This window comes from Nocardia brasiliensis (genome assembly GCF_042691675.1).
GTDB classification, from domain to species: Bacteria; Actinomycetota; Actinomycetes; order Mycobacteriales; family Mycobacteriaceae; genus Nocardia; species Nocardia brasiliensis_D.
On sequence record NZ_CP170507.1, the window covers coordinates 3,463,795 to 3,521,465 of the forward strand.

The 57,671-nt window shown below is 62.9% G+C and carries 27 protein-coding genes (2 of these 27 only partly in view); 17 read left to right on the forward strand and 10 right to left on the reverse strand.

Features of this window, described 5'->3' with window-relative positions; translation table 11 throughout:
- The 8 genes from ACFK0J_RS16320 to ACFK0J_RS16355 all read left to right on the forward strand — a co-directional run.
- Positions 1–397, forward strand: partial view of an FAD-dependent monooxygenase gene (locus ACFK0J_RS16320; RefSeq protein WP_378741061.1) — the 3' end only. It extends 782 nt beyond the left edge of the window; 397 of the gene's 1,179 nt are visible here — the last part of the coding sequence; the start codon falls outside the window, past its left edge; it ends in the stop codon at positions 395–397.
- A 7-nt stretch (positions 398–404) separates the two neighbouring features.
- The gene (locus ACFK0J_RS16325; protein ID WP_378741064.1) at positions 405–1,010 is read left to right on the forward strand and encodes a PadR family transcriptional regulator; all 606 of its coding nucleotides are present in this window, start codon (positions 405–407) and stop codon (positions 1,008–1,010) included.
- On the forward strand, positions 1,010–2,806 hold the full coding sequence (locus ACFK0J_RS16330; RefSeq protein WP_378741067.1) for a sulfatase: 1,797 nt from the start codon (positions 1,010–1,012) through the stop codon (positions 2,804–2,806). The genes ACFK0J_RS16325 and ACFK0J_RS16330 overlap by 1 nt, the downstream gene beginning before the upstream one ends.
- Positions 2,807–2,814: 8 nt before the next feature.
- Positions 2,815–4,131, forward strand: coding sequence for an MFS transporter (locus ACFK0J_RS16335; RefSeq protein ID WP_378741070.1), 1,317 nt, complete (start codon positions 2,815–2,817; stop codon positions 4,129–4,131).
- Entirely contained in the window at positions 4,128–5,078 is a 951-nt protein-coding gene (locus ACFK0J_RS16340) for a formylglycine-generating enzyme family protein (RefSeq protein ID WP_378741073.1), read from the forward strand. Before ACFK0J_RS16335 ends, ACFK0J_RS16340 begins: the two co-directional genes overlap by 4 nt.
- Before the next feature lie 263 nt (positions 5,079–5,341).
- Positions 5,342–5,485 carry a hypothetical protein gene (locus tag ACFK0J_RS16345; RefSeq protein WP_378741075.1) on the forward strand — a complete coding sequence of 48 codons (144 nt, stop codon included), beginning with the start codon at positions 5,342–5,344 and terminating at the stop codon, positions 5,483–5,485.
- A complete protein-coding gene (locus ACFK0J_RS16350) occupies positions 5,485–6,240 on the forward strand; it encodes a carotenoid oxygenase family protein (protein WP_378741077.1) in 756 nt (251 codons plus the stop codon). The genes ACFK0J_RS16345 and ACFK0J_RS16350 overlap by 1 nt, the downstream gene beginning before the upstream one ends.
- Positions 6,241–6,654: 414 nt before the next feature.
- On the forward strand, positions 6,655–7,776 hold the full coding sequence (locus ACFK0J_RS16355) for an FAD-dependent oxidoreductase (RefSeq protein ID WP_378741079.1): 1,122 nt from the start codon (positions 6,655–6,657) through the stop codon (positions 7,774–7,776).
- A 286-nt stretch (positions 7,777–8,062) separates the two neighbouring features.
- On the opposite strand, the gene ACFK0J_RS16360 is transcribed toward ACFK0J_RS16355, so the two are convergent.
- Positions 8,063–8,608, reverse strand: coding sequence for a RidA family protein (locus tag ACFK0J_RS16360; protein ID WP_378741081.1), 546 nt, complete (start codon positions 8,606–8,608; stop codon positions 8,063–8,065).
- A 687-nt stretch (positions 8,609–9,295) separates the two neighbouring features.
- Between ACFK0J_RS16360 and ACFK0J_RS16365 the strand changes: the two genes are divergently transcribed.
- Positions 9,296–9,751, forward strand: a complete 456-nt coding sequence (locus ACFK0J_RS16365) for a helix-turn-helix domain-containing protein (RefSeq protein WP_378741083.1) — start codon at positions 9,296–9,298, stop codon at positions 9,749–9,751.
- A 1,572-nt stretch (positions 9,752–11,323) separates the two neighbouring features.
- Positions 11,324–16,582, forward strand: coding sequence for a PA14 domain-containing protein (locus tag ACFK0J_RS16370; protein ID WP_378741085.1), 5,259 nt, complete (start codon positions 11,324–11,326; stop codon positions 16,580–16,582).
- Between the two features lie 583 nt (positions 16,583–17,165).
- Here ACFK0J_RS16370 and ACFK0J_RS16375 read toward each other — a convergent pair.
- Positions 17,166–17,504, reverse strand: coding sequence for a hypothetical protein (locus tag ACFK0J_RS16375; protein WP_378741087.1), 339 nt, complete (start codon positions 17,502–17,504; stop codon positions 17,166–17,168).
- Positions 17,505–17,715: 211 nt separating this feature from the next.
- On the opposite strand from ACFK0J_RS16375, the gene ACFK0J_RS16380 reads away from it, so the two are divergent.
- Positions 17,716–18,027: a hypothetical protein gene (locus ACFK0J_RS16380; protein WP_378741089.1), complete on the forward strand. Its 312-nt coding sequence runs from the start codon at positions 17,716–17,718 to the stop codon at positions 18,025–18,027.
- Positions 17,964–18,158: a hypothetical protein gene (locus ACFK0J_RS16385; RefSeq protein WP_378742867.1), complete on the forward strand. Its 195-nt coding sequence runs from the start codon at positions 17,964–17,966 to the stop codon at positions 18,156–18,158. Before ACFK0J_RS16380 ends, ACFK0J_RS16385 begins: the two co-directional genes overlap by 64 nt.
- 68 nt (positions 18,159–18,226) lie before the next feature.
- Here ACFK0J_RS16385 and ACFK0J_RS16390 read toward each other — a convergent pair whose 3' ends face one another.
- On the reverse strand, positions 18,227–19,450 hold the full coding sequence (locus tag ACFK0J_RS16390) for a tyrosine-type recombinase/integrase (RefSeq protein ID WP_378741091.1): 1,224 nt from the start codon (positions 19,448–19,450) through the stop codon (positions 18,227–18,229).
- A gap of 54 nt (positions 19,451–19,504) precedes the next feature.
- On the reverse strand, positions 19,505–19,732 hold the full coding sequence (locus tag ACFK0J_RS16395) for a helix-turn-helix transcriptional regulator (protein ID WP_378741093.1): 228 nt from the start codon (positions 19,730–19,732) through the stop codon (positions 19,505–19,507).
- A gap of 1,784 nt (positions 19,733–21,516) precedes the next feature.
- On the opposite strand from ACFK0J_RS16395, the gene ACFK0J_RS16400 reads away from it, so the two are divergent.
- Positions 21,517–21,921 (forward strand): hypothetical protein, encoded by a 405-nt coding sequence (locus ACFK0J_RS16400; protein WP_378741095.1) that lies wholly within the window; start codon positions 21,517–21,519, stop codon positions 21,919–21,921.
- 253 nt (positions 21,922–22,174) lie between these two features.
- Here ACFK0J_RS16400 and ACFK0J_RS16405 read toward each other — a convergent pair whose 3' ends face one another.
- On the reverse strand, positions 22,175–24,937 hold the full coding sequence (locus tag ACFK0J_RS16405) for a DEAD/DEAH box helicase (RefSeq protein WP_378741098.1): 2,763 nt from the start codon (positions 24,935–24,937) through the stop codon (positions 22,175–22,177).
- A gap of 899 nt (positions 24,938–25,836) precedes the next feature.
- Between ACFK0J_RS16405 and ACFK0J_RS16410 the strand changes: the two genes are divergently transcribed.
- The gene (locus tag ACFK0J_RS16410) at positions 25,837–26,406 is read left to right on the forward strand and encodes a hypothetical protein (protein ID WP_378741100.1); all 570 of its coding nucleotides are present in this window, start codon (positions 25,837–25,839) and stop codon (positions 26,404–26,406) included.
- Between the two features lie 691 nt (positions 26,407–27,097).
- Positions 27,098–27,784, forward strand: coding sequence for an O-methyltransferase (locus ACFK0J_RS16415; RefSeq protein WP_378741102.1), 687 nt, complete (start codon positions 27,098–27,100; stop codon positions 27,782–27,784).
- Here the strand turns inward: ACFK0J_RS16415 and ACFK0J_RS16420 are convergent.
- From ACFK0J_RS16420 to ACFK0J_RS16440, 5 genes are all read right to left on the reverse strand, one after another.
- Positions 27,765–28,859 (reverse strand): HAD-IIIC family phosphatase, encoded by a 1,095-nt coding sequence (locus tag ACFK0J_RS16420; RefSeq protein WP_378741104.1) that lies wholly within the window; start codon positions 28,857–28,859, stop codon positions 27,765–27,767. The two genes, ACFK0J_RS16415 and ACFK0J_RS16420, sit on opposite strands and share 20 nt — an antisense overlap.
- An 18-nt stretch (positions 28,860–28,877) precedes the next feature.
- The gene (locus ACFK0J_RS16425) at positions 28,878–29,990 is read right to left on the reverse strand and encodes an acyl-CoA dehydrogenase family protein (RefSeq protein WP_378741106.1); all 1,113 of its coding nucleotides are present in this window, start codon (positions 29,988–29,990) and stop codon (positions 28,878–28,880) included.
- Positions 29,980–30,264 (reverse strand): acyl carrier protein, encoded by a 285-nt coding sequence (locus ACFK0J_RS16430; protein WP_378741109.1) that lies wholly within the window; start codon positions 30,262–30,264, stop codon positions 29,980–29,982. The genes ACFK0J_RS16425 and ACFK0J_RS16430 overlap by 11 nt, the downstream gene beginning before the upstream one ends.
- A complete protein-coding gene (locus ACFK0J_RS16435) occupies positions 30,261–31,241 on the reverse strand; it encodes a 3-hydroxyacyl-CoA dehydrogenase family protein (protein WP_378741111.1) in 981 nt (326 codons plus the stop codon). Before ACFK0J_RS16435 ends, ACFK0J_RS16430 begins: the two co-directional genes overlap by 4 nt.
- A 101-nt stretch (positions 31,242–31,342) precedes the next feature.
- Entirely contained in the window at positions 31,343–32,158 is an 816-nt protein-coding gene (locus tag ACFK0J_RS16440; protein WP_378741113.1) for a thioesterase II family protein, read from the reverse strand.
- Between the two features lie 398 nt (positions 32,159–32,556).
- Between ACFK0J_RS16440 and ACFK0J_RS16445 the strand changes: the two genes are divergently transcribed.
- Together ACFK0J_RS16445 and ACFK0J_RS16450 are read left to right on the forward strand one after the other, a co-directional pair.
- The gene (locus ACFK0J_RS16445) at positions 32,557–51,135 is read left to right on the forward strand and encodes a type I polyketide synthase (protein ID WP_378741115.1); all 18,579 of its coding nucleotides are present in this window, start codon (positions 32,557–32,559) and stop codon (positions 51,133–51,135) included.
- A gap of 19 nt (positions 51,136–51,154) precedes the next feature.
- Positions 51,155–57,671, forward strand: partial view of an SDR family NAD(P)-dependent oxidoreductase gene (locus tag ACFK0J_RS16450; protein WP_378741117.1) — the beginning only. 22,307 nt of this gene lie beyond the right edge of the window; the window shows 6,517 of its 28,824 coding nt (coding positions 1–6,517); it begins with the start codon at positions 51,155–51,157; its stop codon lies beyond the right edge, outside the window.

Sequence of the window (57,671 nt, forward strand, 5' to 3'; positions counted from 1 at the left end):
ATCACTACTACGCCACGACATCTATTCCCTGGAGACAGCGCTGCCCACCTATACCCGCGGCCGGGTGGTCCTGCTCGGTGACGCCGCGCACGCGAGCACACCCGATCTCGGGCAGGGAGCGGCACAGGCACTGGAGGACGCCGCGACATTCGGTGGGCTCGCCGCGAAAGCGTCGACCGCGGAATCCCTGGCAGCCGACTACGACCTGGCGCGGCGTCCGCGGACCCAGGAACTGGCGCGGGTCGCGGCCTTGTCAGGACGGGTTGCGCAGTGGCGCAATCCGCTGAAGGTCACGTTCCGCAACGGCCTCGTGTGGCTGACGCCGCGTTCGATGTACCTCAGCGCGATGGACAACGCGCTGTCCTGGACCCCTGAAACCGCCGTCGCGGCGAGGTGACAAACCATTGAAGCTCGAATATCCGCTGCTCGGCCTCCTGGCGGCCCGGGCAATGAGCGGCTACGACATCAAGCGGTGGTGCTGTATCGAGGGCAAGTTCGTCGGCCTGGACCGCCATGCCAGCCAGATCTACCGCGAGCTGAACCGCATGCAGGTCGAGGGCTCCGTGGTGTGGCGGACCGATCCCCGCGACGGCGGACCGGACGCGAAGATCTACACCGTCACCGAGGCCGGGATGGCGCGGCTGCGACGCTGGGTGCGCTCCGCGTACCTGCCGCCGCGCCGGTTCCAGGATCCGGAGTTCGCATTCCGGCTGCGCGTGAGCATGATGCTCGGCGAGCCGGGCACGCTCGATCTCGTGCGGGAAGAACTGGCGGCGCGGCGCGAGCAGGTGCGACTCAACCGAAACCGCCCGTACGACACCGAGGCCGACGACGATCGGGCCGAAATCGATGCCGAGGCCCTGGATTTCATCGCGCGACAGATCCGGCGCCAGGGCGAGCGGCAGATCGACGGCTGGATCGCGTGGCTCGAGGAGTTGCTGGAAGAATTGGAAGCCTGCGCGGCCACCGTCGAGGCCGGGCAGGCCGGGATTCGCAAGGTGGGCAACTGATGCGCGCGGTCCTGATGTTGTTCGACAGTCTCAACCGCCGGCTACTGCCGCCGTACGGCGCCGAGTGGGTGCACGCGCCGAACTTCATCCGGCTCGCCGCGCACACCGTGCGGTTCGACAATTGCTACGGCGGCTCGATGCCGTGCATGCCCGCCCGCCGCGAGATGCACACCGGCCGCCACAACTTTCTGCACCGTTCCTGGGGTCCCTTGGAACCCTTCGACGATTCCGTGCCGGAGATGCTGTCCGCGGCGGGGATATATCCGCATCTGGTCACCGACCATCCGCACTATTGGGAGGACGGCGGAGCGACGTACCACAGTCGATTCCGTACCTTCGAGTTCTTCCGTGGCCAGGAGGGCGACGCGTGGAAGGGGCAGGTCGCCGATCCGCCGCAGCCGCAGAGCGTGCGCCGGGTTCGTCACCACCTGTGGCGGCAGGACCTGGTCAACCGGAAGTATCTGACCGAACCGGCCGATCACCCGCAGGTCCGAACGGTGAACGCGGGTCTCGAGTTCATCAGGACCAATCGCGCCGAGGACGCGTGGTTCGTGCAAATCGAGTGCTTCGACCCGCATGAACCGTTCTTCTCCCACCGCGACCACCAACGCCACTATCCCGCGCTGGACGCGGCGAGCGAGTCCACGGCGTGGCCCGATTACAAACGGGTGGAAGAAGATTCGGAAACCGTGCGACACACGCGGGCCGAATACGCCGCGCTGCTGACGATGTGCGACGCGTCGCTCGGTCGCGTCCTGGATATCTTCGACGAGCTGGGCCTGTGGGACGACACGTTGCTGATCGTGTGCACCGACCACGGGTTCCTGCTCGGCGAGCACGGTTGGTGGGGCAAGAACGTGCAGCCGTGGTACGACGAGAACATTCACACGCCGCTGTTCCTTTGGGATCCGGTTGCCAGGACGAAAGCGGGCACCTGCCGGGAACTGGTGCAGACCATCGACTTCGGCCCCACCCTGCTGGATTTCTTCGGCCTTCAACCCACCGCGGACATGCAGGGACGGTCCCTGCTGCCGTTGTTGCGGCATCCAGCCCCGGACCGGCACCGGGTTGGCGCGCTGTTCGGAGTCTTCGGCGGGCACGTCAACGTCACCGACGGGCGGTACGTGTATCTGCGGGCCCCGGCCGCGCCAGGCAATGCGCCGCTATTCGAGCACACCCTGATGCCTACGCACATGGCCACCCGTTTCACCCCGGGTGAACTGGAGAACGCGCAGTTGGTCGGCCCGCTGTCGTTCACCAAGAACGTCCCGGTGCTGCGAGTACCCGGGTTCGCCGTCGGCGACCCGTTCGCCTTCGGCACGGTTCTGTTCGACCTGGACAGCGACCCCGGCCAGGAGAACCCGATCGTCGACGATGACCTCGAACTGCGGATGATCGACCTGCTGCTCGACCTCATGCGTGCCAACGACGCGCCGGACTCCCAGTTCCTCCGTCTCGGCCTGCCGCTGGAAGGAAAGGCAGATTACCGGCACCTGCTGGCCAGGGCCCAACTGCCGATCTATCAGGAAGCTGTCGAGCCGCTCCCGGTGCCGGAAGATTTCCCGACTGGGCGGCCCGGGCTGAACACGCCGATCACCGATCTGCTCGCCACGGCCGAAACCCGCACGATCGTCGAGGCGACGCTCGGGCCCGCGATCGCCCGCATCGCCGAGCAGACCGCCTCGGCCACCCTCCTCGAATTGGCCCCCTTCAGCCCGGTTCTGACCAGGCGAACCCTGCACCGCCTCGATCGGGCACTGGCCGAGAGCCGACCGATCTCCCGCCACCCTCAGTGAGACATCCCTTGACAGACAAAGTCGTGCCGGCGTCCCCGGCACTCACCGACGCCGCACCGGTGATCATTCCCGGCCGCTGGCGCAAACTCGCCCTCGTCGTCGCTCCGCTGTGGGCCGACAACAACGAATCCAGCGTACTCAGCACCCTCGCCCCGGTCATCGTCCAAGCGATCGCGGCGCCCGCGGCCGCGGTCGGCTACCTGACCTCCCTCGCGAAGTTCATCAGCATCGTCTTCGGGCCACTGTGGGCGTGGGTGGCGCATCGGACGAACCGCAAGATCACCTTCGCTGTTGCCACCGGCTGCACCGGAATCGCCACCGCCGCAACCGGACTCGCACAGAACTACGTTCAGCTCATCATCCTCTACGGACTATCGGCCGTGTTCATCGCCTCGGCACTGCCGATCGCCAGCGAAATCACCGCCGACCTGTTCGACGACACAGCCCGCGGCCGCGCCAACGGCTACACCTGGGGCGCGATCTCGCTGCTCGGCTCGGTACTCGGACCGCTCATCGGGCAATTGTCCCGCGTGCCGGACGGCTGGCGGTACGGATTCTTCGCCTGGGGCGCCATCACCGTTCTCACCGCCGTGCTGCTGGCCGTGTTCTTCACCGACCCCGGCGTCGGAGCCAGCGAAACCGCCCGGCGGCAGCATGCCGAGAACGACCGCATCACTTGGGCCGCAGTGCAACAGATGCTCCGGATCCCGACGTTCGTCCTCATGCTGATCCAGCGGCTCATCTCCGGCCACCTGCTGATCATGAGCTTCGGCATCATCTTCCTCGTCCACACCTACGGCTTCACCACCGCCGTCGCCTCGATCGTCACCCTGCCCTTCGGCATCGGCTACCTGCTCGGCACCTTCGGCGGCAGTCTGGCCACCGACTTCCTCCAGACCCGGCTCCCCGAGACCGGACGCATCATCATCCTGCAGTTCGCCCAACTCGGTTTCGGCGTCGTCGCCATCCTCGGCACCCAGCACGACTGGGGCGGCATCGAGATCTTCGCCGGCTTCTGGGCGGTCCTGGGATTCATGCAAGGCCTCAACCCCGGGGTGAACCGGCCCATCGTCGCCGCCGTCGTACCGCCCGAAATGCGCGGCGCCGCCTTCGCACTGCTGCTCTCGGTGTTCGAAGCCCTCGCCTACGCGCTGTTCAACCTCGCCGCCGGACTGCTCACCGACGTGATCGGCCTACGCGGCGTCATGCTCTGGATCCCCGGCATACTCATGCTCACCAACGCCGCCTTCTGCACCATTCTTTATCGCACCTATCCCCGCGACGCCGAACGGCAACGCATCCGCCTAGCCGAGCGAATTCGATGAGCTCCGACCGCCACCCGATCGAACAGGCACACCTGCCCGGCGGGACGTTCGCGATGGGCGATCCGCACCGCGACGGATTTCACGCCGACGGGGAGACGCCGGTGCACATTGTGGAACTGTCGCCGTTCACCATCGACACGACCACCGTCACCAATGCCGCCTTCGCGACGTTCGTGGCGCACACCGCATACCGAACCGACGCCGAAAAGCTCGGATTTTCCGCCGTATTCCACCTCGTGCTGGCCGCCGACGAGCACGACCTCGTCGGACGCGCTCCACAGAGTCCCTGGTGGGTAGAAGTGGCGGGGGCCAGCTGGCGGCACCCCGAAGGACGGCATTCCAGCATCGACGACCGCGCCGACCACCCGGTCGTCCAGGTGTCCTGGCACGATGCCATCGCCTACTGCGACTGGGCAGGCCGACGGCTCCCGACCGAAGCGCAATGGGAATTCGCCGCGCGCGGTGGGCTGTCCGGAACCCGCTATCCCTGGGGTGAGGACGCCCCAGGTGCGAGCGGCCAGTGGCGGGCCAACATCTGGCAGGGCACCTTCCCGAACGTCAACACCCAGGAGGACGGATTCCTGACCACCGCACCGGTGCGCTCCTACCGGCCTAACGGGTACGGACTCTGGCAGACAGCAGGCAACGTCTGGGAGTGGTGCTATGACCGATTCTCCCCGAACACCTACAGCCAAGACGCTCGAGCAGGGCACGTGCGCGATCCACAAGGCGCCGCGGCTGGGGAGTCGCGGGTACTGCGCGGCGGCTCGTATCTGTGCCACGACAGTTACTGCGCCAGATACCGCACCGCCGCCCGATCCTCGAACACCCCCGATGCCACCATGGGCAACGCCGGCTTCCGCACCGTCTCAGCACTACCCGCCGATGGCTCGAAACACTCATTCACCCAACAGCTTTCGGCGACCACACCTACGGAACCGAGATGACCGCGGACGGCACTGACCGACACAGATCAGCTCGGCCCTTCGCCGTCCCCGCCGGTCTGTTCGTGCTCGACGATCAGCACCGGTCCGCGCGAGTAATTGTCCCGCGGAGCGGTGCGTGCCGAGGTCGCCTGCGCGCGGCGACACCGAACGTCGGACGGCGCGGTGTGGTCAGCGAGGACGTTTGGTGATGACGACGAAAACCCTTGGCAGGGGTGCGTTCTCGGAACGCACCCCGCCACTCGATTGAATCACGAGGTTACCCGATGAACAGCGACACCGCGCTTGCCAAGCCCTACCTGACCGGCCACTACCGGCCCGTGCCTGACGAGGTGACCGCGCACAACCTGCCTCCGCCGACGGCGACCTCCGCCACCAACAGGTCGTCGAGGGGGCGGGCCCGTCGCTGATGCACGACTTCGCGATCACCGAGCACTACGCGGTGTGGCTGGACCTGTCGGTGACCTTCAACCCCGCCGAAACCTCCGGCATCCCCTACCGGTGGGGCGACGCCTACCAGGCGCGTATGGGCATCCTGCCCCGCACCGGCACCGGCGCGGTGCGCTGGTTCGACGTGGAACCCGGTGCGATGCCGCATGTTTCGAATGCCTACGAGGACGCGGCCGGGCGGGTCGTCGTGGAAGGCCCCCGGCTGGACCGGTCGGCCTGGGAGACGTCGTGGAAGTGGTGGATCGGCGCACCCGGATACCCGACCGACCCGGTCGCCGGAGCCGTGCAGTACCGCTGGGTCCTCGAACCCGGGCAGACCACCGCACGCGAGGAAATGATGGACTCACCGGTCACCGAATTCCCGACCATCAACCACGACTACCTCGGGCGCCGCAACCGCTACAGCTACGCGGTCGCCTACCCCGGCTCCGGATCCGACGGCGTCGGAATCGTCAAGTACGACAACGACACCGGCGCACGCCTGCTGGCCCCGACCGGCGCGGGCCGCATCCCCGGTGAAGCTGTTTTCGTCCCCGCCACCAACGCCACGAGCGAAGACGACGGTTACCTGCTCACCCTCGTCGGCGACCGCACCGGCAAGGCCTCGGAGCTGCTCGTCCTCGACGCCCACGACTTCACCGCGCCACCGGTCGCGGCCGTCGAACTGCCCCGGCACGTGCCCGGCGGCATCCACGGATCCTGGATCGCGGACTGATCGGCGTTTCTACCTGCAGCACAACCGAATTCGTTAGAAGTGCGGTCGTCCGATGGCCACCGAGCCGTCGGACGGCCGCCTGTGCCCGGACCTGGAGACAGATCATGAACCCCCGACCACTCTTTCCCGTAGCACCCAACGGCACCCCCAAGGACTGTAGAGCCGTCGAGGCTGAACCTGGCGGGCGCGGTGCGTCGCAGCGTGAGCGGCCCTGGCTGCCGCGAGGCGGATGCCGAGTTATAGTCACTGGGTCGCGAAAAGCGATGTTCCGCGCGAGTCTCTCCGCAGGACATCGTTCGTACATCGATGCAGATGGTTCTGATCGTTGAGCGTCTCCTTGCTGAGACCGGGCATCCCGCCCGCTCTCGGTACTGACGGTCGCCGACGCGTGTCGGCGTAACAGAGGAGCGCAGCATGCAGAAGACCATCGCCATTGTCGGAGCAGGACTGGGCGGGCTGACGCTCGCCCGGGTGCTTCAGACTCACGGCGTCGCCGCGACGATCTACGAGGGTGAGGCTTCGGCGAAGAACCGTGCGCAAGGCGGCCTGCTCGACATCCATGAAACGATCGGGCAGGTCGCGCTTCGCGCAGCCGGTCTGTACGACGAGTTCCTCACTCTGGTCCGCCCGGGCGAGGATGCCAAGCGTGTGGTCGACCACCACGGCACGATTCTGCTCGACATGCCTGCAGACCCCGGTTCGGCCCGTCCCGAGGTGGACCGTGGCGAACTCAGGCGCCTGCTCATCGACTCGCTAGCGCCTGGGACGATCAGGTGGGGTCACAAGCTCGCTTCGATCCGGCACCGTCCGGAGGGCGGCTACGACCTCACCTTCGCGAAAGGTTCCGCCGCGCGCGCCGACATCGTCATCGGCGCGGACGGTGCCTGGTCGAAGGTGCGTCCGCTGCTCACCCCCGCCAAGCCTCTCTACAGCGGAACCTGCTTTATCGAGATCGCCCTCAGCTCAGGCGGCCAGAACTGTCGGGCGAGCGTGGCCGCGATCGGCAGTGGCACGCTGATGGCGGTCGCGCCCGGCAAAGGCATCATCGCCCATCGCTACGCCGACGATAACGTGCGCGGATACGTGGCGCTGAACAAGCCCGAGGAGTGGATGAGGTCGATCGACTTCGGCGACCCGTCCGCGGGCCTGCGTCAAGTTGCCGACGAGTTCGATGGCTGGTCGCCGCTGCTCACCGCCTTCGTGACAGAGAGCGATGCGCAACCGTGGCTCCGACCCATCTATGCCCTTCCGGTCGGACTCGAGTGGGACAGGGTGCCCGGCGTGACGCTCGTCGGCGACGCCGCGCATCTGATGTCGCCCTTCGCCGGCGAGGGCGCGAACCTCGCCATGTACGACGGTGCGGACCTGGCGAGCAAGCTGGTTGAGCTATCCGACATCGAAGTCGCGCTCACCGCCTACGAAGAGCGGCTATTCCTGCGTAGTGGCGACGCCGCCGGCCGCTCGGCGCATAACCTAAAGACCTTCTTCGGCCCGGAAGCGCCGCAGAGCGTCGTCGCTCTATTCGATCACTCCTAATAGCTCGATCTGCGTTTGCGATCTTGTCGCGGACCCGCCGGGTAACGGTCGGTTGCTATCTACATCGCGGCCTGGAGGTACGAGCCGCACGGCCGTAGGGCCCGCCCGGTATCAGCCGCCGCGCGCGGGTTCGGCACCGCACTCTCATGCCGCTGGGCGGGCGCTGGTCGACCGTCCAAATCGCTTGGCTGACAGCACTTCTCAACGCGCGCAAATGCCGAGAATTGAAGATGTCTTGCGGTAGGCAAACGCGGCTGGCGTCCCGCCAGTCGTTGGCGGCGGTGCCTCAGACGGCGGCGATGGCGTCGATCTCGACGAGGAACCCGGGGCCAAGGCTGGCGACGACATGGACGGTGATCGCTGGTGGCGGGTCGCCTGCGTTCCAGACCTGCTGAAAGGCCGCCACACCCTCCTCGAAGGTGTGGCCCTGCACAACGGCGATCTTCCAGTGCACGATGTCGGCCAGGCTCGCCCCCTCGCTCTCCAGGATGGTCGCGAGGTTGCGGAATGCCTGCAGCGCTTGCTCCCCGACTGTGGGTCCGACGATCTTTCCGTCTGCGCCGACGCCGTTCTGCCCGCCGATGTAGATCGTCTTGGCGGGTTGTTCGACTACGACGGCCTGGCTGAAGGCCGGGCTGCGGTGTAGCCCTTCAGGGTTGATATGTCGTGTGCTCATGGTCATGGTCTCCTCGTCGCGATTATTGCCGAGCGCGGATGTGGAAACGGTGCTCGATGCCGAAGGGACGGCATCGGAGGCGCCGTCGCCACCGCACGCCGTGAGAGACACCGCAAGGGTGGCCGCCGCGGTCGCGAGCAGAACAGATCGGGTCATATTTCCTCCGCACTAGATGCCGCCTGGCTGAAGGCGGGGATGCGGTGTAGCCCTTTGGGGTAGATGTGTCGTGTACTCATCGTCATGTTCTCCTCTGGTCGCGGCCGACGTCGTGCAGGCAATCCGAACGTTCGGCTGTGCGGCCGATGGTTCGGTTAACGGTGAGCAAGAGGCGCATCGGGTTGGTCTGTATCCATGCCGCTACCCTGGCAGCCCTAGCGGACAGAACCAGTCCGCTATTGCGTGCAGGTTGCAGCGCGCTGGTGAGGCAGGCGGGACGCGCCTGGTACGGCCGAGCGTGTCGTGGCCTTGCTCGGCTGCGCACACTCGGCTATCTCGTGCGCGCTGGCCAAGGTGTTGGCGGCGGCTCTCGGCTCGAACCAGGGCAAGACCTGCCGCCACTGCGGCTCGACGCTAGGAAAGCGATCGCCAAGATCAAAAAGTCGTGAACTGCGCGAGCAAGGGGGCCGTCCCGGAGCGGATACGGGACGGCCTTCTCGCGTGTCGGTTTACCCGGATTGACTCTCGGCCGACGGCTGTACGGTACTGCTGCCCGGGTCGACGCCCGCGCTTGCTCACCGTTGTCTGTGGGTCAGACAAAGAGGCGGCAGACGCACGGTATTCGGGGTGCTCTCAATAGGTCAGCGCAACACTTGATTCTCGCGATGAACGGGGATGTGGTGTGTGATGACGAGAACGGCGTTGTCCGAGACGGAGATCGACGAGGTGTGGCGGCGATGGCGCTGCGGCCAGGCGGTGAAGGTGCTTGCCCGCGAGATGGGCAGGCATCCATCGACGGTGCGTGATCTGCTCAAACGCTGTGGCGGGGTGCGGGCAGCTGCCCGGCGACGCGGCGAGCTACGGCTGAGTTTGGCTGATCGGGAAGAGATCTCGCCTGGGCTGGCCGCGGGTGAGTCGCTGCGTGGGATCGCGGCCCGGTTGAGGCGGGGCGGCTATCGACAATCTCTCGGGAGGTCGCCGGTAGCGGTCCTCGATATAGACCTCGACGGTGGCGAGCCCGGAGGTTGCCAATGGACCGACGATGACGGTCGCAAATGGTGCGGGCCGCCGCCGGCTGCGGGTTGGCTCAGCCTGGGCGATCCAGCCAGTCGTCTGGTCACGATCCGGCCGCCGGACGCGTGATCGTTCGACCACGCCTGTCGCCTGGCTGATCGGCGCACCGACTCCTGTTATGGAAGTGTCGCATGGGCACGGGTGTTGCTCATCGCTGTCGATGCGGGCGGCCTACTTTCCGCGCAAGCCTGCAGGAGATAGCCAAGGCACTCGCTTTGATAACTGGAGAACCGCATCCTCTCGCATTGGCGACATCGATCGCGGCGACCCGATCCAGCACCTGCTCATGCTCGGTGTCGGGAATCTTCTCAGGCTCATGCTTTAACTCCCTTGTCCTCCAGCCTTATTCGCACGCCGTCATCGCCAGCCAAGGCGGTCACCACGCTCTCTGCGGTGTCGCCCAGGCCCTCGCCGGCGCCATTAGCACGTGGGCCAAACTCACCGATACCCCAAGCTTCCGAACTCGCCGACACTCATCGCAGACCCCGGTCCGTAACTGGCCTCAATGGGACGTTGCCGCAACGATTTTCGTGGAGATCGACCTGGTCGGTCGCACCACCGGCCAGCATGCCTCCGCACGTTGACAGTGACCGATATCGTCACCGGGTAGACCGAGAACTGCTCCGTGTCCAACAAGACCCAGCCGCAAATGGGTCATCGCCGCGCTCGACGACATCGCTTCGGTGATGCCGTCCCCAGTATGTGAAGTCGGTTGTTACCAGACCTGTCCGCCCGCTGGTTCGTGGTCGCGATTGTCCTGGTCACAGCCCTGCACTCAGCCATCGTCGATCCCATCGTCGGGCCCCAGCGCAACTTCCTCCATCGCCGCGGCCCTCCGCCGCACGCGGGCAAAGCCAGATGAGGCAACGAAGCGACTACTCGGGCATTTTCGACGAGTCGACGCGGCGGATTGACAAATGCCGGAGATTAGGTGATGATCTTGGAGGCGCTATACTTGTGCCTTCATCCCTGATTCGCGGGACTCTCCCTCCTTCGCGGCCGGTATGCCGCCGAACATCGGCGGTTGTTGCCGTGCAGCTACTTTGAGTGATGTGAGGGTCGGGCTCGGTTCCTGCGCTACGTCCAGCTCCCCAGTCGGCATGGACGATGGCTCCCCATTTGATCTAGCTGTACCGTTATTTGGGTGGCAGGGTATTCGTCCCAATGTCGTTCGGTATCAGTCAATCCCGGGTGGGGGAGCGTGCATGATGAACAGCTTCTTGAAGTAGGGACTCCAAACCATCTGCGCAGCAATGATGTACGTCTGTACATCGACGACGCGCGCGATCGGTAAGGCGCTCGATTGTGTGAAATGCCCTGTCGATCCGGCTATTTAACTATTTGTCCCTTCTGTTGACTGTGCGCGAGGCTGTCCGGGGTGTCGAATCCTCATGGACTACATGTTGATTCGGGCATCTGTCGGCAAATTGATATGTAGATGTCAGCACGCTGGCTCGGTTGCGAACTGAAGAATTAGCTCAGAACAGGGACCTGCAGTAAGGCATTGAAGTCCGCGACCGTAAAAGAGTCGCGGCATATGTGGCACCGGCATCTCGAATTCCGTCTGGAATGGATTGATTCCGTTGCTGCTGTTCTGTCAGATTTACGCCCGTCTATGGGCTCGGGGGATTGTGGAGTGTGATGAAATTTCGCCGTCAGGGCGACGCCTCGGTGCGTTGGTTCCCTGCTACTTGGTATCGCTTGAGCGCGGTGGCGCTGTCGATTCTGCTGGTCGCGACATTGGCGCAGACAATGGTGTCGCCGCCGAGTGCGGCGGCTCCGCCGCCGACGCGGGCCGTGCCGTTGCTGGCCTCAGGGGACGGCCCGTCCTCGAAGCTCGAGCTCGAACCGGAGCCCCCTCTGCCCGCCGCCGATTTCGTGCCGTTGGCGCGCGCTGGGGAGGTCGGCAGTCCCGGTGCGAGTCCGCGGCAGCGGGCGCAGGAGGATCCGAAGACGGTGCTGGTCGCCCCGCCCGATAACGCCATTCTGGCTTCCGAGACACCCGTGTTGAAGGTCGCCGTAACCGGCGCTGGAGAAGGCGCGAAGTATTGCTTCAAGGTGTCGACCGGGTTCGATGGCCGCACCGGCAGCGTGGCGCAGTCGGGGTGTGTGCCGGAACCGCAGTGGACGGTGCCCCGCAATGTGCTGGCGAACGGCGGCCGATACACCTGGACCGTCGAGACCGTCGCCAAGGATGCGCAGACACCGACACCGGCGAGCTGGGTCGGTCATTTCACCATCGATCAACGCACAGGTGATCCGAAACCGACCCCGACCGATTCGCTGGGGCCAGTGACAGTGAACCTGTTCAACGGCAATGTCCGTTTTGATGCCTCGGGTCCAGGCTTCTCTGCGTTGGGCGGTCCCGCGGGGGTGAGCTTCGCCTACAACTCACGCCAAGGTGAGTCCCGGGGCGTGCGGGCCTCGTATTTCAACGATGCCAACCGCGATGGTTCTCCCGACGACGCCGCCGCTGTGCTGGTGCGGGCCGAATCTCAGGTGGATCTGCACTGGAGCAACATGTGGCACGACGAAACCAGCCGGGATCCCGTGCCGCCCGGGCTGAGTACCGAGGGGTTCATGGTCCGGTGGGAGGGGTATTTCCGGGCCCCGGTCGCTGGCGACTACCGTTTCGCTGGCGCGCACACCCCTGGAGCGAAGATCTGGGTTGGCGATCGCCTGGTCTACGACAATCCTGAAGCCGGTGGCATCTTCCATGACAAATTCACTGAGGCTGGTCCCAAACGTGACGATGAGGTGTCTCTGAGTGATGGTCAGCGGGTGCCGATCAAGGTTGAGCTGTATCACCATTCCGCTGATTCACCGGCAATGGTGTTGTGGGTCAAGAGCACTCAGGGCGCCGCTGGTGGTATGCGCATGCATAATCTGATACCGCGGATCGCGCCGGCACAGTGGCTGTATCCCGCTGATCCGCCGCCGTTGCCGGCGGGCTGGACGTTGTCGATGCCTGCCAGTGTCTACAGCCACGCCGCGATGCTCGACGGTGCGGTGGTGCTCACCGATGGTGCGGGCGGCAAACACAGCTGGGCCAAGACTGCCGGTGGTTATCGCGCACCGCCGGGCCGCGATGGTGTGGTGGCCTTCGATACCAAGGGCAGGCTGTCGGTCTCCGAGAACGGTGTGGTGTCGCTGTTTCATGCCGACGGCACCCTCGCTGAGGTGTCGACCGTGCTCGATAGCAAGAAGCCCGCGTCGTTGCAGTACCGCTACAAAGGTTCCCCGTCACGGCTGACCGAGATCGTCGACCCGGTATCGGGGCGCTCGCACACCCTGCACTACAACACCGATGGCAGTAACAGCTGTTACGGCGGGGTGTCGCTTCCTGCGGGGGCCAATTCCGCCCCCGCACAACAGTTGTGCCGCATCACCTATTGGGACGGCACCGAAACCCTGCTGTGGTATCTGCTGAACGTAGTCGCTCGGATCGAGAACCCTGGCGCGGCCATGCAGGACTTCAGCTACACCAACCTCGCCGAAGTCCAGAAGGAATATCGCAAAACCAGCAGCGAAGTCAAACGCCAAGAACTCCTCGCCAGTATCGGGCCGCTGAGCTTTGTCCGCGGGAACCTGGGCCACGACTGGGCTTCGATCCAACAATTCCCCTCCCAGGCACTGGTACACACAGCGATTCAGTACGCCAAGTTCGTCGAAGAGCCCGGGGTACCCGAACGGCTACGGGCCGTCGCTGTCACCGGGCCATCCCCCGATGGCGGCTACATGGGCAAGCGGCCCACCCACTACTACGGCTACGACATCGGCGGCAGACAAGCGATCGTCAACGTCGACGGGATCGGCGGGCTCAACTCACCACCGGAAAACACTGTCACCTGGGACGATGCTGGTCGCCTACTCACCTCGACTAACGCCGTTGGCGACACCGTCCGCAGCGAATGGAACGCGAAAGACCAGCGAACAGCCACGATCGACACGACCGGTCGCCGCTCGACGGTGATCTATGACCATGCGGACCGGCCGACCGACACGTATGGTCCGGCTCCGACGACCTGTTTCACCGGGCAGTTGCCGACCTCGCAGTGCGCGAACACGATGCCCCACACCAATACTCAGTACGACAAGAATCTGGCCGGGTTGGAAGCCGCGTTCTACGACAACCCGTTCACTTCCGGAGTCCCGAAAGACTGGGCAACTGGTGTCGGCTCCGCCGACGGCAGCCTGAAACGTAGCTGGGGATCGACCCCGCCGGTCGCGAACAACAGCGGCTGGTCGGGCCGATTCACCGGCGAAATCAAGTTTCCCGACACCGGCGACTATGCACTCGGGTTCACCGTCGTCGATGGTGTCCGGTTGTGGATCGATGACGTGCTCATCGTGGACAGCTGGACCGACAAGGCCGCCACCGCTGTCCCGGGCACCTACACCAACACCACCGCTGGTAGCTGGCATCGCGTTCGGGTCGACTACTACAACCGCAGCGGCACCACCGGGGCACTCGATTTTACCTGGAAACCCCCGGGCACCGGATCCTCTGTCACGGTGCCGGGGCAGAACCTGGCACCCCGCTACGGACTCGAAACCAGCCAGATCACGGACAACACCTCCGGCGGCGACACCGAACGCGCACCCGCGAAGAAACTCGCGACAAGCTACTCAGACCCCAACAATGGGATCGACCCCGTACTCGGGCTGGCGGTTTCCAAAACCGGAGACCCGGGCGGCCTCAACCTGACCGGCCGGATGCTGATCGAAAAGCCCGGCCAAGGCTACCTGCGCCAACTGGCCGCAGCCCTGCCTGGCGGTGACCTCACCAATCCCGACAAACGTGGCACTTCCACCTACTACGGGGACCGCGAAACACGCTCGAACCCCTGTAAATCGAACTCCGCGCCCGCCAGCCAGGGCGGCAGGGTCAAAACCGTTCGGGGACCCAAGAACTCGGACGGATCAGCCAACGCGGTCGAGTCGGTGTACGACGGAGCAGGTCGCCTTGTCGCTGCCCGTACCAACAGTGAGCCGTGGTCATGCGTGGGTTATGACGCCCGTGACCGCATCGTCGAGAAGTCGTTCCCGGCGATGGGCGACCAAGCCGCCCGCACCATCACCTACGACTACGCCGTCGACGGCAACCCGCTGAAACTGAAGGTCGGCGACAACAGCGGATCGACCACCACCATGATCGACCTGCTCGGCCAGACCGTGTCCTACACCGACGCAGGCGGCGTCACCACCACCAACGCCTACGACCCTGCCGGACGCAAGACCAGTGAAACCACCACAGTCAAGGCGGCTACCTCCACCCTGAACTACCACTGGGACGACGCGTCGCGGCTTACCGGCTTAGACCTTGACGGGGCTAGGGTCGCAACTCCGGGCTACACCGCGGGAATTCTGGACAAAGTCGCTTACGGCAACGGATCCAACCTCGCGATCACCCACAACGATGCCGGCTCGGCGACCGGCCTTTCGTGGAAGGTGCCGGGCTCTACTGTCGTCAGTGCGGTTACCCGGTCCCGTGACCAGCGCATTACCGACGAAACCATCACCGACACTGCTGGTTCCGGGACCACCTTCAACAGCTCCTACACCTATGACGGTGTCGGCCGTCTGGTTGCGGCCGCTGTGCCGCATCACAAGCTCACCTACAGCTTCGCCGGCGACAACGGCTGCGGGCCGAACAAGAAAGCGGGGTTGAATACCAACCGCACCAGTTTCAGCGACAGCTTCAACGGTGCCCCGGCAACCACTACCAACTACTGCTACGACGACGCCGATCGGCTGCTGTCCACCAACGGGGCCACCACCCTGGCGTTCACCTACGACACCTACGGCAACACGACCAAAGTCGGTACCGACACCCTCGGGTACGACTCCACCCTCCGACACATCTCCACCACTACCGCGGCCGGACGCTCCGTGGTCTACACCCGCGACGTCATCGACCGCATCACCAAGCGGACGGTCCGCGACAACGACAAACCTGCGCAGGTCACCCGCTACGGTTTCACCTCCAACTCCGGCGGCCCCGATTTCGTCCTCGACGATTCCGGAACCCTGCGCCAACGGGTGCTGAAACTGCCTGGTGGCGCTCTGCTCACCAAGAGCTACACCGACACCAAAACCGCCAACTGGTCCTACCCCAACATCCACGGCGACATCCTTTTCACAGCCGACGGCACGGCCGCCCGCACGGGCGCACTCCACCTCTACGACCCCTACGGTCAAAACATCGATCCCGCCACCGGCGCCATCGGTGATATCCCGATCCCCGCCACCGCCGAAGGCGGCATGGACTTCGGATACCTTGGCCAACATACCGTCCCCGTCGAACACATCGCCAGCCAACAAGCCCTTGAGATGGGAGTCCGCACCTACCTGCCCATCCTCGGCCGGTTCCTGCAAGTCGACCCCATCTCCGGCGGATCAGCCAACAACTACGACTACGTCAATGCCGACCCGATCAACACCCTCGATCTCACCGGTAAGAAGGCCGACCCCACCGTCCACAGATGGTTGGTCGATGAATGGGGAGAACCAGTACCGTATCGGGTCGGATACTGGGATCCGGTTGCGGATAAAGGCCTGGGCCTTGAGAAGGTTGTCGGAAAACACAATCTCACCAACTCCGATGTTGTGGCTGAGGTGGTGAGAAGTCCGACGACATCAGATTTGCAGCCCGATAGCAGATGGGTTTACCGAAAAGAATTCGTACGCCAGGTTAAACAACAAAACGGAACCTGGATGACTGTCGACGAGGTGTGGGTCAGAGTGGTGATAGATTATGGGCCATTGAAGGACGATCCGACAGCAGGAGAAGGCGGAGTGATAACCGCACACTGCGAAGGTGCGACGAGATGCCCGGACTGGATTAACCAACCGCTCACTAACCCGGGCAAGACGTTTTCGGGGCCTCCGAACCGATGAGCGACGAACGCGTGCTGCCAGGTGGAAGCGACTCCACGCGTCCCTTCCACCTCGGCGGCCGAGGGAACTTGTACATCAAAGGCCGGACAATCCGCACTAGCTGATCGCATGGTCGGGTCGCTCTCCCGGGCCTGTCGCGTCAGTCTGGTCTGCCGCTCAATCCGACTGGCGCCAGGCTCGACCGCAGCCTCCGCGCGATGGCAGGCATCGAACCTCCTCGATGCACGGCTTGCCGGTCGCGCGCCTGACCATTGAGACTGGGGTGAAGATGATGGTCGCGAATGATGTGGGCGGCGGCCACCGGCCATGGGGCTGGCCCAACGTGGTCGATCCACGCAGTCGTGTGGTCACGATCCGGTCGCAGGCCGCGTGAACGTCCGGCCACGCCTGTCGACCATATTGTCCGCGGCCTGCTCGGGCCGAATTTCTGATCGGTACGAGCGCCAGCCGGATGTCCCAAGCGCAACCCATGCTCGGACATGACCCTGGTCATCAGGCTGTTCAATCCAACGTCGGGTATCCGATCCGTCGTTCACGGCTCACCCTTTCCCTCGTAGCAGTCTGGCTTTCGTGTGGGTGGCGCTCACCTCGACGCAGAACCTTGGGTGGGTGTAGTCGGTAAGGTTCCCCACCAGTGAAGATCGTGATCATCGACTCTGAGGTGGTCCAGCACCGTACCGGGCGGCTCACCGATATCGAAGTCGGCAACGTCGCGACCATAACGCTTCGGGTCCGGCGCGGCAGGCAGCTGTGAGGCGTACATGCTGTAGAACGTGTTGTCACGAGGGTTGTAACTTGAGCGTCGCAGCGCCAAGCGGCCATCGAAATACGGGGATCGGTAGACTACCGCGAACGTCCACTCGTCCTCGACCCATGCATCCTCGACAACGATGCGCCAAGCCTCTGTGGTGTTGCTGGTCATCAGCCATCTCAAACATTCGAGCACAGCTTGTTCGGACCATCGGGGCGAAACAACCGCACCGAACTCCTCTGCGAGGCGTCGATGCGCAGCTGTGATCTCTCGAGGGTGCGGCTGATAGTTGGGGTTCGTCAGGGGCCGTCGCCGATGCTCTGACTCTGGGTTCACACTGATCATTATGTGACCAGAACGCCAGTGTCCGCTAACTAGCAGGATGAACCGGGTCGCTTACGGCAACGGATCCAACCTCGCGATTACCCGCAATGATGCCGGCTCGACGACCGGCCTTTCGTGGAACGTATCGGGCTCTACTGTCGTCAGTGCGGTTACCCGGTCCCGTGACCAGCGCATTACCGACGAAACCATCACCGACACCGCTGATCCCGGCACCACCTACAACAGCTCCTACACCTATGACGGCGTCGGCCGTCTGCTCAGTCGCAGGCGTACGAGAGTGAGGCTCTGGCGCAGAAAGGGATTGCGTCGGTGCAAACGAACGCCGACGGAGCTCGGCTCGTTGACCTGACGGCGGCGTCCAGCTCAGAGCCACTAGTCGGCCTCCCGCCCATTGATCTCAGCGGACGGGAGGCCGGTTGGTGTGAATCGATGCCTCGTCTCCGAACACCAGAATGCCGGCAATCGGATGTCGACAATTAGTTCGCCGATCGGCGCCGGAACGGCAGGACATTCGACGGGAGCCGTTGCTCGGTGTTCTGAACATCCTGTCACGTAGCAGAACTGGTGGTTAGCGGCTCGGGAGTGTTGCTGCCAGTACGTAGGCGCAGCGAGAGGCAATGCCCGTCTTCGCTGAGACCCTGGTGGTCTGGGCGGATGTAGCGTTCGGTCACCCGTGAGTCTGCGTGCCCGGCAATCTGCTGAAGCCGGTGGAGGGGCACTCCGGCGTCGGCGTACCAGGTGAGTCCGGTGTGGCGCAGCGTGTGGCGTACGAGGTGCTCGTATCCGAGTTGGGCGACGACTTTGTCCCAGTGGGTGCGGTCGCGGAGGCCGGCGGTGGTGATTCGTCCGCCACGTGGTCCGGTGAACAGACGCTCGTCGGGGTTGTGGGCGTGTGGGGCGATGAGTTCGGTGACGAGTGGGCGGATCTGTTCGATGATGGGGACGTAGCGGGCGCGGTTGCCTTTTGTGCCTTTGTCGGTCAGACCTCCAGGGGCGGGAGTTGTCTGTCGGCGCACTGTCCAAATCCATTCGTCTGTGTCGATGTCGCGGACACGGCATCCGGATACCTCGCCGATGCGTGCGGCGGTGCAGGCGGCGAACATGACGACGTTGCCCCAGCCTCGGTAGTTCTCGTAGGACGCGGCTACGAGGGCATCGCACAGGTCTACGAGGGCTTGCCAGTTTGGGAGGGCTAGTGCGCGTGGGTCTTCGAGTTCGTCTTCGATCTGTTTGTAGAGGGCTTGCCAGCCGCGGACGCGGGCGGGGTTGAGGACGATCAGCCCGTCTCGTCGGGCTTGTTCCATGACGCGCACCAGGACCGCGATGGTGTTCTTGATGGTGGACTTCGAGCAGTTGTCTTCTTCGATCCATTGCACGACTGCCCGGTCCACGATCCCGTTGGTGATCGTGGGTACGAGGAGGTGTCCCAGAGTCGGTACCACCCGTTTGCGCCAGCCGCAGAGATATGGGTCGGTCGTCTTGAGCTCGAGCCCGCTCAGGGCCAGCGACATGTTGGCATCGCCGTAGTCGACCAGCGAGACATTGGCGCTGACTGGATCCAGGCCGCGGCGCGCGAGTTCCTTCATCTGGTCGATCCAGGCCTGGGCGAGGTCTTCGGTTTCGAACACCTCGGATTTGGAGTCGCGTTGTTTGGTTAGTGGATTGGTCCAGCGCAGCCGGGCGCGGAACGGTTTGCCCGACTTACGGCGTTCGAGTTTCTCGATGTCGACGGTCAGCTTGATCCCGAGCGGAACCTGTACAGCGTCAGTCATGGTGCCGCACCTGCACGTCGAACCGAGCCGCTCGGAGGAGGAGACGATGGCCGCTCACGCGGCGGGCGTGATGTGGCGTGCCTCCAGATAGGCTTCGAGATCGCTTTCCGGGTACTTGGCGACGCGTTCGGATATCCGGACGAATCCTGGTCCCTGGACCGGACATCCACGGCGCCACCGCCGCAATGTCGAGGTGTCCACACCGAGGATCTCGGCGACTTCCCCGGTGGTGTACACCCGCTGCTTCAACAACCCCAACGGGGCGTGGTCCGAATGTTGCATCGCGGACCTCCTTGCCTTCGGAGCCGATGCCACACCATTCCCGAACAGCGACAGTGCTTTCGGGCAGAGGTCGACGTCGACCGCCATGAGATGCCAGCGGCTGTCGACGGTTTCGGGACGTCCGGTTCGGAGAGTCGACCACGGCAAGCCTGCACGTGATCGGATGTCTGCCAGCTGGCGCTACCTCCGGCTCCGCTGTGGCGGTTACCGGGAAACCCCGACAAATGGGGTGCTCTAGAAGGGTAAGGCCCGGACTCGACTCCGGGCAACCATTCAGCACCCGCGCTGGGACCAGCGGCCGATGCCGCGCTCCGGGAGGACCACCCCTGCGTAGGGTGCACCCAGAAAACCGCCGGACCTGCGCGGAGAACCCGCTGACTGCACCTGTGCCCGCCGCACCCGGCACCCACCTCGTGGTCCACAATTGGTCCACAAAATGGCTCAGGTCAGAGGTGGAAACCACCTCTGACCTGGTCGGGCTGACAGGATTTGAACCTGCGACCACCTGACCCAGGTTCAGGTGCTCCTCGCAGTCCTTATCAGAACCCATTGAGGCTGGTTAGCGGGTACTTGTCGGTCAACGCGACGCTCAACGAATCCCACCGATTCCGGACAAAACTTATCGAAAATGTGAGATTTCCGTGAGACCGATCGATACTTTTGGCTCCTCGAAAGGTCAGCAGGTGCGCCAGAGCCGTCGAGGAACGCAGTCGGGATACGAACCTTCTTCGGGCTCGGGGCGGGCGGGTAGAGGACGTCCACCGCGGACCCGGCGGTGTGTCGATTTGCGACACGCCGAGCTGTTGAAATCGGCGGCAACTCTGTAGTTATCGGTGCCGCGTGGCGGCACGGGCCCGTTCACCCTGTCTGCCGAGTAGCGATCTTATTGAGTAAGCGTTCGCTTTCAGAGGTTCGTTTCCTCGGCGGGGCAACTTTAAGGATGGGACCGGTCGTGAACAGCGGTTTTGCAAGGTGGTCGAGTGCGGATCGGAAATCAGCGTTGACCTGGGCGCGAGCGGTGCAGGCGTGTTGAAGTTTCGTCCAGTGGGATGATCGCGCGAAGTACTTGTCGATGTTCAACCTCGGCGGCCCGAGCGATCAGTGGACCGGTGCCACAACTACGACCTATGACGACGGCACACCGACCATCAGTTGTATTTTGCCGCCCGAGCCAACGGCATCGGTGCCGACCGCACCGTCAGAGCGATCGTCTTCGAGGCGGCTAGCGACCAACCCGCAGTCTGCATCGACCCATGCACTTTGGTCTTCCAGCAGATGCCCATCCCATCCGGCCAGGCGATGGCGCTGGTGGATCTGCCCAGGGGTTCGTGCACGAACGGCTCGCGGAGCAGCGCACACCCTTTCGCGGGATGGTGTCACTATCAACCGGAATTCGATTACGACAGCGTTCTTCTCGCCGCGGAAACTCGCTTCCGGCTTGCCTCCGGGGTAAGCAATCGAGCGAAGACGCAAGCACCCCCTGCGCTTATCGTGCAGTGATGAGTGGATGCTGTTGGAAGCCAAGCGAACTCGAACCAAGGGAAGAGTCGACCCCAGGCACTCATCGGCATTACGCCAGTCTCCCCGAATCCGGTACCTCGTGATCCGAGGCTTCCGTATCTGCCAGGATCTCGCGGCCTGCTCCGGCGGCGCGACGCCTGGCGATAGTGCGACAGAATCAGGCGGCAGTGAGATCACGGCGAGCTGAGGTGGCATGGACGCGGAGCTCAGCCCCGAAGCCATAGTCCGGAGGGCGGGGCGTCCGCGTCGGCAAACGTATCGTCATGTTCCACCTCGACGGCAGTACATCTACGAAAGCGGTCGTAATGTATCTGCAAATCAAGGCAGGCCCGCTGTTCCCGGTCGAGGCCGAAGTATTTCTCGAATCCCGGCTCGACGCTGACCGCGAATCGGCGGCACAGACTCTCAGCGAATCGTCCGAGATCGGCGTGCGCGAGTTCACCGAATCGCAGGCGAAATACGTCCTACTCGCGCTATATCAACAGGCCCGCAACGACTTCGAAGACGTCTGTGTCATCTTCGGCGACAACCACAGCGCTCCGCAGTGGGTCGAGGCCGAAGCACGTGAGAAGGCCCTCAGGACGGCTCTATACCTCGCCCTCAGCGTCTGTCGGCATCAACCCGGCTTCGGCCCTGACTGGACCCACCATCTGCATCTGCTTCCGTAATCTCCATTGCCGGTGGGACTTTCGTGTCAATCCCGCAGGCAAGCCGACTGCCGAATGGGTCAAAGGCAAACTCGGCTGAGCACTGTAGTCGGCCCTGGCCAACCAGAGACTAGCTGCCAAAGCCGCGCCGATCACTCAGTCGTTGGGGTACTCGGCACGACAGACCGGATTGCTGAACAGGCGAACCCGCATCGACTGACAGCCCGCCACGGGAGCGCGCCCGGGCCGTAATGGGTCCAGGCTGAGGTAGGGTTCACGTCCTTTGCGAAACCCGATCAGAAGAACGCATCGGTTGCATCTCGTGATAGCTGCTAAGCCAACCGGTTGCACGATAGTCACCACGGCGAGTGAACAGAGCTGCGCCTGCATGTGCATGTGATTGAGGCGGCATTCCTCTTGGCATTTCGGCGCTCCCTTGCGGTGCGGAAACCGCGACGTAGTCCGATCCGGACCAGACGACGAGGACCGCGGGTGTTGTACCACTGGCTGTGACGTGGTCATAAATCTCAGTGAGAGTGGACCCAGTAGTTCGATCTTTGAGTAGCAGTGCGTAATCGGACTGATCGAGCTGGCATCCGCGAGGCCGCCCGGTCTCTGCCCAGTCCGGGCTGGCGATGCCACGGCTGGTGGCCGCCGTCCAAAGCTCCGGAACAATATCTTCGGCGGAGGCGGCCGTTGCCATCTGCTCGCACATCCATAGCAGACGCCCCGAGCCTCGGGAGGGCTGGCACCGACGCCAGCGGATACGCCGGCCCAGGTCCGCAGCCACAATCGCGACCCAAGGATGCACTGACGAAAGAAATCCCTGGCAACCCAGCCAATGAAGATATCGAGGAGCCTCCTCAAGTATTGGCGACAGTGTGGAGTAGGGAATTCCGCCGATGATGCGGGCATTGCGATGAAAGGCTGTGGGGGAGTTGACGACTGCGAGCATCGCCGCGCGTGCCAAGTCGCCATCCGTATAGGCGGGCGTGTTGACTTCAAGTTGCTGGTGGTAATCTAAATCGTCCGGATTTCGGTCAACGATTCCGCGTGCCCACTTCAAATGAAGTACTCGAGATTTTAGTGCCTCGCTGACGGCGGCGTGCGCGAGCTGCGGGACATATGTCGCCAGGGTGTCAATTATTCTGTCCTCGGCCTCATCGGCCGATTCTGGAAGGTCGATCGACGAGAGCTTCTCCCGAAGCTTGTGGCAGACCGTGGGCGAAACCATCAATCGACCTGTTACCGAGCCGAGTTCGGTTGGGATGAAACCTTCGGTGTCGCCGTAAGTCTGGAGACTCTGGAGAAAATCACTGACGAGGAGAAATTTGACGGCTTGTCGTAGCGGTGCCATGTCGCGATTTCCCTGGTGATAGGAGAGAGTTTGTCTCCACCACCGCTCCGCGTCAGGAAGCGAGCGTATCCGACCTTGGATCGCTTCTGCCAGAATGTGTTCGGCCAAACTTGAATGGATCTGGGAGTTGACTCGAAATCCTGCCAGCAGCTTACGTTGCCAGTTGGTGCGCTCGGTTTCATTTACGAGTAGAAAAGCCCAGCCGTGGTGCTCGCCAGTCCCTACGCGCCCTGCGCGTCCGAACATCTGTTGAACGGTTGCGACGTCGATCGGTTTGTTGAGGCCGACCTCGGTGTCCTGTACCACGACAGCGCGGGCGGGCATGTTCACACCCGCGGCGACGGTGGAGGTGGCGACAAGGACATCCAATTCGCGTGCGCGGAAGTCCTTTTCGGCTTCCAGCTTGTGTTCCCAACCCTTGTAGTGGAGTCCTACGCGGGCGGCCTGGCAGACGGAGTACACGCTGTCAGTGTCGTCTGGGTCCACCTTCCGTACGTTGGCCCCTCGGCTTGCGGCGATGATCAAGGCTGTCCGCCTAACGCTGCGTTTGCTGCCACAGAAAACGAGGACACTGCCTTCACCATCCGAGACAGCATCGACGATTGAAGCCGTCAATCGGATCTTCGCGGCTTCGGTTAGACTCCAGTCGCTGTGGTTTGCCACCATCGGTAGCTGCCATGTGAGTTGGGTGGGCCGCCAACCGACGCGGACGGTTCGTGCCTGAAGCCATGATGCTAACTGATCGACATTTGCGACCGTTGCTGACAAGCCTACGATGCGGATTCGGGAACCGTCGTCTCGCACGCGTGTCAGAATCGCTTCGAGGAATGACCCTCGAGAGGTGTCGCCCAGCAGGTGAATCTCATCGACGACCAAACAGCCAACCTCTGCGAGCGCCTCCCGCAAGGATGAGGTTCGGCTGAGAGCTTCGAACTTCTCGGTTGTTGTAACCCACAGATCCGCAGCGCGGATCCGCTCAGCGTCGACACGATGCTCACCGGACAATCGCTCGACGCGTAATCCTCGACTGCGCCAGCTGTCGAGTTCGCGGTTCAGCTCCTCGGTTAGGGAGCGTTGGGGCACTAGCCACGCCGCTTTCCTGCCCTGCTCGAGAACTGTGCGGAGGACGCCGACCATTCCGATGACAGTCTTCCCGGCGCCGGTCGGGGCGACAACAATTACGTGATCATCGCTGGCAACAATGTGCGGAATTGCCTCGGCCTGAGCAGGATTCATGACTGGATGGGGCAGGAACCGTACCCACTCTGCGGGAATTACCGTGTCGGCAGCAACGGGTTGGATCGAGGCTGCCTCGGTGCCGGCGTGATCGTGCCACATCAGGTCGAACCCGTCGCGTGCCGCTTCCGCCGCTGCGCCTGACAAGAGGCGCGAAGCTCTTGAGGCCCATCCCGAAATACCGACGGTGGCGGTCAGACATGCTCGCGGATTCGTATCGCTGATTAGTTCTTGCTCAAGGAGATACCGCACTTCGCGAAATGGGATTCGTTGTGCAAGAAGGGATTGCCGCAGACGCTCGAACCGTGAATCGGTCGGGATCAACACGCGAACATCGGTTCCGGGCGGGAAGGTTGGTAGAGCAGTGTCCGGGTCGGAGACCTTCATCCACATGATCGGCGGCGCAGGATCAGTGGTGACTGGCACATCATCCTCGATCGGCATCGGCGCGATCATAACCTCCATAGACAGCGCCACTCGGCGGAGATGCAACCCAATGCCGAGTGCGACGAACGAGTGCGACGCGGCTACCCTAGCCGATCGGTCCGACACAGAGTGTCTCGGTCGATCGGCGTGAACCTGATCCCCTTGCCCAGACACGGCTTTCGGGCTGCGTGAGGTCAGGTTAGAGGAACGTTCACAGCGGTTCTCGGCGCGTAGCTAGTCTGATCTTGCGCAAGCACCCGTGATCGGGCGGCTGAGCTCATGGTGGCGCATGCTATCGTCTGAAAGCGTCAGACCCGACACTTGGAAGCCGTCGCAAGGACCATGCCGCCTATGGGTAGCTACACTGTTGTTATCATTCCCGACCCTGTAAACGAGGGAGATCGTGGCGATTCTCCTCAGCTCACTATTCGGGTAGATGTCACTGAGTCGAACGCGCGTGTCACCGGCATTGCGATCAACACAACGGCTCCGGACGGACTGACATCCCAGAAGGTACTCGGCATTGGTATCGAGGCGGTCGTGACCGCCTTGGCTCACCAGTTTCCGCCATCGGGTGTCCGTGCCGCGTCTGTACTGGTTCCTGCTCCGGAGCCTACGCAGCGTTTGGAACAGATGGTCCTCGAAGGAGCTTCAGCTCCTGGGGTCGTCAAGCCTGCGTCGAATCCGGTCGCCGCGGACGCGACGGGCGGAAGAGCTTACCGCAGAATGCCTGAGATCAGCGAGCTTCGTTCAATTTACGAGCAGCTCGGCACGGTCACTGCTGTCGCTAAGCATTACGGAGTTCCTAGGCATACGGCTCAGGGATGGATGGGGCGCTTGCGCAAGCTTGACCCGCCTACTAACACCGGCTCCACTCACAACAACTAGGCCGTCACACTGAACGGACTCGGTAGGTAATGACAGACAGCTACACGATCGCGATCTCTAACACCCGAACTGGCGTTGTAGCGGTCACTGCAACAGTCGAGATTGATGCTACGGGCGTGCGGCTGACCGAGGTACGCGCGGAAGCCAACGGCGACACCTTCGTTCCTGAAGGTTTGGCCAACATTGATTTTCCGCTTCTCGTTCGTACTGCGAACATGCTTTCGGGTCCGTCCGTCCAACCCAAATTGACACCCGCGCCGGCAAGTATGGGCGAAAATAACACTGAACCCGTAGATACAGATGGCGATCTGCTGGTGCCGCCAGAGATAGACGAGAGGGTGGTAGTACCCGTTGCCGACTTGTCGAAGCAGCCGACGGGGCGAGCGCACGAGCGGGGGCAGCTTCAGCGAGAACAACGCTCAGGAGTGCCAGCGGATTTCGGCGTAACCTATTGGCGGTTGGGTAGCATCGCTAAGGTTGCCAAACACTACGACGTGCCACATCATGTTGCTCAGGACTGGATCAAGTCTCTTCAACAGCAAGGAAAATTGGCGAGCCCTTGGCGATCCAAGACCTCGCGCCCGCTGCGGCCCAAGTGAAAAGGCTGGCACTGATGCTGAGGTGAGTTCGATTCCCTCCGCTCCACTGTGATGGCGTCGTACCTGACTGTGCGGCTAAGTTGTTGGCCCCTTGATCATTCGAGTGGTAGCCCGATTGCAAGTGTCAGGAGACCATGGCGCGGTGGTGCGGCAGAACGTGAGATGCTTTCCGGATGTCTTGGTGCGTCACCCAGAGTGTTGCCGTCATCCCCTGTGTGGCTGCACAGACGAACAGTTCGATGCGCAGTGGTCGATCGGATCAACGGCTCGATTGACGGGGACCTTGATGGCCCTGGGTTGAGAACTCCTTCAGTGCAGTGCGTCACGGACAACTTGCGATGCTGAGTAGTGCGATTTCGGCTATATCGACTCCCTGCAACCCAATCTGGCGGCATCCGGGAACGGTCCTTGTTTAACCTTGGTGCTCAAAGTTGGCTATCCGAAAGGTATTTCACACTGTATGATCGCCAATGGTAAGTGGTGTGTCCGCAGAGCGTGGGCTTGGAGTGGGATGGGGGCAACCGGGTGGCTCGACGACCAAAGCTAGTTGTGGAAGTCTCGATGCCTTGAGTGGTAAGAGTGGGACCTCCTAATTCTGTCTTCGCTGATTGTCATTCGATGATCAAATCGCCGTTGACTTATGCGTCGGCAAGAAGTGAACTATAAGTGCGTCTCTGAAATCATGATCGTTATGAACTTTAGGAAGAAAATGGCCGATCAAACTGAACTTTCCCCGGAGCTGCTGGCATATTTTCGCGATATCTCGTTGCGCGAAGATGTGATTTTGCGTGAGCTTCGCGAGGAAACGAAGGCATATCCGATGGGTACCGTTATGCAATTGATGGCGGAAGAGGGGCAACTGCTCGCATTTTTGGTCGCGTTGACGAAGGCTCGTTGCGTGCTAGAGGTCGGCACTTTCACGGGCTACAGCACGCTGTGTATGGCTCGCGCGCTTGGGCCGGACGGCCGTTTGGTAACGTGTGACATTTCTGAGAAATGGCCGATGATTGGAGCGCCGTACTGGGAAAAGGCCGGTGTGGCCGAGCGGATCGACGTCCGGATTGGTGACGCGCGATCGACGCTGGCTCTCCTGATAAGCGAAATGGGCGAAGGTGTCATGGATCTTGCATTCATCGACGCAGACAAGGCGAACTATCGAGAGTACTATGAACGCACCCTTACGCTTCTCCGTCCGGGTGGTCTGATAGTGCTGGATAACACTCTCTTCTTCGGCAGAGTAATCGATTCTGATCAACAGGACCCGGACACTGTCGCGATCCGAGAACTGAACGCGTTCCTCCGCGATGATGACCGGGTCGACTTGTCGATGTTAACGATGGCCGATGGTATAACGTTGGTCAGGAAGAAGGAGCTCTAAGGTCTGCGGACACGAGATTCGCTGCAATAAGCCGCATAGTGCTCGGCAAGTCGCGAGTGTCAGGCACTAGGTGCAGGCGTTGGATATCGCTACTGGCGGTCAACGTATGCAAGCAGGCGCAGTTTGCATCAACGAAACCGGCGAAGCGGTAGGCGATCTCCATCATCCGGTTACGTTCTGTAGCACGGAAATCGGCAACGAGATGTATACCAGCGCGGGCCGCCTGATCTGTCAGCCAGTTCAGAATGGCGGCACCCACGCCGAATGAGACTACACGGCATGAGGTTGCGAGCAGCTTGAGATGCCAGCATTCAACCTGCTTCTCCAGGAGTAGCACTCCGATTGCACCGTGTGGTCCGAAACGGTCGGTCAAGGTTGCTACCAGCACCTCGTGTGTCGCATCGGCGCAAAGTTCGCGGAGCACGGCGTCGGAGTAATGCACGCCAGTGGCATTCATCTGGCTTGTTCGCAGGGTGAGTTCCTCGACGCGGGACAGTTCTGTCGTATTGGCTCGGTCGATACGCAGCTCTAGGTTTAGCGAGCGAAGGAACTCTTCATCGGGGCCCTTAAACGACTCTCGTTCCTCGTCCCGCTTGAAGCTGGCTTGATACATTTCGCGGCGCCGCCGTGAGTCAACGGTCGCAGTCCGCGGACTGAATTCAGGGAGACTCAATAGCTTCGATACGTGACCGTGCGGATAGCACCGCACATCCGGTAGATGGAACGCTACCTCAGCGCGCTCAGCTGGTTGGTCGTCAATGAAGGCGATGGTTGTGTGCGCAAAATTTAACCGCTCGGCAATCTCGCGTACGGATTCCGACTTCGGGCTCCAGCTGATGTGTGGTAGCACAAAATACTCGGCGAGTCCGAGCTCTTCGAGGCGGGCCCAAGCCATGTCATGATCGTTCTTGCTGGCCACCGACTGAAGAATTCCGCGTGCATCAAGCGCGGCGATCACTTCTCTGACGGCGTCGGCCACTCGGACATTCCCGTCCTCGAGAAGGGTGCCTGTCCACAATGTGTTGTCAAGGTCCCAGATGAGGCATTTCACTACGGCCGGTTCATTAGCGGTCATCTCAAACTCCCCGTATATTCACCGCGATGCTGCAATTGCATGCTGTGCCAAGATAAGTTGGCAGATCTCGGTGCTTCCTTCAATGATTTCCATGAGTTTCGCATCTCGATACGCGCGTGCGACGATATGACCATCCTGTGTCCCGGTCGACGCCAGTACCTGCACCGCGGAGGCGGCACCTTGAACGGCGTGGGTAGCGCTGACGTGTTTGGCGAGCACCGTGGCGACAACCACGTCGGGAGAGTTCGCATCCCAACAGCGGCTGGCGTGTTCGCAGATTCGGGTAGCTATCTGCTCAGAGGCCAACAACTCAGCGAGGTGTCGTCCGACGAGCTGGTGCTCCACGAGCGGCTTGCCAAACTGTTGACGGGACAGGGAATGTGCGCTCGCCGCGGTGAGACATGCCCGAAGAATCCCGACACAACCCCAGGCCACCGATATTCGACCATATGTCAGCGCGGTTGTGACGAGCAGTGACAGCGACTGGCTTGTGCCGCCCAGCAAGCTGCTCATCGGCAGCCGGACTGAGTCGAATTGCACGTTGGCATGGCCTGCTGCGCGGCACCCCAGTGGATCCGCTACTCGTTCGATTCGTACGCCAGGGGCGGAGGCAGGCACTACGACTGCGGCAGCATCGTCGCCGTATCGGCAAACGATTACGAGAAGATCGGCATATTGTGCAGCGGTCATCCACACTTTCTGTCCAGTGAGTAAGATCGAATCGCCGTCTTTGTGGACTCGGGTGTTTATCGCGGACAAGTCGCTACCGGCATCAGTTTCGCTGAACCCGACCGCTGCGAGGCGTCCGCTGGCCAGTTGCGTGAGATAATCTCTTCGCTGCTCGGCATCGCCCAGCCGCTGGATAGTCCATGCTGCCATACCTTGCGAAGTCATTACGCTGCGTAGAGAACTGCAGAGGCTGCCGACATAGGCGGTGAACTCGCCGGCGAGCTGGCTGCTGAGGTCGGCGCCGCCATGTGCCCGTGGTACCTGCGGACATAGTAAGCCACGGGCGCCGAGGTCCCGCAGCACTTGCTCCGGGATCAGCCCCTCAAGGTCCCACGACTCAGCCTGACCGTCGACAAGCGCGTCGACTATCGCACACTCGTCGACGAGACGCTCAGGCGTCATTGGCTTGCTGGAGTCGCAGGACAAGTTCGGTCATGGTGTCGACTGAGCGAAAGTTGTCCAGCTTCAGGTCCGCTCCGACAATCGCCACGTCGAAGCACTGCTCGAGTTGGACAACCAGTTCCATGGCAAACATCGACGCGACAAGACCGCGGGCGAACAGGTCTTGGTCAGGTGCCACCGAAGTTTTCAGCCTGGTCTCCAGAAAAGACAGCAGCGTCTGCTCGATCTCCTCGCGGCTCGCCGGGCTGGCCGCAACCAAAGGTTCGGATTTCATGACAGCACCTTTCCGTACTCGTAGAAGCCCTGGCCTGTCTTGCGGCCGAGTAGCCCCTTTTCAACTTTTTCCAGTAAGAGCTCACACGGTCGGTAACGTTCCTCGCCTGTCCGTTCGTGCAGTGCGGCGAGTGAATCAACCAAGTTGTCCAGCCCGATCAGATCAGCAGTTCGTAGAGGACCGGTTGGGTGACCGAGACAGCCCTGCATCAGCGTGTCCACGGCCTCTGCGGTGGCGATTCCCTGGCTGACGATGCGTGCTGCGTCATTGATCATTGGGTGCAGTAGCCGGCTTGTAACGAAACCAGGTGCATCGTGGACGACCACGGCTTGTCTGTCCATCACAGTGAGCAGCTCTTCGACCGCCGCCATGGTGGCGGTCGCGGTGCGCAGACCGCGGACCACCTCCACCATCCTGATGAGGTAGGCCGGATTCATGAAGTGTGCACCCAACAGGTCCTCGGGACGGGGCAGGCTTGCGGCGAGTTCATCGATAGGGATACCGGATGTGTTGGAAATCAGAGGTGTACCCGGTAAGACGGCCGCCGATACTTCGGCCAAGACCTTGTGCTTCAGGTCGAAATTTTCGGTGACGGCTTCGATGATAGCCGTTGTCCCAGCCGCGGAATCGACCGATGTGCTGGTTCGCAGCTCCCCTGGTGATCGGTCTGAAGGTAGCGCCGAGAGCAGTTGAGCGTGCCGTAGTTGCTGATCTATCTGGTTCCGTGCGCGGTTCAGAACTGTCTCGTCTACATCGATAAGAAGCACCGAGACACCGTGCCCAACGGCCATTGCCGTAATGCTCGACCCCATGACGCCCGCACCTAGGACTGTCAGATGGTGTTCTCCTGGCCCAGCTTTCATCGCGTCTCCCCAACGGTATGAGTGAGTCTTCCCTGCCCGTAGTGGTACGGACCATATGACGAACATGTGGTGTACAGCTGACCCGATGCCCTTCCCCGACCGCTCGATTGCCATCGTAGAGGCTCAAACCTGTTGCCGCACGGTGGAATTACGCGCTGTACGCGGCGGCCCCAAAGGGATGGCCCCGACGCTTCTACCGCTGCAGGGATCGGAGGTCATTCTCGGACCAGCGGGCGAGGAACGGCAATTGCATTCGGCACTTCCGTGATTCGGTGGTCCTTGTTGAAGACGACCTCTCTGATGGCTTCGATCAATGGCTCCGCCTGACTGGCGAGATAGAAATGACCACCAGGGTAAGTGCGTAATGAGAACCCTCCATGGGTGTGCCGAGCCCAGTCCCTGGCCTCGTCGGAGGTTACTTTCGGATCGTCGAGACCGATATGTGCTTGTATTGGTGTTCGAAGCGGGGCGGTTCCTTCGATATACCGGTAAGTCTCTACGGCGGTATAGTCGCTCCGGATGGCAGGCAAGGCCATCCGGAGGATCTCATCGTCGGCCAGCAGCTTGTGATTCGTACCGTTGAGGGCCTTGAGCTCAGCGATGAGACCATCGTCGTTGAGCGTATGCACAGTCTCGTGGCGGTGTCGAGACGGGGCACGGCGACCGGAGGCAAACAATGCGGTGAGCGCGACGCCCTTGTCCTCAAGTCGGCCGGCGACCTCGAACGCCAGTATGGCGCCGAGACTATGTCCGAACAACGCCAATGGTCGATCGGTCCAGGTGAGTAGCTGTTCAGTGACCGCGTCGGCGAGTTCCGGAACGTTCTCGATGCACTTTTCTGTTCGGCGGTCTTGTCGTCCGGGATACTGCACTGCCAGTACTTCGCAGTGCGGGGCCAAGGCTTGTGAAACCGGCAAGAAGAAGCTTGCCGAGCCTCCCGCATGGGGGAGGCACACGAGCCGCGATTCCGCGTCGAGTGAGGGATGAAACCTTCGGATCCACAGGCTCGCGCTGTCGGGTTCTTCTGCCATGTGAAGCCCTCTCGTTCGATATGCAGAACCGAGTCAGGAGGACTGTGCAAGCCGTCCCCCCATCAAGATCATGCATGAGCTTGAGCAACTGAGCAAGGTGTTGGTTGTTGGTGGGCCGATGTGAGTATCGTTCGCAGCGTTGATGTTTAGTGTGGTGCTGCGATGGTTGGCCTGGAGCAGCATCCTGCCTGCGACTTCGATGGCGAGTGACCTACGTCACCGGTGCTGGTCGTCCGATCCGGGTATCGTTCGCTGCGTGGTGGTTTGGGGGAGGCTCTGAGAACTGCTGTGGAAGCGTGGTGCGACGTCGACGGTTTGAAGGCCTAGGGCGATGCGTGCCTACGTCGACCTCCCGAGCTGAGTGTCGTTGGCAGAGTGAATATTTGGGAGGAACTTCAGTGACTATCCCGGAAGATTGGCCAGCGGAAGCGTCGCGAGTGCGGCCGCTTGAGTTCGATCCGGTGGTTGTTGTGGGAATGGGCTGCCGCTTCCCAGGGGGATCCTCTCCAGATCAGTTGTGGAAGTTGCTTGTCGAAGGAAAGGATGCAATCGGGCCGTTCCCAACGGATCGGGGTTGGGATGTATCGGGCTTGTTCGACCCGGATCCTGGCGCTGCAGGTAAGTCGTACGTTCGCGAGGGCGGATTTATATATGACGCAGCCGATTTCGATGCTGCGTTCTTTGGGATAAACCCACGTGAGTCAGTTGCGATGGATCCTCAGCAGAGGGTGCTGCTGGAAACGTCCTGGGAGGCACTGGAATATGCGGGTATCAATCCAATATCACTGCGCGGTAGTGACACCGGAGTGTTCATTGGAGTCACGAGTCAGAACTACGGCAGCCTAGTCAATGAGAGTTCGAATCTGGCTGGGGCTGAGGGATATCGGCTGACAGGAACGTCGCCGAGCCTGGTCTCGGGTCGAGTCGCCTATGTCTTGGGGTTGCGGGGCCCGGCTGTCTCTGTAGACACTGCGAGTTCGTCGTCGCTGGTCGCACTGCATCAAGCAGTTCAATCGGTGCGGTCCGGTGAGTGCAGCCTCGCGTTGGCTGGCGGGGTAACAGTGATGGCTACGCCCGAGGCGTTTGTGGAGTACTCCCGCCAGCGGGGATTGGCCCCGGATGGGCGGTGCAAGCCGTTTGCTCAGGCTGCGAACGGCACCGCGTGGAGTGAAGGTGTCGGAGTAGTGGTGCTGGAACGGCTCTCTCAAGCTCGGGCGCTCGGTCACGATATATTGGCCGTTGTGCGGGGCACGGCCGTCAATCAGGACGGCGCCAGCAACGGGTTGACCGCACCTGACGGCCAGGCGCAACAACATGTAATCCGCACGGCATTGGCCAACGCACGTCTAGCGCCAAACGAAGTGGATGTCATCGAGGCGCACGGTACCGGTACGACTCTCGGTGACCCTATCGAAGCCGAAGCACTGTTGGCCACTTATGGCCAGGGCCGCCAAGCCGATCGGCCTGTGTGGCTGGGATCGATCAAATCGAACATTGGTCACGCCCAGGCCGCAGCAGGTATTGCGGGTGTAATCAAGATGATCCAGGCTATGCTCCATGGCATACTTCCGGAGACCCTGCACGTTGACGCTCCGACATCGCATGTGAACTGGTCGGCCGGCGCGATGCGGTTGTTGACAGAACGGCGCTCTTGGCCTGATTATGGTCACCCTCGACGGGCCGCCGTCTCATCGTTCGGAATTAGTGGAACTAACGCTCACCTGATTCTCGAACAAGCCCCGGAAGTTGCTGAGAACGCGGCCGATCCCGGTCGGAAACGCCACGCTGGCGAAAATGTTGGAATTGGAGTGCATGTGTGGCCCGTGTCCGCACGCACTCGCGAAGGTGTGAGTAGACAGTCCCAGCGACTGTACGAATTCGTGCAGGATCGTCCTAGTCTGGATTCGAGAGATTTAAGCTGGTCCTTGCTATATAGCCGACCCCAGTTTGAACACCGCGCCGTTGTGATCGGATCGTGTCGGGCGCAATTGCTTGCCGGGCTGAGAAGCCTGTCGGACGATCCGGCCACCATGGACGCGGTTACGGGTGCGGTGTCAACAGAAGGCAAGACAGTATTTGTGTTTCCTGGCCAGGGGGCACAACTATTAGGAATGGGCCAGGAGCTCTATTGCGCATTTCCCGAATTTGCTAATGCTTTTAACTCAGTGGTAGATGAGCTTGACCGCCACTTGGATACTCCGCTACGCAACGTTGTTTGGGGCGACGACGAAGAAGCATTGAACGCCACGCTGTTTGCGCAGGCCGGGCTGTTCGCCGTCGGAGTGGCATTATTCCACTTACTACGCAGTTGGGGCATACGTCCTGACTACGTTTCTGGTCATTCTATCGGCGAAATCGCTGCGGCGCACGTAGCACAAATTCTATCGCTACCCGATGCGGCCAGGCTGGTGGCGGAGCGAGGTCGCTTGATGCAAGCTCTGCCTTCGGGTGGAGCAATGATATCAGTGCAAGCGGGCGAGTCTGAAATTGCTGCACTGATGCTGGATGAAGTGGATATTGCGGCAGTTAACGCCCCTGATTCTGTCGTCCTTTCCGGTGCATACCAGTCTATAGTAGATCTAGTCGGACGGCTTGAGTGTGCTGGATTTCGCGTCAGAAATTTACCAGTTTCTCATGCGTTTCACTCACGGTTGATGGACCCGATGCTGACGGCATTCGCTGATGTCCTTGACGAATTGACTTTCTCCAATCCGGCGATACCAATTTTGTCCAACCGCACCGGTGATCTCGGCGATATCCGGATGATTTCGCCGGAGTACTGGGTATGTCACGTCCGTGAGACGGTCCGCTTCGCCGATGGAATGCATACACTGGCTGACGCTGGCGCAACCCGTTTTCTGGTGCTCGGTCCGGATGGCGGTTTGACAGGCCTGATCCGACAATGCTTCGAGTCTGCTGGTTCAACGAACGTGCTGGCGGTGTCGGTCCTGCGAAAGAATCGACCACAAGTACAAGGTCTGCTTCATGCTATGGCAGAACTGTACGCGACAGGTACCGCGATCGATTGGGCGGCCGTGTACTCTGCGCAAGTTGGCCGTCGAGTTGCTCTACCGACCTACGCATTTGATCGACGCCGGTACTGGCCCGAAACCGGCCTGAAAACGAAACCGGCAAAAGTCAGCGAGCCCGAGGCATGGACGTCAGACGATTCCATGGAACGCAGCACAAGTTATGTTCCCGAACTTCGACAGCGGCTAATCGGGTTGCAGGACACCGAACAACTCGACGTCTTACTCGAAGTTGTGCGCGCCCACCTGGCAACTGTCCTGGGGCATAGCGGGATCGATGCGGTTGACATCAACCATAATTTCAAAGATTTGGGTATCGACTCGTTGACCGCTGTCGAGGCCCGAGACAGGCTAGCCGCAACCACGGGCCTTGCGTTGCCCATAACTGTGCTCTTCAACTATCCCACGGTCAGAAAGCTTGCCGCCTACCTTCAACAGCAACTGTTAGGCGAGTATCAGCAGGCGAATTTCGTATCGGAAACCCCAACGGCAGCGGGGATGTCGGAGCCAATCGCCATCGTCGGTATAGGGTGTCGTCTTCCTGGCGGCGTCTCATCGCCCGACGAGCTGTGGCAGATGGTCGTTGATGGTCATGACGCAGTCGGCGAATTCCCCAGTGACCGAGGATGGGATATCGCCGAGTTGTACGATCCCGATCCCGTAGCGAGTGGAAAATCTTACAGCCGCACGGGTGGATTCTTGTACGACGCAGGCGATTTCGATTCGGGTTTCTTTGGGATCAACCCTCGCGAAGCTACGGCGATGGACCCTCAGCAACGGCTGCTGCTGGAAACCGTCTGGGAAGCCCTTGAGCATGCCGGCATCAAGCCAGACACTCTTCGTGGTAGCGATACCGGCGTATTTGTCGGTGTGACTGATCAGTCATACGGTAATGGGGCCGCCAATAGTGACGCGGCATCGGAGGGGTATCGGCTGACAGGCGGCACCACAAGTGTGGTATCTGGTCGAGTCGCATATGTCCTGGGGCTGCAAGGTCCAGCGGTCTCGATCGACACCGCATGTTCGTCATCACTGGTTGCTCTGCATCAAGCTGTGATGTCGGTTCGATCGGGTGAATGTGACTTGGCGTTGGCCTGTGGGGTTTCGGTAATGGCGACACCAGCCATGTTCATCGAGTTCTCTCGGCAGGGTGGGCTTGCGGAGGATGGCAGGTGCAAACCGTTCGCTGCGGCTGCTGACGGAACCTCGTGGAGCGAGGGCGTCGGGGTCCTGGTCATTGAGCGATTGTCGCAAGCTCATCAGCTTGGGCATGAGGTGCTGGCAGTCATCCGCGGGTCGGCAGTCAACCAGGATGGTGCTAGCAATGGGCTAACTGCCCCGAACGGCCTTTCCCAACAGCGTGTGATTCAGCGCGCACTGGCCAATGCGGGCATTACGCCTGACACGGTCGATGTGGTCGAAGCTCACGGGACCGGAACTAAACTAGGTGACCCTATCGAGGCGGAAGCGCTCCTGGCGACCTACGGTCAGAATCGGCCCCCAGATCGGCCTTTGTGGCTCGGATCGATAAAATCGAACGTCGGACATACCCAGGCTGCGGCAGGAATTGCTGGAGTCATTAAGATGATCCAGGCGCTGCGTCACAATATTCTTCCCAGAACCTTGCATGTGGATGCGCCGAGCCCTCATGTAAATTGGTCCAGTGGCGGCGTGAAGCTATTGGTCGAACAATGCAGCTGGAGCCTCCCCACTGCCGGACCCCGACGAGCTGCCGTCTCCTCGTTCGGAATTAGCGGTACCAATGCGCACGTCATCCTCGAGCAGGCCCCGTCTAAAGATCACTTGAGCGCTGTCGATACCCCTGATAGTGACGACGGAGAGAGTGGTGGTGCAACTAGCCGCAGGCCTGATAATCTCATCGGAACAACGGCATTACTCATATCCGGGCGGTCTCGGGAGGCGTTGACCGGGCAAGCGCAACGACTGTTGGATATGGCGCGGACTAGTCCTGAACTGAATCCTATAGACGTGGGCTGGTCGCTCCTTACGAGCCGTTCACAGTTTGAGCATCGCGCTGTTGTGATCGGAACTGACTGGACGCAGCTGCTGGACGGTCTGAGAGCACTAATCGATGCAGCTCCAAACGCGAATCTGGTCTCGGGGGAAGTGCGCCCAAATGGCAGAACGGTGTTTGTGTTCCCAGGGCAAGGTGCTCAATGGCTGGGTATGGGACGCAGGTTGCTCGATACTGTGCCTGTATTCAAGCGCAAGATCGTTGAATGTGCCGATGCGTTTGCGCCTTTGATTGACTGGTCCTTGCTTGATGTGCTGTCGGCTTCCGCTGACGACTCCGCATCGCCGAACGCGTCACTGTTCAATCGGGTCGATGTGATCCAGCCAGCGCTTTTTGCTGTAATGGTTTCTCTGGCGGAAGTTTGGCGTTCATTGGGCGTAATGCCAGACGCGGTGGTTGGTCATTCTCAAGGGGAAGTAGCTGCAGCATATGTCGCAGGAGCGCTTTCGCTTGAAGATGCGGCTCTTGTGGTGGTCGAACGAAGTCGGTTGGTTGCAGAACAACTGGCCGGTCGAGGAGGAATGGCTTCTGTATCGCTATCGCAAGCGGCTGTGACTGAGCGATTGGCTGATTATGGCGATGATTTAAGTATTGCCGCGATCAACGGACCGGCGGCGATCGTTGTATCAGGAAATATTACAGCGCTTGACAGGTTCCTTGCGTCCTGTAGTCATGACGGAATTCGAGCCAGCCGCATCTCGGTAGACTATGCTTCGCATTCCGCCTGTGTTGAGCCGCTTCGCGTTGAGCTTCTTCGTAGACTTCAGCATATATCGCCACGATCGTCGGCCGTCACATTCTATTCGACGGTTACTGGCGCACTGCTGGATACTGTCGAATTAGATGCGGATTACTGGTACCGCAATCTGCGCCACACGGTCCAATTTTACCAAACCGCAATCGGTCTATTTGAAGAAGGGTGCACGGTATTCATTGAATCCAGTCCGCATCCAGTCCTAATCCAGAGCGTTGAAGAAGCCGTCGACGTGCTCACAGAGGAAGCTCGCGCAGGTGCTAATTCTGCGACCAGAGACATTTTAGCCGTAGGTACGCTGCAGCGCGGTGATGGTGGGGCGGAGCGGCTGTTGAATGCCGCTGCCCAGCTGACCGTGGCTGGGGTGTCTGTGGACTGGTCAATGGTGTACGCAGGCCGTGCAGCGGCTCGAGTGAAGTTGCCAAACTATGCCTTCCAGCGGCGTCGGTATTGGCTCGACACTGTTACGAGGACTGGTGACGTTGCCTTGCTAGGGCTGCTGGCAGCGAATCATCCCATGGTTGGGGGCGTAATGCCGTCTCCGGAAACCGGTGGTGTTGTGGTTATTGGATGGCTGTCGTTGCAGACCCATCCGTGGCTGGCGGAGCACATGATCGGCGAGGTGATGGTCCTTCCAGGGACTGCTTTCCTTGAGTTGGCGATCCGAGCTGGTGATGAAACCGGTACTCCCGTAATACGGGAACTGACACTGTTGGCGCCGCTGGTGCTTCCGGCTGAAGGTGGTGTCCGGATGCAGACGATTGTCAGCGGGTCGGACGAAGCCGGTCAACGCACAATAGCAATCTACTCTTGCGTCAGCGACACTGAAGGGTGGGTCCTGCACGCTCAAGGTCAACTCGGTTCACGCGACCTCGCTTATGCGAAGACGGATATTCACACCGGGATAGATATGTGGCCGCCAGCTGACGCCGTGCTAGTAGATACTGATGGTTGCTATGACCAGTTAATTGATGTGGGTTACAGTTTCGGATCGGTATTTAGGGGACTACGGTCGGTCTGGCGCCGCGGTAACGAGTTGTTCGTCGACGCTGAGCTTCCGGAAACCGCAGCGGATATCCAGCAATACGGATTGCATCCAGCATTGCTGGATTCAGTCTTGCATGCGTTGCTGCTCGAAAACGGGAACGGGCTCAGCGCGAGGATGCCGTTCGCATGGGAAGAAGTCACCCTTCACGCCACTGGTGCGACGAAAATACGAGCTCGTATCAACTTGGTGGACCAGGACGTGGCAGCACTGCAGGTGACTGACCAGGCCGGAGATCCTGTGCTATCGATACGGTCACTGACAACACGAGCAGTTCGTTTCGATCAACTTGCCGCTGTTACAGCCGCCAGCCCGCTACACGCGATCGCGTGGAGGGCTATACCTACACCAAATCGACCCTCGCCGACGCCCTTCGTTTACTGGACCGACGCCACACATGAAACTGATGCTGAGGTGCTAGTTCTGGAATGCGATCACCATAGATCAGATGGCGTATTGGCAGGCACCCACGCGATGATCCATGAAGTTCATGCCGCACTGCGGACATTTACAAATCAGGCCCGATTTGTCTCAAGCACGCTGCTTGTAGTCACGCGCGGCGCAGTGTCGATTTCTGACAATGATGCTATTGCCAATCTGGCAGGGGCGGCCGTATGGGGCATGGTTCGATCGGCTCAATCCGAAGAGCCCGGCAGGATTGTGCTTGTCGACCTGGATACCTCAGGTGGTGATGGGTTAGATGGGATTGTATCGAGGGTATTGGCATGCGGAGAGCCCGTGGTTGGGGTTCGCAACCATGGTTTGTACGCGGCTCGACTGACGAGATTGCCGGTCATACGTAACAGCGGTGGTGCTGGTGTTAACGCCCTCAACGTCCGCGATGTGCCGCATGTTTCGGAAGGCTCTGTGGTAGTCACGGGCGGCACGGGCGGCCTGGGTGCTCTGATGGCCCGGCATCTGGTGGTCGAGCATGGGGTTCGGTCGTTGGTACTGGTCAGCCGACGAGGTATTGCAGCACCGGGCGCAGAGGAACTGAGGACGGAGCTTGCCGGGCTTGGGGCCCTAGTACGTGTCCAGGCATGCGACATGTCCGATCGTCGTGCCGTCGCGGCCCTCCTGGCCACGATCCCCGATGACCGACCACTGACGGGCATTGTGCACGCGGCTGGCGTGCACGACGACGGCGTCATCAACACACTGACGCCTCAGCAGATCGATTCGGTTCTGGCGGCAAAAGCGGACGCCGCCTGGCATCTGCACGAGCTGACCCAAGATCGGGACTTAGCGGTATTCATCCTCTTTTCCTCGCTCGTAGGTGTCGTAGGAGTACCAGGCCTGAGTAACTATGCGGCCGCGAACGCCTTCCTCGATGGGTTGGCCACTCACCGGAGTCTGAAGGGGCTCGCAGCGACCTCAATCGTCTGGGGGCTGTGGGGATCCGGGGCCGGGATGGCCGGACATCTCGGCAATGCAGACGCTGCGCGCATGAATCGTGCCGGTATGGCTGAGATGACCGTCGAACAAGGGGTAGCACTCTTCGATTCTGCGATCGGTCAGCACCGCCCAGTTGTCCTGGCGATGCATCTGGATCGATTGATATTGGCTGAACAGGCACGTGCTGGTACGTTGCCGCCGCTGATGTCAGAGTTGCTGCCGACTCGAGTACGTAGAGAAGCGGCTGCGGGGGAGGGACTGAGGGGTTTTGAACGCCTTCTCGGGCTGTCCGAATCTGAACAACGACAACTGATTCTCGAAATTGTCCGCGCCCAGGTCGCCACCGTATTGGGTCACGCCGGACCGGAAGCGGTAGACGCGAATCACAGCTTTCACGACCTCGGCTTTGATTCGTTGACCGCGGTCGAGGTCCGTAACCGGCTCAACACCGTGACCGGGCTGCGGCTGCCGGCGACGCTGGTGTTCGACTACCCGACCCCCGACGCGATCACCGGCCACATCCTGCACGAACTGCACGGATCGGCTGCCGTGCCGGCGATGGTGACACCGCTGGTGTCGGCGGATGTGTCGGATCCGGTGGTGGTTGTGGGGATTGGCTGCCGTTACCCCGGCGGGGTGAGTTCTCCCGAGGACTTGTGGCGTGTGGTGGCCGAGGGGCGTGACACGATCGGTGGGTTCCCGACCGATCGTGGCTGGGACATCGATGCCCTGTTCGATCCCGAACCCGGGATCGCGGGCAAGTCGTATGTGCGTGACGGCGGGTTCGTGTACGACGCTGGGGAATTCGATGCCGGGTTCTTCGGGATCAGCCCCCGCGAAGCGGTCGCGATGGATCCGCAGCAGCGGTTGCTGCTGGAAACGGTGTGGGAAGCCCTCGAACACGCCGGGATCGCCCCGGAATCGTTGCGCGGCAGCGACACCGGCGTCTTCGTCGGCGTCAGCGATCATCATTACGGCCTTGGTGCCGGGCCGGAAGGTGACATCGGTGCCGAGGGATATCGGATGACCGGTGGTGTGGCCAGTGTCGTGTCCGGTCGGGTGTCGTATGTGCTGGGGTTGGAAGGCCCGGCGGTATCGATCGACACCGCCTGCTCGTCGAGCCTGGTCGCCCTGCACCAAGCCGCACAAGCCGTGCGCGCGGGGGAATGCGCGATGGCACTCGTCGGTGGCGTGGCAGTGATGTCGAGTCCGTGGGTGTTCGAAGAATTCTCCCGCCAACGCGGGCTGGCGGCCGATGCCCGATGCAAACCGTTCGCCGACGCCGCCGACGGCACCGCGTTCGCCGAGGGTGTCGGTGTGCTGGTGGTGGAACGGCTTTCCGATGCCCGCCGTCACGGTCATCAGGTGCTGGCGGTGGTGCGTGGTAGTGCGGTGAATCAGGATGGTGCCTCCAACGGGTTGACCGCGCCGAACGGGCCTTCGCAGCAGCGGGTGATCCGGCGGGCGTTGGCCAACGCGGGTTTGACCACGGGCGAGGTGGATGTGGTCGAGGCCCACGGCACCGGCACCCGATTGGGTGACCCGATCGAGGCCCAAGCGTTGCTGGCCACCTACGGCCAGGACCGGCCCGAGGACAAACCGTTGTGGCTGGGGTCGATCAAATCCAACATCGGCCACTCCCAGGCCGCGGCCGGTGTCGCCGGTGTCATCAAGATGATCCAGGCCATGCGCCACGGTGTGGCCCCGAAAACCCTGCACGTGGATGCGCCGTCGTCGCATGTGGATTGGGACAGCGGCGCGGTGCAGTTGCTCACCGAAGCCCGCGACTGGCCCGACGGGGACCGGCCGCGTCGTGCGGCGGTGTCCTCCTTCGGGATCAGCGGCACCAACGCCCACGTCATCCTCGAACAAGCACCCGCGGTTGCCGAGGTGATTGATTCCGAGGCAACCGTTTCCGACACGACCGGTGTGGTGGTGTGGAGGTTGTCGGGTCGTAGTCGTGAGGCGTTGGTCGGGCAGGCGCGGCGGTTGGCCGATTTCATTGCCGCCGATGCGGGATTAGAGGCCGCCGATGTGGGGTGGTCGCTGTTGCAGCGGTCGCGGTTCGAACATCGTGCGCTGGTCGTCGGTGTCGATCGTGAGCAGTTGCTGGCCGGGTTGATCAGTATCGGCACCGACACCCCGGCCGCGAACACGGTGACCGGCACCGGTGCTGGTGCCGGTAAGACGGTGTTGGTGTTCCCGGGTCAGGGCGCCCAGTGGGTCGGCATGGGCCGGGAGTTGTATGAGCGGTTCCCGGTGTTCGCTGCGGCGTTCGACGCGGTGGTGGCCGAGTTGGATCCGCGGTTGGGTTGTTCACTGCGTGAGGTGGTGTGGGGTGAACACGCAGAACCGTTGAACGCCACCGTGTTCGCGCAGGCCGCATTGTTCGCCGTCGGTGTGGGTGTGTTCGCGTTGCTGCGGGCCTGGGGTGTGCGTCCGGACATGCTGGCCGGTCATTCCATCGGTGAGATCACCGCCGCGCATGTCGCGGGAGTGTTGAGTCTCGAGGATGCCGCGGTGCTGGTCGCGGCGCGGGGCCAGTTGATGCAGGCGTTGCCCGAGGGCGGGGCGATGGCCGCGGTGCAGGCCTCCGAAACCGAGATCGCCGAACTGTTCACCGAATTTGGTACCGGTGCAGTCGATATCGCCGCGGTCAACGCGGTCGATTCGCTGGTGATCTCCGGTGAGGCCGACGCGGTCGAAACGGTCACCACTCATCTGGCCGGTCTGGGTCGGCGGGTCACCCGGTTGCCGGTGTCGCATGCGTTCCATTCGGTGTTGATGGAGCCGATGCTGGCCGAGTTCGCCGAGGTGGTCGCCGGATTGTCCTTCGCCGAACCGGCCATCCCGATCGTGTCCAACCTCGACGGGCAACTGGCCGGACCCGAACTGGCCGACCCGCACTATTGGGTGCGTCATGTCCGTGGCACGGTTCGTTTCGCCGAAACGATCCACACCCTCCATGAGGCCGGTGCGACCCGGTTCCTCGTCGCGGGTCCCGACGGCGGGCTCACCGCGTTGATCGATCAAAACCTGCAACCCCACACCGACACCGGTGTCGTGGTCACCGCGGCACTGCGCCGAGACCGTTCACAAACCGACACGATGCTGACCGCGGTCGCGCACCTGGATGTGGCCGGTGTGGAGATTGATTGGACCGCGCTGTACACCGGGCGTGGTGTCGCCCGTGTCGGGTTGCCGACGTATGCGTTCCAGCGTCGCCGCTACTGGCTCGACACCAGCGCCGGCACCGGAGACGCGGTGGAGGATGTGATCGATGCCGAGTTCTGGCGTGCGGTGGAGCACAAGGACATCGATGCATTGGGAATCGACCCGTCGCAGTCCTTCGGTGATGTTCTTCCGCTGCTGTCCTCGTGGCGCCAACAGCGTCAAGACCAGTCAGTTCTGGACTCGTGGCGTTATCGCATTGCCTGGAAGGCATTGCCCGACAGTGCTGCCCGACTGACCGGGACCTGGCTCGTCGTCAGCTCGAGCACCGTCGGGCTGGATCACGACCTGGCTCGGGTACTGACCGAATCTGGTGCTCATGTTCGGCGCATAGACGTCGACGTTGAGCGGATGGGGCGATCGGAGATCGCCGCCGCGATCGGTGCGGTGAAGGCAACCGACGAGATCTCGGGCGTGTTGTCTTTGCTGGCTTTCGACGATCAACCTGGTATGGCATCCCTGGCAGTGCCGAGGGGTCTGTGGGGGAATCTGCTGCTTGTCCAAGCGTGCGACGACGAATCTGTCGGAGCACCATTGTGGTGTGTGACCCGAGGCGCGGTCGTGGTGGCGTCGACCGATCGATCACCCAACGCTATGCAGTCACAGGTATGGGGAGCGGGGCAGGTCGTCGGCCTGGAGTATCCGGATTGGTGGGGCGGTCTGATCGATTTGCCCATCGAACACGACGATGCCACTCTGCGGCGACTGGTTGCCGCGTTATCTCGCGGCGATGGTGAAGATCAAATGGCGATTCGCGGTTCAGCCGTTCATGCGCGTCGAATGATACGCGCGTCCTCGACCAAGCCGGGATCGACCGCAGTGTGGAAGCTGCGGGGAGCAGTGCTGATCACCGGTGGAACCGGAGCTCTCGGCGCCCACGTAGCACGCTATGCCGCACGACACGGCGCCGAGCATCTGATCTTGGTCAGTCGGCGAGGCACCCGGGCACCTAGTGCTCTGGAGTTGGAATCCGAACTCCTCGCGATGGGCACGGCGGTGACGGTCCTGGCGTGCGACATGACCCAACGCGACGACGTTGCCGCCGCATTGTCGGTGATAGATGCCGGAGACGTTCCTCTGACTGCGGTGATTCATGCCGCAGGTGCCGGCGGCACCGTTCCCATCGAAGAAATCGGGTATTCGTCATTGGCGGCAACTCTTGCGGCCAAGGTTTGCGGTGCCCAACACCTCGACGAACTCCTCGGGCAGCGCCGGTTGGACGCGTTTGTGATGTTTTCTTCCGGCGCTGCCACGTGGGGCACCGTGGGCGGGGCCGCGTATGCCGCGGGAAACGCCTACCTGGACGGTTTGGCCGGAGCTCGCCGTGCACGGGGGCTGGTTGCGACGTCTGTGGCCTGGGGCGTCTGGGCCGGCGGCGGTATGGGTGATGAGGAAGGTTTTGCCCCCTACTTTCGGCGGTTGGGTGTGCGGTTGCTGGAACCCGAGCTGGCGACCAAAGCCTTGGCACACGCCATCGGTATCGACGAAACACTGATCACAGTCGCCGACATCGATTGGGAACGGTTCACCGGTCCCTACACCCTGTCGAGACGGCGTCCGTTGATCGAAGATCTGCCCGAGGTACAGGACATCCTTCGAGAACACGATCAGGAAACCCTTGTGGTCGACAGCGAATTCCAGCAACAGTTGGCCGGGTTGGCCGAGCCCGAGCAGCGGCGGCTGGTGCTGGATATGGTCCGCTCGCAGATCGCGGTGGTCCTCGGTCATGCTGGTGCCGAGGCGGTGGAGGCCACTCGCAACTTCCGTGATCTGGGTATCGACTCGCTGACCGCGGTCGAGGCCCGTAACCGGCTCAACACCGTGACCGGGCTGCGGCTGCCGGCGACGCTGGTGTTCGACTACCCGACCCCCGACGCGATCACCGGCCACATCCTGCACGAACTGCACGGATCGGCTGCCGTGCCGGCGATGGTGACACCGCTGGTGTCGGCGGATGTGTCGGATCCGGTGGTGGTTGTGGGGATTGGCTGCCGTTACCCCGGCGGGGTGAGTTCTCCCGAGGACTTGTGGCGTGTGGTGGCCGAGGGGCGTGACACGATCGGTGGGTTCCCGACCGATCGTGGCTGGGACATCGATGCCCTGTTCGATCCCGAACCCGGGATCGCGGGCAAGTCGTATGTGCGTGACGGCGGGTTCGTGTACGACGCTGGGGAATTCGATGCCGGGTTCTTCGGGATCAGCCCCCGCGAAGCGGTCGCGATGGATCCGCAGCAGCGGTTGCTGCTGGAAACGGTGTGGGAAGCCCTCGAACACGCCGGGATCGCCCCGGAATCGTTGCGCGGCAGCGACACCGGCGTCTTCGTCGGCGTCACCGACGCCTACTACAGCGTCGGCGCCGACAGCGACATCAGTGCCGAGGGATTCCGGTTGACCGGTGGTGCGGCCAGTGTCGTGTCCGGTCGGGTGTCGTATGTGCTGGGGTTGGAAGGCCCGGCGGTATCGATCGACACCGCCTGCTCGTCGAGCCTGGTCGCCGTGCACCAAGCCGCACAAGCCGTGCGCGCGGGGGAATGCGCGATGGCACTCGTCGGTGGCGTGGCAGTGATGTCGAGTCCGTGGGTGTTCGCAGAGTTCTCCCGACAGCAGGGCCTGGCGCCCGACGGGCGGTCCAAATCCTTCGCCGACGCCGCCGACGGCACCGGATGGTCCGAGGGTGTCGGTGTGCTGGTGGTGGAACGGCTTTCCGATGCCCGCCGTCACGGTCATCAGGTGCTGGCGGTGGTGCGTGGTAGTGCGGTGAATCAGGATGGTGCCTCCAACGGGTTGACCGCGCCGAACGGGCCTTCGCAGCAGCGGGTGATCCGGCGGGCGTTGGCCAACGCGGGTTTGACCACGGGCGAGGTGGATGTGGTCGAGGCCCACGGCACCGGCACCCGATTGGGTGACCCGATCGAGGCCCAAGCGTTGCTGGCCACCTACGGCCAGGACCGGCCCGAGGACAAACCGTTGTGGCTGGGGTCGATCAAATCCAACATCGGCCACTCCCAGGCCGCGGCCGGTGTCGCCGGTGTCATCAAGATGATCCAGGCCATGCGCCACGGTGTGGCCCCGAAAACCCTGCACGTGGATGCGCCGTCGTCGCATGTGGATTGGGACAGCGGCGCGGTGCAGTTGCTCACCGAAGCCCGCGACTGGCCCGACGGGGACCGGCCGCGTCGTGCGGCGGTGTCCTCCTTCGGTGTCAGCGGCACCAACGCCCACGTCATCCTCGAACAAGCACCCGTCATCGAAAACCACAGTGACACCGACGATCCCGCCGATTCGACCGGTGGCATCGACACCACCGGCACGACCGTTACCGGCGCTGGTGCCGGGGTGGTGGTGTGGAGGTTGTCGGGTCGTAGTCGTGAGGCGTTGGTCGGGCAGGCGCGGCGGTTGGCCGATTTCATTGCCGCCGATGCGGGATTAGAGGCCGCCGATGTGGGGTGGTCGCTGTTGCAGCGGTCGCGGTTCGAACATCGTGCGCTGGTCGTCGGTGTCGATCGTGAGCAGTTGCTGGCCGGGTTGATCAGTATCGGCACCGACACCCCGGCCGCGAACACGGTGACCGGCACCGGTGCTGGTGCCGGTAAGACGGTGTTGGTGTTCCCGGGTCAGGGCGCCCAGTGGGTCGGCATGGGCCGGGAGTTGCTCGACACTGCTCCGGTGTTCGCGCAGGCGATCGACGAATGCGACCGAGCGTTCTCGGTGTTGGTGGACTGGTCACTGACCGATGTGCTGCGTGGCAGCGTGGACGCCCCGTCGCTGGATCGTGTCGATGTGGTGCAGCCGGTGTCGTTCGCGGTGATGGTGGGACTGGCCCGCTTGTGGGCCGCGTTCGGGGTGGTCCCCGACGCGGTGATGGGCCATTCCCAAGGCGAGATCGCCGCCGCCTACGTGGCCGGTGCGTTGACCCTCGAAGACGCTGCCCGCGTGGTGGTTTCACGCAGCCGCCTGATCCAGCAACAACTGGCCGGCAACGGCGCGATGGCCTCGGTGTCGATGCCCGCGGACGCGGTGACATCACGACTGAACGACCGAGTGAGCATCGCCGCGGTGAACGGACCGAACTCGGTTGTAGTCTCCGGTGAACCCGGAGCTATCGAACATCTGGTCAACGCATGCGAGATCGACGGAATCCATGCCCGCCGTATTGCAGTGGATTATGCCTCCCACTCCGCGCAGGTCGAGTCGTTGCAGGCTGCCTTGTTGGAGGCTCTCGGGGGTGTCAGCGCAGGCTCGTCGCTGATCCCGTTCTACTCCACGGTGACCGGGGAATTGGTGGATACCACCGGTTTGGATGCGCACTACTGGTATCGCAACCTGCGTCAAACGGTGTGTTTGCAACAAGCCACTGAGGCGCTGCTCGCGGACGGGCACACCCGTTTCGTGGAGGTCAGCGCGCATCCGGTGCTGACCGTCGCGATCGAGGACACCAGCACCAACATCCACACCGGCACCGGTACCGGCGCACCCGAGACTGTCGTGGTGGTCGGGTCGCTGCGCCGCGACGACGGTGGACTGGACCGATTCCTGCATGCGGTCGCGTGCCTGGATGTGGCCGGTGTGGAGATTGATTGGACCGCGCTGTACACCGGGCGTGGTGTCGCCCGTGTCGGGTTGCCGACGTATGCGTTCCAGCGTCGCCGCTACTGGCTCGACACCAGCGCCGGCACCGGAGACGCGGTGTCGCTGGGACAGGCGGCCGCCGATCACCCGCTGGTCGGGGCCGTGGTCGCGGCTCCGGACACCGGGGGTGTCACGGTGACGGGCCGGTTGTCGTTGCGTACGCATCCGTGGCTGGCCGATCATGCCGTGGGTGGTGTGGTGTTGCTGCCCGGTACCGGGTTTGTGGAGTTGGTGTTGCGTGCCGGCGACGAGGTCGGCTGCCCGCTGCTGCAGGAACTGACCCTGCTGGCTCCTTTGAGCCTGCCCGAGACCGGTGCACGGCAGATCCAAGTCCTCATCGGTGGTGCCGACAGCGACGGCCAGCGGGTGGTGACGGTCTACTCCCGACCCGACACCGACAGCGATACCGACGGGGAGTGGGTGTTGCACGCCCAAGGCGTGGTAGCTCCCGACACCGCGGCAGCAGTTGTCCCACCGTGGACGCAGTGGCCTCCGGTCGGCGCGGAGCCGGTGCCGATCGACGGCCTCTACGACGGGTTGACCGACACCGGTTACGGGTACGGGCCGATGTTCCAAGGCCTGCAACAAGTTTGGCGCGATGGCACAGAGTTGTATGTGCAGGCTGCCCTGCCCGCGACCGACGGCATCGACAGTGTGGGGGAGGCGCACCGTTACGGGTTGCATCCGGCGCTGCTGGATGCGGTCCTGCACGCGTTGGGCCTCGATGACACTCACGACACCGGGGACACCGGTGGTGGGCAGGGGCCGCGGTTGCCGTTCGCGTGGGAACAAGTCGGTCTGCACGCGACCGGCGCCGCTCTGGTCCGGGCCCGGATCACCAGCACCGACACCGGTGCGGTGTCGATCGTGGTGGCCGACGAGACCGGGCAGCCGGTGCTGACGGTCGGCTCGCTGGTATTGCGGCCGGTCGCGTTCGATCAGCTCACCATCACCTCCGGGGACCGGTTGTTGGCTGTGGACTGGAACCCGGTCACCGCTCCCGAGCCGGTATCGGTGGTGCCGTACATCACCTGGACCCAACACGCCACACCCGACACCGTGAGTGACGGTGCAAGCGATGCGTCGGTGGTCGTGTTCGATGCCCGCGATATCGCTGCTGGTGAGGCGGATCCGGTGTGGCAGGCGCACACCGCGGTGCATCGGGTGCTGGCGGCGGTGCAGGAGTTCTCCGATCCACACTGGTCGGGTCCGGGTGTGTTGATGGTGTTGACCCGTGGCGCGGTCGCGGTGGCCGGTAGCGCGGTGACCGATTTGGCCGCCTCGGCGGTGTGGGGGCTGGTGCGCTCGGCGCAGACCGAAGACCCCGGCCGCATCGTGCTCATCGACCTCGACCTCGACCTCGAGCCCGATGCCGAAACCGAATCGGGGGAGGATTTGTTCTCGCCGGCGGTCGCCGAGGTCGTGTCCACGGCTAGCGCGCTCGGCGAGCCGCAGCTCGCGATCCGCAACGGGACCACCCACACCCCCCGACTGACCCGACTCACCTCCCAACCCGCCGAGATCACCGATGGTGACCGCGGTGTGGTGTTGGCCGAGGGCACGGTGATCGTCACTGGTGGTACCGGTGGGTTGGGTGCGTTGGTGGCCCGGCATCTGGTGTCCTCGTACGGAGTGCGGTCGCTGGTGTTGGCCAGCCGCCGCGGCATGGGCGCGCCTGGTGCCGAGGAACTGCAAGCGGAACTGGTCGGGCTCGGCGCGCGGGTGCGTGTGGAAGCCTGTGATGTGTCCGATCGTGCTGCGGTGGCTGCTCTTCTTGCTGTGGTCCCTGAGGACAGTCCGTTGACCGGTGTGGTGCATGCGGCGGGTGTGCTCGATGACGGGATGATGGCGGCGTTGACGCCGCAGCGGGTGGATGTGGTGATGTCGGCCAAGGCCGATGCGGCTTGGCATCTGCACGAGTTGACTCGTGATCGGGATCTGGCGTTGTTCGTGTTGTTCTCCGCATTGGCCGGGGTCGTGGGTGGGCCCGGGCAGGGCAACTACGCGGCGGCGAACACCTTCCTCGACGGGTTGGCCGAGTACCGGCGTGCCCGGGGTTTGGCGGCGACGTCGATCGCGTGGGGTTTGTGGGCTTCGGGGACCGGGATGACCGGGCATCTCGAGCGTGGTGATGTCGCTCGTAACAGTCGTGGTGGGTTCCGGGCGGTCTCGGATGAGCAGGGGTTGGCGTTGTTCGATGCCGCGATCGCGCAGCATCGTGCCACGGTGACCGCGACCCGTCTGGACACCGCCGCGTTGGCCGCGTCCGCGCGGGCCGGGTTGTTGGCACCGCTGCTGCGGGGACTGGCCCCGGCCGCGCGCCGCAGTGTCGATACCACCACCACACCGGGGACCGGATCGGCGCTGCTGGCTCGGTTGGCCGGGTTGGCCGAGCCCGAGCAGCGGCGGCTGGTGCTGGATATGGTCCGCTCGCAGATCGCGGTGGTCCTCGGTCATGCTGGTGCCGAGGCGGTGGAGGCCACTCGCAACTTCCGTGATCTGGGTATCGACTCGCTGACCGCGGTCGAGGCCCGTAACCGGCTCAACACCGTGACCGGGCTGCGGCTGCCGGCGACGCTGGTGTTCGACTACCCGACCCCCGACGCGATCACCGGCCACATCCTGCACGAACTGCACGGATCCACTGAGACAAGGGTGGACGAGAACGAGCTTCGTAGGAGCCTAAGTTCAGTGCCAATTGATCGATTTAAGCAAGCGGGAATCCTTAACGTTCTTGCTGACCTGGCTGAAGAGTATCGCCAGCTTAATCGTTCTGCAGAGTATGGAGACGAAGATTCTATCGATTCAATGGATTCGGAGAGTCTTGTCGACTACATCCTTGGCAATACCGATAAATAAGTCTTAGGGGAGAAGATTCATGGCTCTGTCAATGGATGAACTTGTAAAAGCTCTGCGCATTTCTGCAAAAGAAAATGCCGCTCTAAAACGGGCAAATGCGAAACTCTCGTTGTCGTCGGATCCGGTGGTGGTTGTGGGGATTGGCTGCCGTTACCCCGGCGGGGTGAGTTCTCCCGAGGACTTGTGGCGTGTGGTGGCCGAGGGGCGTGACACGATCGGTGGGTTCCCGACCGATCGTGGCTGGGACATCGATGCCCTGTTCGATCCCGAACCCGGGATCGCGGGCAAGTCGTATGTGCGTGACGGCGGGTTCGTGTACGACGCTGGGGAATTCGATGCCGGGTTCTTCGGGATCAGCCCCCGCGAAGCGGTCGCGATGGATCCGCAGCAGCGGTTGCTGCTGGAAACGGTGTGGGAAGCCCTCGAACACGCCGGGATCGCCCCGGAATCGTTGCGCGGCAGCGACACCGGCGTCTTCGTCGGCGTCAGCGATCATCATTACGGCCTTGGTGCCGGGCCGGAAGGTGACATCGGTGCCGAGGGATATCGGATGACCGGTGGTGTGGCCAGTGTCGTGTCCGGTCGGGTGTCGTATGTGCTGGGGTTGGAAGGCCCGGCGGTATCGATCGACACCGCCTGCTCGTCGAGCCTGGTCGCCCTGCACCAAGCCGCACAAGCCGTGCGCGCGGGGGAATGCGCGATGGCACTCGTCGGTGGCGTGGCAGTGATGTCGAGTCCGTGGGTGTTCGAAGAATTCTCCCGCCAACGCGGGCTGGCGGCCGATGCCCGATGCAAACCGTTCGCCGACGCCGCCGACGGCACCGCGTTCGCCGAGGGTGTCGGTGTGCTGGTGGTGGAACGGCTTTCCGATGCCCGCCGTCACGGTCATCAGGTGCTGGCGGTGGTGCGTGGTAGTGCGGTGAATCAGGATGGTGCCTCCAACGGGTTGACCGCGCCGAACGGGCCTTCGCAGCAGCGGGTGATCCGGCGGGCGTTGGCCAACGCGGGTTTGACCACGGGCGAGGTGGATGTGGTCGAGGCCCACGGCACCGGCACCCGATTGGGTGACCCGATCGAGGCCCAAGCGTTGCTGGCCACCTACGGCCAGGACCGGCCCGAGGACAAACCGTTGTGGCTGGGGTCGATCAAATCCAACATCGGCCACTCCCAGGCCGCGGCCGGTGTCGCCGGTGTCATCAAGATGATCCAGGCCATGCGCCACGGTGTGGCCCCGAAAACCCTGCACGTGGATGCGCCGTCGTCGCATGTGGATTGGGACAGCGGCGCGGTGCAGTTGCTCACCGAAGCCCGCGACTGGCCCGACGGGGACCGGCCGCGTCGTGCGGCGGTGTCCTCCTTCGGTGTCAGCGGCACCAACGCCCACGTCATCCTCGAACAAGCACCCGTCATCGAAAACCACAGTGACACCGACGATCCCGCCGATTCGACCGGTGGCATCGACACCACCGGCACGACCGTTACCGGCGCTGGTGCCGGGGTGGTGGTGTGGAGGTTGTCGGGTCGTAGTCGTGAGGCGTTGGTCGGGCAGGCGCGGCGGTTGGCCGATTTCATTGCCGCCGATGCGGGATTAGAGGCCGCCGATGTGGGGTGGTCGCTGTTGCAGCGGTCGCGGTTCGAACATCGTGCGCTGGTCGTCGGTGTCGATCGTGAGCAGTTGCTGGCCGGGTTGATCAGTATCGGCACCGACACCCCGGCCGCGAACACGGTGACCGGCACCGGTGCTGGTGCCGGTAAGACGGTGTTGGTGTTCCCGGGTCAGGGCGCCCAGTGGGTCGGCATGGGCCGGGAGTTGTATGAGCGGTTCCCGGTGTTCGCTGCGGCGTTCGACGCGGTGGTGGCCGAGTTGGATCCGCGGTTGGGTTGTTCACTGCGTGAGGTGGTGTGGGGTGAACACGCAGAACCGTTGAACGCCACCGTGTTCGCGCAGGCCGCATTGTTCGCCGTCGGTGTGGGTGTGTTCGCGTTGCTGCGGGCCTGGGGTGTGCGTCCGGACATGCTGGCCGGTCATTCCATCGGTGAGATCACCGCCGCGCATGTCGCGGGAGTGTTGAGTCTCGAGGATGCCGCGGTGCTGGTCGCGGCGCGGGGCCAGTTGATGCAGGCGTTGCCCGAGGGCGGGGCGATGGCCGCGGTGCAGGCCTCCGAAACCGAGATCGCCGAACTGTTCACCGAATTTGGTACCGGTGCAGTCGATATCGCCGCGGTCAACGCGGTCGATTCGCTGGTGATCTCCGGTGAGGCCGACGCGGTCGAAACGGTCACCACTCATCTGGCCGGTCTGGGTCGGCGGGTCACCCGGTTGCCGGTGTCGCATGCGTTCCATTCGGTGTTGATGGAGCCGATGCTGGCCGAGTTCGCCGAGGTGGTCGCCGGATTGTCCTTCGCCGAACCGGCCATCCCGATCGTGTCCAACCTCGACGGGCAACTGGCCGGACCCGAACTGGCCGACCCGCACTATTGGGTGCGTCATGTCCGTGGCACGGTTCGTTTCGCCGAAACGATCCACACCCTCCATGAGGCCGGTGCGACCCGGTTCCTCGTCGCGGGTCCCGACGGCGGGCTCACCGCGTTGATCGATCAAAACCTGCAACCCCACACCGACACCGGTGTCGTGGTCACCGCGGCACTGCGCCGAGACCGTTCACAAACCGACACGATGCTGACCGCGGTCGCGCACCTGGATGTGGCCGGTGTGGAGATTGATTGGACCGCGCTGTACACCGGGCGTGGTGTCGCCCGTGTCGGGTTGCCGACGTATGCGTTCCAGCGTCGCCGCTACTGGCTCGACACCAGCGCCGGCACCGGAGACGCGGTGTCGCTGGGACAGGCGGCCGCCGATCACCCGCTGGTCGGGGCCGTGGTCGCGGCTCCGGACACCGGGGGTGTCACGGTGACGGGCCGGTTGTCGTTGCGTACGCATCCGTGGCTGGCCGATCATGCCGTGGGTGGTGTGGTGTTGCTGCCCGGTACCGGGTTTGTGGAGTTGGTGTTGCGTGCCGGCGACGAGGTCGGCTGCCCGCTGCTGCAGGAACTGACCCTGCTGGCTCCTTTGAGCCTGCCCGAGACCGGTGCACGGCAGATCCAAGTCCTCATCGGTGGTGCCGACAGCGACGGCCAGCGGGTGGTGACGGTCTACTCCCGACCCGACACCGACAGCGATACCGACGGGGAGTGGGTGTTGCACGCCCAAGGCGTGGTAGCTCCCGACACCGCGGCAGCAGTTGTCCCACCGTGGACGCAGTGGCCTCCGGTCGGCGCGGAGCCGGTGCCGATCGACGGCCTCTACGACGGGTTGACCGACACCGGTTACGGGTACGGGCCGATGTTCCAAGGCCTGCAACAAGTTTGGCGCGATGGCACAGAGTTGTATGTGCAGGCTGCCCTGCCCGCGACCGACGGCATCGACAGTGTGGGGGAGGCGCACCGTTACGGGTTGCATCCGGCGCTGCTGGATGCCGTCCTGCACGCGTTGGGCCTCGATGACACTCACGACACCGGGGACACCGGTGGTGGGCAGGGGCCGCGGTTGCCGTTCGCGTGGGAACAAGTCGGTCTGCACGCGACCGGCGCCGCTCTGGTCCGGGCCCGGATCACCAGCACCGACACCGGTGCGGTGTCGATCGTGGTGGCCGACGAGACCGGGCAGCCGGTGCTGACGGTCGGCTCGCTGGTATTGCGGCCGGTCGCGTTCGATCAGCTCACCATCACCTCCGGGGACCGGTTGTTGGCTGTGGACTGGAACCCGGTCACCGCTCCCGAGCCGGTATCGGTGGTGCCGTACATCACCTGGACCCAACACGCCACACCCGACACCGTGAGTGACGGTGCAAGCGATGCGTCGGTGGTCGTGTTCGATGCCCGCGATATCGCTGCTGGTGAGGCGGATCCGGTGTGGCAGGCGCACACCGCGGTGCATCGGGTGCTGGCGGCGGTGCAGGAGTTCTCCGATCCACACTGGTCGGGTCCGGGTGTGTTGATGGTGTTGACCCGTGGCGCGGTCGCGGTGGCCGGTAGCGCGGTGACCGATTTGGCCGCCTCGGCGGTGTGGGGGCTGGTGCGCTCGGCGCAGACCGAAGACCCCGGCCGCATCGTGCTCATCGACCTCGACCTCGACCTCGAGCCCGATGCCGAAACCGAATCGGGGGAGGATTTGTTCTCGCCGGCGGTCGCCGAGGTCGTGTCCACGGCTAGCGCGCTCGGCGAGCCGCAGCTCGCGATCCGCAACGGGATCACCCACACCCCCAGGCTGACCCGGGAGATCGATCGGGGTGTGTTGGCGATACCTGCGCAGGGTTTGTGGCGGTTGGCGGCGGTGGAAAAGGGCACACCCGATGGTGTCGGTGTGGTCGTCGATTCCCGTGGTAGTGAACCGTTGCTGGCGGGGCAGGTGCGCATCGCGGTACGAGCGGGCGGGGTGAACTTCCGCGACGTCTTGATCTGCTTGGGCATGTATCCCGACCCGAACGGTCAGATGGGTTCGGAAGTGGCCGGGGTTGTGCTCGAGGTGGGTCCCGAGGTCGTGGGCGTGGTCCCGGGCGATCGGGTGATGGGCATGGTCGATGGTGGGATCGGTGCGGTCGCGGTCACCGATCACCGTCTGGTGGTACAGATCCCGGCGGGATGGACGTTCGCCGAGGCCGCGGCGGTGCCGGTGGTGTTCCTGACCGCCTATTACGGGCTGCGGGATTTGGCTGAGGTGCAGCCGGGCGAAACGCTGTTGGTGCACGCAGCAGCCGGTGGCGTGGGAATGGCTGCGGTGCAGCTGGCGCGTCATTGGGGGCTGGAGGTCTATGCCACCGCGAGCAGCGGCAAATGGGATGTCTTGCGCGGCATGGGTTTCGACGAGCAACACATCGCGAACTCGCGCACGCTGCAGTTCGAGGAACAGTTCCTGGCGGCCACCGGTGGCCGCGGTATGGACGTGGTGTTGGATTCGCTGACCGGACAGTTCGTCGATGCCTCGCTGCGGCTGCTGCCTCGCGGTGGCCGCTTCATCGAGATGGGCAAGGCCGACATCCGTGACAGCGACCAGATCGCGGCCGACTACCCGGGAGTGAAATACCGGGCATTCGACAACGCCGAGGCCGGACCCGACCGGATCCAGCAGATGCTCGCCGAGCTCACTGCCTTGTTCGATCGCGGTGTCCTCCAACGCCTGCCGTTGCGTACCTGGCCGGTCGAACAGGCGCGAGAGGCGCTGCGGTACTTCAGCCAGGCACGTCATATCGGCAAGATCGTCCTCACCACACCTGCAGCCAAGGATGTGTTGGCCGAGGGCACGGTGATCGTCACTGGTGGTACCGGTGGGTTGGGTGCGTTGGTGGCCCGGCATCTGGTGTCCTCGTACGGAGTGCGGTCGCTGGTGTTGGCCAGCCGCCGCGGGTCTGCTGCTGAGGGGGTCGAGCAGTTGGTCGAGGAGCTGGCCGGGCTCGGCGCGCGGGTGCGTGTGGAAGCCTGTGATGTGTCCGATCGTGCTGCGGTGGCGCAGTTGCTGTCATCGGTGCCCTCGCAGTTCCCGTTGACCGGTGTGGTGCATGCGGCGGGTGTGCTCGATGACGGGATGATGGCGGCGTTGACGCCGCAGCGGGTGGATGTGGTGATGTCGGCCAAGGCCGATGCGGCTTGGCATCTGCACGAGTTGACTCGTGATCGGGATCTGGCGTTGTTCGTGTTGTTCTCCTCGGTGGCCGGGGTCGTGGGTGGGCCCGGGCAGGGCAACTACGCGGCGGCGAACACCTTCCTCGACGGGTTGGCCGAGTACCGGCGTGCCCGGGGTTTGGCGGCGACGTCGATCGCGTGGGGTATGTGGGCTTCGGGGACCGGGATGACCGGGCATCTCGAGCGTGGTGATGTCGCTCGTAACAGTCGTGGTGGGTTCCGGGCGGTCTCGGATGAGCAGGGGTTGGCGTTGTTCGATGCCGCGATCGCGCAGCATCGTGCCACGGTGACCGCGACCCGTCTGGACACCGCCGCGTTGGCCGCGTCCGCGCGGGCCGGGTTGTTGGCACCGCTGCTGCGGGGACTGGCCCCGGCCGCGCGCCGCAGTGTCGATACCACCACCACACCGGGGACCGGATCGGCGCTGCTGGCTCGGTTGGCCGGGTTGGCCGAGCCCGAGCAGCGGCGGCTGGTGCTGGATATGGTCCGCTCGCAGATCGCGGTGGTCCTCGGTCATGCTGGTGCCGAGGCGGTGGAGGCCACTCGCAACTTCCGTGATCTGGGTATCGACTCGCTGACCGCGGTCGAGGCCCGTAACCGGCTCAACACCGTGACCGGGCTGCGGCTGCCGGCGACGCTGGTGTTCGACTACCCGACCCCCGACGCGATCACCGGCCACATCCTGCACGAACTGCACGGATCGGCTGCCGTGCCGGCGATGGTGACACCGCTGGTGTCGGCGGATGTGTCGGATCCGGTGGTGGTTGTGGGGATTGGCTGCCGTTACCCCGGCGGGGTGAGTTCTCCCGAGGACTTGTGGCGTGTGGTGGCCGAGGGGCGTGACACGATCGGTGGGT

Excerpts from the sequence above, each read along its gene's own strand:
- ACFK0J_RS16340 (WP_378741073.1), top strand. The coding sequence starts at position 4,128 with ATGAGCTCCGACCGCCACCCGATCGAACAGGCACACCTGCCCGGCGGG.
- ACFK0J_RS16415 (WP_378741102.1), top strand. The coding sequence starts at position 27,098 with ATGAACTTTAGGAAGAAAATGGCCGATCAAACTGAACTTTCCCCGGAG.
- ACFK0J_RS16360 (WP_378741081.1), bottom strand. The coding sequence starts at position 8,608 with ATGACCCGATCTGTTCTGCTCGCGACCGCGGCGGCCACCCTTGCGGTG.
- ACFK0J_RS16350 (WP_378741077.1), top strand. The coding sequence starts at position 5,485 with ATGCACGACTTCGCGATCACCGAGCACTACGCGGTGTGGCTGGACCTG.
- ACFK0J_RS16355 (WP_378741079.1), top strand. The coding sequence starts at position 6,655 with ATGCAGAAGACCATCGCCATTGTCGGAGCAGGACTGGGCGGGCTGACG.
- ACFK0J_RS16425 (WP_378741106.1), bottom strand. The coding sequence starts at position 29,990 with ATGACGCCTGAGCGTCTCGTCGACGAGTGTGCGATAGTCGACGCGCTT.
- ACFK0J_RS16365 (WP_378741083.1), top strand. The coding sequence starts at position 9,296 with ATGACGAGAACGGCGTTGTCCGAGACGGAGATCGACGAGGTGTGGCGG.
- ACFK0J_RS16410 (WP_378741100.1), top strand. The coding sequence starts at position 25,837 with ATGACAGACAGCTACACGATCGCGATCTCTAACACCCGAACTGGCGTT.
- ACFK0J_RS16390 (WP_378741091.1), bottom strand. The coding sequence starts at position 19,450 with ATGACTGACGCTGTACAGGTTCCGCTCGGGATCAAGCTGACCGTCGAC.
- ACFK0J_RS16380 (WP_378741089.1), top strand. The coding sequence starts at position 17,716 with ATGAACCGGGTCGCTTACGGCAACGGATCCAACCTCGCGATTACCCGC.
- ACFK0J_RS16400 (WP_378741095.1), top strand. The coding sequence starts at position 21,517 with ATGTTCCACCTCGACGGCAGTACATCTACGAAAGCGGTCGTAATGTAT.
- ACFK0J_RS16405 (WP_378741098.1), bottom strand. The coding sequence starts at position 24,937 with ATGCCGATCGAGGATGATGTGCCAGTCACCACTGATCCTGCGCCGCCG.
- ACFK0J_RS16330 (WP_378741067.1), top strand. The coding sequence starts at position 1,010 with ATGCGCGCGGTCCTGATGTTGTTCGACAGTCTCAACCGCCGGCTACTG.
- ACFK0J_RS16430 (WP_378741109.1), bottom strand. The coding sequence starts at position 30,264 with ATGAAATCCGAACCTTTGGTTGCGGCCAGCCCGGCGAGCCGCGAGGAG.
- ACFK0J_RS16420 (WP_378741104.1), bottom strand. The coding sequence starts at position 28,859 with ATGACCGCTAATGAACCGGCCGTAGTGAAATGCCTCATCTGGGACCTT.
- ACFK0J_RS16370 (WP_378741085.1), top strand. The coding sequence starts at position 11,324 with ATGAAATTTCGCCGTCAGGGCGACGCCTCGGTGCGTTGGTTCCCTGCT.
- ACFK0J_RS16395 (WP_378741093.1), bottom strand. The coding sequence starts at position 19,732 with ATGCAACATTCGGACCACGCCCCGTTGGGGTTGTTGAAGCAGCGGGTG.
- ACFK0J_RS16440 (WP_378741113.1), bottom strand. The coding sequence starts at position 32,158 with ATGGCAGAAGAACCCGACAGCGCGAGCCTGTGGATCCGAAGGTTTCAT.
- ACFK0J_RS16435 (WP_378741111.1), bottom strand. The coding sequence starts at position 31,241 with ATGGCAATCGAGCGGTCGGGGAAGGGCATCGGGTCAGCTGTACACCAC.
- ACFK0J_RS16375 (WP_378741087.1), bottom strand. The coding sequence starts at position 17,504 with ATGACCAGCAACACCACAGAGGCTTGGCGCATCGTTGTCGAGGATGCA.
- ACFK0J_RS16345 (WP_378741075.1), top strand. The coding sequence starts at position 5,342 with ATGAACAGCGACACCGCGCTTGCCAAGCCCTACCTGACCGGCCACTAC.